The following is a 53,570-nucleotide window of genomic DNA, read 5'->3' on the forward strand; positions in this document are numbered from 1 at the left end:
GGGCGGCCAGTCGGCGCCGCCTGCCCCGGCAGCGGCTCGGGCCAGCTCCCCTCGCTCAGCCGCAGGCCGCCGTCCTGCAGCAGCTCGGCGCCCGCCGCGACCATGCCCTGCCGGATCAGGTCGTGCCAGGCGCCGCCGGTCTCCAGCTTGCCGGCCGCCGCCGCGATCAACCAGCATTGCGCCCGCGTCATCGCCACATAGAGCAGCCGCATGTTCTCCGCCGCGGCCCTGGCTTTTCGCGCCTCGCGGGCGGCGGCGATCTGCGGCGGGCTGGCGTCGGAAGCGGTCTTCCAGACCAGATCGCCGGTCTCCAGCGCGAAGATCTCGTCATGCTCGCGCACGCCGCGGTCGGCAGTGTCGGGCAGGATGACGATCGGCGCCTCGAGCCCCTTGGAGCCATGCACCGTCATCACCCGGATGCGCCCGCCCGCGGCATCCATCTGCCGCTTCACCTCGACATCGTCGGTCTGCAGCCATGTGAGAAAGCCGGTCAGGCTCGGCACATCGGTGCGCTCATAGGCCAGCGCCTGCGACAGAAGCTCGTCGATCCCGTCCTCGGCCTCGTCGCCCAGCCGGGCCAGCAGGCGGCGGCGGCCGTCGTGCCGGGTCAGCGCACGTTCGATCAGATCGAAGGGCCGGAGGAAATCGGCCTGATCGCGCAGGTCGCGCAGGATGCGGACGGTATCGGGATGTTCGGCCTCGGCGTCGCGCAGCGCCCGCCAGAGATAGCCCTTCCGCGGCTGGGCCAGCGCATAGAGCTGGCCCTCGGTCCAGCCGAAGAGCGGCGAGCGCAGGGTGGCGGCAAGCGAGAGGTCATCCTCGGGCGTGGCGAGGAAGGAGAGGAGCGCCGCCAGATCCTTCACCGCCAGCTCCGCCCCCAGCTTCAGCCGGTCGGCGCCGGCGATGGGCAGGCCCTCGAGTTTGCAGGCGCGGATGATCTCGGCGAAGATGTCGGAGCGGCGCTGCACGAGGATCAGGAAATCCCCGGCATGCGCCGGGCGGAATGCCTTTCCCGCCGGGATCTGCACGCCGGTGTCGATCATCGCCCGGATGCGCCGCGCCACCTGCCGCCCGAGCCGGGCCGCGTGATGCTCGTCGGAGATCAGATCGACGGGGTCGAACCAGTTCTCGCTCTCGGGGTCCTTGCTGGAGGGGATCAGCGGCCAGAGCTCGGCGCGCCCCGGCATGTCGCGGAAGGCGATGTGCTTGACCTCGCCGCCCAGATCCTGCCGCCGCCGCTCGTCGAAGGTCAGGTCCACCAGCCGCAGGATCGTGGCGGAAGAGCGGAAGGAATGCAGCAGGTCGAGATCTTCCAGCCTCGTGTCGGCCTCGTTCAGCCGCTGGCTGAAATGGTTTTTCATCTTGTCGAAGGCTTCGACATCGGCGCCCTGGAAGGAGTAGATCGACTGCTTCTTGTCGCCGACGACGAAGATCGTCCGCGCCACGTCGCGCGCACCGCGGCCCGCGGTGAATTCCTGCGCCAGAAGCTCGATCACCCGCCACTGGTCGGGGCTGGTGTCCTGCGCCTCGTCGACGAGGATATGGTCGATGCCGCCGTCCAGCCGGAACAGCACCCATTGCGCCACCGAGGGGTCGGTCAGCAGCATCCGGGCGCGGGTGATCAGGTCGTCGAAGTCAAGCCAGCCGCGCGCCTGCTTGCGGGCGGCGTAGATCGGCAGGAAGACGGCGGCGAAGGCGCGCAGGATGCGGGTCTTTTCCGCCGCCTGCAGGCAGATGCGGGTCTGGCGCGCGGCTTCGGTCCGCAGCATCAAGGGTTCGAGCCGGTCGATCAGCGGGCCGAGCCTGGCCCGCGTCGCCTTGGTCGGGAAGCTGCCGAGCTTGGCGGTGAAGGGCTCCTTCGCGGAGGCGCCGGTGAGGAAGACATCTTCCAGCACCGCCAGCGTCGTCAGCCCCGGCCGTTCCAGCCGCAGCCCGCGCAGCTTCTGCGCCGCCTTCTGGTCGGTGCTCGTGCCGCCGTCGAGCGCCGTGATCAGCTGCGGCAGCCAGTCGGCCTCGCCGCCCTGCAGCACCTGCGCGACCAGCGTGCCGGCATCCACCGCTCCCAGCCCGAAGAGCGCGCGGCAGGCCTGCCCGTCCAGCGCCTCGAGCAGCCCGGCGCGGCGGCTGGCCACCTCATGCGCCAGCTTGCCGAAATCTTCGCCGGTATAGGCGCGGGCCAGATCGGTGACGATCTCGGGCGCCAGACGGTCGGCCATCTCCTCGACGATCTCCTCGCGCAACAGGCTCGCGGCGCGGTCGTCCATCTCGGTGAATTGCGGCGAGACTCCGGCCTCCAGCGGGAAGCGGCGCAGGAGCGAAGCGCAGAAGGAGTGGATGGTCTGGATGCGCAGCCCGCCCGGCGTCTCGATGGCGCGGGCGAAGAGCCGCCGCGCGTTCACCAGCGTCTCGTCCTGCAGCCCGTCGAGCCCGAGGTCGTCCAGCGCCGCGCGCAGCGGCGTATCGCCCAGCATGGCCCATTCGCCCAGACGGCGGAACAGGCGGTTCTGCATCTCCGATGCCGCGGCCTTGGTATAGGTGAGGCAGAGGATGCGCTGCGGCTCCACCCCATCGAGCAGCAACCGCGCCACCCGGTCGGTCAGCACCCGGGTCTTGCCTGAGCCCGCATTGGCCGAAAGCCATGTCGAGGCGCGCGGGTTGGCCGCCTGCACCTGCCGTTCGCTGGCGTCATCCCTCATGGCACATCCTGTGGTTCGGGCGGGTCGCTCATCTCCCATTCGCCGAAGCGGGCGAGATGGTCGTAATCGCCGGGGAAGCGCTCGCCGAACATGGCGCGGCGCGAGGCATAGCCCTGTTCCGCCGAGAGATAGCGGCCGATCAGCCGGTGCAGATCCTCCCAGACCTTGCCGAGCATCTCGGGATCGAGCGCGGTTTCCTCGATCTTCGGCGAGGTGCCGAGACCGATGTAGCTGATCTTCGCCACCTCCGCCGTCTCCAACCCCTTGAAGCCGCCGCGTTCGGCCATCGCGGCCTCCAAGAGCAGCTGCTTGTCGAACTGCGCCTGCTGCTTTTTCGTCGGCGGCGTGCCGGTCTTGTAGTCGAGGATATGCAACCGCCCGTCGGCCAGAAGGTCGATGCGGTCGGGCTTGGCGGTGAGGGTGAAGGGCAAGGGGCCGAGCGCCACGCGGCCCTGCTCCTCGAGGATCACTGGCGTGCCGCCGCTGGCGGCCTCGGCGTCGAGGAAGAAATCGGCGGCGCGTTCCAGCCTGGCCCGCCACAGCGCGCGGGCGGCGGGCCAGGGCGTATCCTTCGCCAGAACCGCATCGGCGATCCGCATCAGCCGGGCGCGGGCCTCGTCGCGGGTCTCGGGCGCGTCGGGGCGGCGGGTCTTCACGAAATCTTCGAGCACGCTGTGCAGGATCGAGCCGCGCAGCCGCGCGTCGGGGGCCTGTCTCAGCGGGTCGAGCGCGAAGAGCCGCAGGATGTGGCGGGCGTAGATCGCATAGGGGTCGCGGATCAGCGTCCTGATGCCGGTGACCGCCAGCTTCTGCGGCCGCGCCGCGATCGGGGGCCGTGGCGCGGGACGCCTGGCCAGCGGGACTTCATGCGCCGGGGTTTCCAGCGCCGCCGCCAGCGCCAGCCATTCATGGCCGCGCGCACGCATCCCGGCCAGAGCCTCCGGCCCGCCCTGCTCGCCCAGCCCGCTCATCAGGTTCATCAGGCGGTTGAGCCAGCGCGAGGGCACGGTCTCGGCCTCGGCGTCGCGGATGGCGCGGGTCAGCACCACCTCGGGCGCGGCGATGGCCTGCTGGTAGTCATGCGCCGAAAGGCCGATGCGGCGTTCGGGCAGCAGCAGCCCGGCCTTCAGCCGCATCTGCCGGTTCAGCCACGGGTCGGGCGGCGGCAGTTGCGGCCAGATGCCGTCGTTCAGCCCGCCGAGGATCACCAGATCCGCGCCCTGCACCCGCGCTTCCAGCGTGCCCCAGATCATCAGGTCGGGATGCGGTTGCGTCGGGTCGCGCACCTCGCCGGTGGAGAGGATCGCATCGAAGAGATCGCCATAATCGGCGGGGGTCAGATCGCCGCCCTGCTCCGCTTCGGCCACGAGCTCGGCCACCTTGGCCTGCGCCGCCTCGCCCGCCTCCTTCAGCCACAGCTCGCCGCTGTCCGCGCCGCCCGGTCCGGTGGCCAGCGCCTCGGCCAGCGCCAGATGGGCGGTGACGTGATCGGTGAGGCTGCGCGTCCCGGCCTCTTCCACGCCGGCGAAGACCTCGCCCAGCCAGCGCGCCCAATCGGCGATGCCGTCCTGCGGCCGCGTCGCCGCCCAGGTGGCCAGCGTTTCGCCGGTCGGGAAAGGCGGGCCGTTGCGGCGAAACTCCAGCTCCAGATCGCGGGTCCAGCGCAGGTGGTTGCCGCGATCGGCGCCGGTGGCGGTCAGCGGGTGCTTCAGCAGCGTCAGCAGCGCCTCGCCGGTCAGGCGCTGACCGAAGAGCCGGGTGATGTGGCGCAGGAAACGCCCGGGCGGTGAAAGCGGCAGCGGGCGACCGGCGGAATCGTCGGGCAGGATGCCCCAGCGGTCGAGCGCCGCCGTCACCTGCCGCGTCAGTCCGCGGTCGGGGGTGATGAGCGCCACACGCCGCCCGTCCTCCGCCGCCTTGCGCATCAGCATGGCGACGGCCATCGCCTCGGCGCGCGGACCCGGCGCCTCGATCAGCGTCATGTCGCGGGCGGCTTCGGCCAGATCGGTCAGCAGCCGGCCTTCGGTCAGCCATTGATCGGTGACCGGCGCGGGACGAAGAGACAGAGAAATCAGACGGTTGCGGGCAGGGCAGGGGGCTTCGTCGCCGATCCAGCGCTGCACCTCGGCGGGCGTGGCGCCGAGCATGGTCAGGATCTTGTGGAAACGGTATTGCGGGTGATCCTCGGCGGTCATCGCATCGGCGAGCCCGTCCCAGACCGGCGCCGGCAGGTCGAAATCATAGCCGGGCAGCACCAGCGCGCCCTGCGGCAGCGCCGCCACCGCCTGCATGAACAGCGCCGTGGTGCCGCGCGAGCCGGTGGAGCCCGCGACGATCACCGAGCCCTGCGGCGGCGCCGACTGCCAGAGGGTCGAGAGCCGCTCCACCGCCATGCGCTGACGCTGCTGCGAATCCGGCGCTTCCTCGCCCTCGAAGAAGGGCGCGACGATGCCCATGAAGGACTGCGTCCGGTGCCAATGCGCAGAATGGTCCGACACGTCGAGCGCGGCGATGGCCGAGGGCGGCACACCTTCGCCCTGCATCTCGTCCATCAGTGTGGCAAGACTGTCGGCCAGATCGAAGAGCGCCGAGCGCGGGGCGAGATCGGGCTGCGCGTCGAGCAGCCGCCCGATCAGCTGGGTCAGCTGCAGCCGCCGCCGCAGCGGCGGGACGGCGGCAGGCAGGCCGGGCAGGGCGGCGACATCGGTGACGAGCCGCAGACGCGGCAGGAAGCTCGCCCCCTCGGCGGTGAACAGCTCCACGATCCGCCGCCGCATCCGCTGGGTGTTGACGTAGAGCAGCACTCCCGCCATCGCCTCGGGCGGCTGACCGGCCATGCGGGCGCGCAGGCCGGCGACCAGCCGTTCGGGGAAATCGACGCCGGGCGGCAGGGCGAAGATACGCGGGCCGGGGTTGTCAAACATCGGCGCGCTCCAGCAGGGCCTCGGCCTCGGCGATGCCCTCGGGCCGACCGACATCGCACCAGCCGCCGCGATGGATCAGCCCGAAGGCGCGGCCCTCGGCGATCATCGCGTCCCAGAGCAGGTTGAGCGAGAAGGCCTCGGCGGCCACGCCTGCCAGCCGGTCGGTGCGCAGGATCTGCGCGCCGAGATAGACGAGGCCGGGCCGGCCCTGGGCGCGGGTGATGCGGCCTTCGGCATCGAGCAGGAAATCCCCCGTGCCGGGATGGCCGGAGGCCTGCTCCGCCGGCAGGAGCAGCAGCAGCGCGTCCATCCCGTCGGACCAGCCGTCGCGCAGCTCGGTGAGCGGGTTCGCCCCGGTCCAGACCGCATCGCTGTTCAGGGTGAAGACCGGGCCCTCGCCCAACAGGGGCAGCGCCTTGCGCAGGCCGCCGCCGGTCTCCAGGAGCGCGGGCTCGTGCGAGAGGGTGACGCGGCGGTCGGCGAGATGCGCCCGCAGCGGTTCGGGGCGGTAATGGGTGTTGACCACGGTGCGGGCGATGCCTGCCGCCTCGACCAGCGCCAGCGCATGGTCGATCAGCGGCCTGCCGACCACCGGGATCATCGGCTTGGGCTGCGTCGCGGTCAGCGCGCCCATCCGCGTGCCGAGACCGGCGGCGAACAGCATCAGCGCGTCGGGAAGCTGGCGCATCGGGCGCGGATCCTTTCCAGAACGTCGTCAGTGGGCGCGGGCAGCAGGTCTGCGCAGAGCGCGGCGAGTGGCGCCAGCGCCGGATGGGCGAGGTTGCGCTGCAGCTGGCCCCAGACCCGCGGGATCAGCGCGACATACTGCGGCTTGCCGCCCTGCAGGCAGAGCCGGGCGAAGATGCCGAGGATCCGCAGGGCGCGCTGGGCGCCGAGCACGGCATAGGCGGCGGCGAACGCCGCCTCGGGCTGGCGGGTCGCGGTGGCGAAGCGGCGGATCATCCGCTGCTCCAGCGCCTCGGGCACGTCGCGTCTGGCGTCCTGCAAGAGCGAGACCAGATCGTAGCCGGGCTGGCCGTTCTGCGCGAGCTGGAAGTCCAGGAGCCCGACCCGGGCGATCCCGGCTCGGCTCGGGAGCCAGAGCAGGTTTTCGGCGTGATAGTCGCGCAGGATCAGCACGCGTGGCCCGTCGGCATGGCGCTGCAGCAGGTCCGTCAACGTGGCGGTGAAGGCGGGGCTGCGGGTGGGGCCCCCGGCGGCGCGGCCATACCAGTCGGGCGCGAAGGCGGCGGCCTCGGCCCAGTCGGCGGCGGTCAGATCGGGCAGGCCGGGCGGGACGGGCGCGCGCTGCAGGTGCAGGAGCACGTCGGTCGCGGCGGCGTAGAGTTCGGCCTCGTCCGCCGGGGCGCCGGCGAGATGGCGGGCATAGAGCGCGTCGCCCAGATCCTCGAGCAGCAGGAAGCCGGTGGACAGATCTTCTGCGAAGATCTCGGGCGCCGAGAGGCCGAGGCCGCGCAGATGGCGGTCGATGGCGACGAAGGCCGCCGAATCATCTCCCTGTCCGGGAGGCGCATCCATCAGCACGGCGGTGGTTTCGCCGCGGATCAGCCGGTCATAGCGCCGATCCGAGGCGTCTCCGGCGAGGAAGCGACGATCTGCCGCACCCCAACCGATGCCCTGCAGGAAGGCCTCGGAAAGGCTCTGGCGGTCAGGTCCGGGCATCGAATTCCCGCTCTATCTCGGCCCGCAGACCTTCGCGCCCGCCGGTGAGAACCGCCTGCCGCCCCTCGCCCTCGGCGCGGAGCGTGAGCCGCAGGGCGTCTTGCGGCGCCTGTGCGCCGAGCCGGTCGGGCCATTCGACGAGGCAGATCGCGGTGTCGAAAGCGGCTTCCAGCCCCAGTTCCAGCGCCTCGTCGGGATGGGTCAGGCGGTAGAGGTCGGCATGCCAGATCTCGGTCTCCGGGGTCTCGTAGGTCTGCACCAGGGTGAAGGTCGGCGAGGGCACATCCTCGGCATGGCCGAGCCGCGTCTGGATCAGCGCGCGAGCGAGATGGGTCTTGCCGGCCCCGATCGGCCCTTCGAGCAGGACCGTATCGCCCGGCCGCAGCAGGGTCGCGAGCACGGCGCCGAGCCGTGCGGTTTCCTCTTCCGAGGCCAGGGAAAGCGAGAGCGGGACATCTGTCGGCATGGCGCGACCATGACCGCGCCGGCCGCGGGCTGCAAGACGGTTCAGGCGGTGAGCCGGCGGCTGGCGAGGTTCAGCGCCGGTCCATCGGGGGCGACGAGGCGGAAGGCCGCCAGCGTGGCGCCGCCGGTGAGCGGGGCGAAGCGGCAGGCGATCAACCGCCCGTCGGTGAGCCGTGCCTCGCCCGACCAGGCGGCGCGCCGGCCGAGGGCGCCGATGAACTGCTCGACCTCGGCCCAGAGCGGCGCGGCGGCGGAGAGGCTGCGCCAATGGGCGCAGATCTGGGCGATGCCCTTCGATCCCAGCCGGGCGCCGGGGTCATGGCCCCAGAGCGCGGCATAGGCGGCGTTCGACATCACCAGCTGGCCCGAGGCCGAGAAGACGGCGATCGCCTCGTCCAGGGCGTCGATCACCGCCTGTCCGAGCTCGAGATCGGCGCGGTAGCGGCGGGTGCGCGACATCTCGTTCGAGATGTCCTCGAACATCAGCGCCAGCGCGCCGTTGGGATGTGGCCGGCCGATCACCCGGTAGGTCTGGCCGGAGGCGAGGCTCCAGGTCTCCTGATAGAGGCCGGCGGAGGCCTGTTTTTCCAGCGCCAGCATCTGCTTGCGCCAACTGCGGTAGTCGCGCGGCTCGGGGATCATCTGGTTGTCGCGCATGGCGTCGAGGAAGGCGAAGAGCCGCGGGCGCAGCGACAGGAAATCGGGCGGCAGGCCGGTGAGATCCAGCAGCGCCGGGTTGAGCAGGGCCAGCTGGCGCTGCTGGTCGAAGATCGCAAGGCCGATCGGCAGATGCGCGAAGGTCTTGGTCAGCGTCTGCATGAAGTCGCGCAGGCTGTCCTCGGCCTGCACGGCGGCGTCGGCGGGCAGGGCGTAGAGCAGCCGGCCGGCGCCTTCCGGCAGGCTGACGAGGTCGAACCAGCGCCCGGCGTCGGGCCGGTCGAGTCGCTGGCGCTGCCGCGCGGCGCCCTGGCCGGTCGCTGTCCGCTCGAACAGCCGGGGCAGGGGCCAGCCCAGATCTTGGCCGGGGGCGAGGTGATGCGCCGATTGCAGCAGATAGGCGGCATTGGCCCAGACCACCGCCCCGTCGGCCTGTTCGCGCCAGATCAGCAGCGGAGCATGGGCCACGGTGTCGCGCAGCTGGGTCAGCTCCTCCGCCATGGCCCGCTGGGCCAGATGGTCGAAGCGCGGCGGGTCGGCGCCGCCGGCATCGCTCAGCGTCAGGCGCAACAGGCCGCCGCAAAGCTCCGCCTGCAGGGTCAGCGGCTCGCCCTCGGCCTCGCCCGTGCTCATCACGGCGCGGCCCTGCAGCGTCAGCCCGGCGATCTGTTGCTCGAAACCGGGAAAACGCGGCGCGGCATAGGCGACGAGCCGGGCCCAAGCCTCGCCGCCCGCGGGGCTCAATGACAGCAGGGCGCGGGCGCCGGGGGTCGCGTCGACCAGCGTCTCGCCGTCGAAGAGGAAGACGGTCTCGCCCTCCTGCTCGGTGAAGATCGCGTTGCGCCGGGCCTTGCCGCCGGAATGCAGCAGCGCCATGCCGACGATTCCGGCGCAGGCGGCCAGGACGGCGATGACCAGAGGTTCGAGGCCCCATGTCCATTCTGTCAGCACTGACGTCACTCCGGCCAAAGCCCAGCTGTTGCCGCAGAGCATCGGGACCAAAGTTTAAGAGTCAGTTAATCCTGCGGCGGAAGCGCGCAGGGATCTCGCGCCGCGGGGTTCAGCTCTGGATCAGGGTGTTCTCGCCGAGCGGCCGGTAGGGGGCGACCACCAAGCGGTCGACCGGCCAGATCACCTCGACGATGGCGCCGCAACGCTCGGGCCGCTCCTCGCTCGTCAGGAAGGGATCGGCGGCATTTGCGAAGCTGAGCTCGGCGCCGGAGCGTTCCAGCAGGGTCTTGGCGATGAACAGGCCAAGGCCCATGCCCTCGTAGCCGGGGCGGCGGGTCATGTCCTGATCGCTGCGCCGCTGCCGCACGAAGGGGTCGCCGATCCGGCCGATGATCTGCGCCGGGTAGCCCTCGCCGTCGTCGACGATGCGGATCGTGATGGTGTCGCGGGTCCATTCGCCGTCGATCCAGACCGTCGAGCGCGAGAAGTCGACCGCGTTCTGGATCAGGTTGCGCAGGCCGTGGATCACCTCGGGACGACGCAGCACAGCCGGCTGGCGGTCGTCGCCGTTGCGGCTGGGATAGAGATCGAACAAGACCCGCTTTCCGCGGCTGACATGTGGCTCGGCAGCCTCGCGCAGCACCTCGCCCAGCGGCGCCTGGCGCATGTGCAGGTCGTCCTTCCCGGCGCGACCCATGGAGCGCAGGATGTCGCGGCAGCGGTCGGCCTGGGTGCGGATCAACTCGGCGTCCTCGCGCAGCGAGGGTCGGTCGCCCAGCTCCTCCACCAGCTCGGAGCTGACCAGCTTGATCGTCGCCAGCGGCGTGCCGAGCTCGTGCGCGGCGGCTGCCACCACGCCGCCAAGGTCGGTCAGTTTCTGCTCGCGGTCCAGCGCCATCTGGGTGGCCAGCAACGCATCGGACATCGAGCGGATCTCGGTCGCGACGCGGCGGGAATACAGGCTGAGGAACAGGAGGCCGATGACGATGGCCAGCCAGAAGCCGAATTCGAACAGCTCCGGCAGCACCAGCCGGGTGCCGTCGCCGAGGATCAGCGGCAGGCTGAAGAAGGAGGTGAAGGTCAAGAGGCCGATGGCGATGAAGCCGAGGATGATGGTGGTGCGCAGCTCCAGCGCCAATGCCGAGATCGTGACCGGCGCGAGGATCAGCAGCGCGAAGGGGTTGGAGAGCCCGCCGGCGAGGAACAAAAGGAAGGCCAGCTGGGTGATGTCGAACAGCAGGATCAGCAGCGCCTGGGTCTCGGTCAGGCGCCGGTTCTGCGGGAAGACGAAGCCGGCGATCAGGTTGGCCACCACCGAGGCGCCAACCGCCATGAAGCAGAGGCCCAGCGGCAGGACCATGCCCAGGTAGCGGTCGGCCACCACGATGGCCGCCAGCTGGCCGAAGATCGCCATCCAGCGCAGCAGGATCAGGGTGCGCAACCGCACCCAGTCGCCGCGCGTGTCGCGGTTGAGAAGACCGTCGGTCTGGAGGATCATCGCCCGTACTGCTAGTTACTGTCCGAGCCATTGTTAGAGCGCGGCCCGTGCGGGTTCAATCGGCGATGGCAGGGTGTGGCAAAGAGGAACTGACGTGACAAAGCTTTATGCAGGCGTGGCGGCGGCGGCTGTCCTTGTGGGGCTCGCGGGGATGGGCGGCTATGTCTACTTCAACCGGGCGAGCGACGCCTATGCGCAGTGCCGCGGCGGCCAGGTGGCCGGCGGCGACATCGGCGGGCCCTTCACGCTGGTCGACCAGACCGGCAAGACCGTGACCGAGGCCGAGGTCATCACCAAGCCGTCGCTGGTCTATTTCGGCTACACCTTCTGTCCCGACGTCTGCCCGCTCGACAACCAGCGCAACGCCGAGGCGGTCGACATCCTGGAGGAGCAGGGCATCGAGGTCACGCCGGTGTTCATCTCGGTCGATCCGAAGCGTGATACGCCCGAAGTCATGGCTGACTTCGCCGAGGCCATGCATCCGCGGATGATCGCGCTGACCGGCAGCGAGGAGCAGGTGAAGGCGGCGTCGCAGGCCTACAAGACCTACTACCGGGTCCAGGACCCGGAGGCGGAGTACTATCTCGTCGATCACTCGACCTTCACCTATCTCATGATGCCGGGCAAAGGCTTCATGGATTTCTTCAAACGGGAAGCGACGGCGGACGAAATGGCGGAGCGGGTTTCTTGCTTCGTGAATGCCGGCACTTGATCTAACCCCTTTGACCGGCGCCGGCAAAAGGCATATTCCTGAAGCCGGGAAAAACAGATTGGGCAGGGTGAGATGGCCGAGGACATGGTGTTTGATCTGGGAGCAGACAGATCGCTGCTTCTTGTCGATGATGATGAACCGTTCTTGAAGCGGCTTGCAAAGGCGATGGAAAAGCGGGGCTTCGTGCTGGAAACGGCGCAGAGCGTCGCCGAGGGAAAATCCATCGCCCAGGCCCGGCCGCCGGCCTATGCCGTGGTCGATCTGCGGCTTGAGGATGGCAATGGGCTGGACGTGGTCGAGGTGCTGCGCGAGAGGCGGCCGGATTGCCGGATCGTGGTGCTGACCGGCTATGGCGCCATCGCCACGGCTGTGGCTGCGGTGAAGATCGGCGCGACCGATTATCTCTCCAAGCCGGCCGACGCCAATGAGGTGACGCATGCCCTCCTGGCGAAGGGCGAAAGCCTGCCGCCGCCACCGGAAAACCCGATGTCTGCCGATCGCGTGCGCTGGGAGCATATCCAACGGATCTACGAAATGTGCGACCGCAACGTCTCTGAGACCGCGCGCCGGCTGAACATGCACCGCCGCACGCTGCAGCGCATCCTGGCGAAACGCAGCCCGCGCTGATCCGTCGCGCCCCACGCGCATCATGCCGTTCCGCTTCGGCCCGGCTGCGAAAGCAGCCGGGCCTTTTTCATGTTCACCCTTTCGAAAGGTGGGTTAAAATAGTTCCCATATCCAAAAGTACAGGTCAAAGTTCGCTGAACGGGCGAATAACCGCAAAGTTAAATGAAAACGCTCAGAGGAACTATTGACGCAACTTTGGAATTGGGAAAAGAGATAGGAACCACTTTAAAAGGAAACCTGACGTGGAAACCAACCTCGACGCGATGTCTCTGAAGGAACTGAAGGCGCTCCAGGCCCAGGTTGTCAAAGCGATCTCCACCTATGAAGACCGCCGCAAACGCGACGCCCTGGCGGAGCTGGAAGAGAAAGCCCGTGAGATGGGTTTTTCCCTTGCCGAGCTGACCGGCACGCCCGCTGGCCGCAAACGCGCCGCCGCGACGCCCAAATATGCGAACCCTGACAATGCATCGGATACCTGGTCCGGCCGTGGCCGCAAGCCGCGCTGGTTCGAAGCCGCGCTGAAAGCGGGCGCCACTGCCGACAGCATGGCGATCTGAGCGGTCAGCCTTTATCCAAGGCGGCCAGAAGCGAAACGTGGCGGGCGGTAAAATCCGCCCGCACGTCCACCGGTGGGCGAAGCCTTATTTCAAGCCCCTCCAGCACCGACTCCTGCGGACGGCCAAAGAAACGGTCCGCCTCGGATCTGGTGAAACCGGCGATCTGCACAGCTTCCAGCCAGGCCGAAATTCGGTCGGCCCGCTTGATCTCCTTCTTGACCGGCACGGGCAGCACCGCCGGCAATCCGAAACGCAGATGCACCGCCGCCGAAAGCCGCGCGTCGAGTTCGCCATAGCTGGGGCCGATCGCCGCCTTCACCGGGCTGATCATGTCGCCGATCACATATTCCGGCGCGTCGTGCAGCAAGGCTGCCAATTGCCAGCGCGGCCCCGCTGCCGGATTGCAGCGGGTGAAGATCTGCTCGACCAGCAGCGAATGCTCGGCGACGGAATAGGCCCAGTCGCCTCGGGTCTGACCGTTCCAGCGCGCCACGAAGGCGAGACCATGGGCGATATCCTCGACCTCGATATCCATTGGCGTCGGATCCAGCAGGTCCAGCCGGCGCCCCGACAGCATTCTCTGCCAGGCGCGTTTCATTTGCGGACCGTCATGTCGCTGGGGAATTGCGCCAGATAGCGCGAGAGCTTGCCGGCGGAAAGGAAGTGCTTGATCAACATGCGCCGCATCTGCCGGTGATCCGGCAAAAGCCCGCTGCTGACCGGCTTGCGCGCCCGGTCCGGGAAATGCCTTGCGAGAAAGGCATCGAAGCTGCGGGCGAAGCGCGGCGAGAATTCGCCATGCCGGTCCGACCAGGGTTTCAGCGTGCCGATGAAATGCACGATATGCGGGCTGCGCATCGCCTCGAAAAGCCGCGCGGCCCAGCTGTATTGCCAGTTCCACATCGGGCTCAATTCGGCCCAGTCGCCTTTCAGCACGGCATTGTAGAGGTTCTGGTCGTGGCGGATCATCTGCGCCGCCTCGCGCCGCCCCAGTTCGACGCAACGGCCGAGCAGGTCCAGCTCATTATAACGCGGCACATCCATCAGCAGCACGCCGGCGTTGAAATAGGGCGCGGTGGCAATCCCGAGGCGCTTGAACTGCTCGGGCTTCCGGTCCGGGGTGCGCCACTGGATATTGTCGCGCACCGCGCCGATGGCATGATTGCCGAGATCCACCGCCAGCAGCGCGGCGAAATCGCCGCCCTGCACGAAGATGTCGGAGTCGAGATAAAGGATGCGGTCGTAATCCTCGGCAAGGGCGGTCGGCAGGGCGATGCGCAGATAGACGTCATGCGTCCGGTTTGCATCGAGCCGCAGCCCGTCGAAAACGCCATCGACATCAATCCGGCAGATCCGCAGGTCAAGCGGCTGCAGGGTCTCGGGCACCTCCAGCCAGGCCTCGCTGCAGCAGAGGCAGATATCGAAACTCCGCTCTGGCGACAGGGCCGCGATCTGACTTGCGGCATGCAGCGCGAAGGGCAGGTAGGCCTCGTTGCAGCAGAAGACCACGGCCTGCCGCGATGTCGCGGGGCGGGAGGATTGCACGGTGACCGCCATGGCCTGCTCCTTCAAATGCACGGCAGAAAACGGTTAGGCCTTCCGCGGCGTGGTGTAAATGTCCCAGGGCCGCCGGGGGCCGCTGCATTGCCGCGAAGGCCCTTCGATGGTAAGGCAAGGCAAATTCATTCAGGAGCCGCAGACATGGCCGACTTCATCGTCAAGGACCTCGCACTGGCCGATTATGGTCGGAAAGAGCTGACCATCGCCGAAACCGAAATGCCGGGCCTGATGGCGCTGCGCGAGGAGTTCGGCGCGTCGAAGCCGCTGGCCGGCGCCCGCATCGCCGGGTCGCTGCACATGACGGTGCAGACCGCCGTGCTGATCGAGACGCTGGTGGCGCTGGGGGCAGACGTGCGCTGGGCCTCGTGCAACATCTTCTCGACGCAGGACCATGCCGCCGCCGCCATCGCCGCGACCGGCACCCCGGTCTTCGCCATCAAGGGCGAGACGCTGGAGGAATACTGGACCTATACCGACAAGATCTTCCAGTTCTCCGAGGGCACCTGCAACATGATCCTCGACGACGGCGGAGATGCGACGCTCTACATCCTGCTCGGTGCCCGGGTCGAGGCGGGCGAGACCGACCTGATCGCGGTGCCGACCTCGGATGAGGAGGTCTGCCTGTTCAACCAGATCAAGAAGCGTCTGGCCGAGAGCCCCGGCTGGTTCACCCGGCAGCGCGCCGCGATCAAGGGCGTGTCGGAAGAGACGACGACCGGCGTGCATCGCCTGTATGACCTGCACAAGAAGGGCCAGTTGCCCTTCCCGGCGATCAACGTCAACGACTCGGTCACCAAGTCGAAGTTCGACAACAAGTACGGCTGCAAGGAGTCGCTGGTCGACGGCATCCGCCGCGCCACTGACACGATGATGGCGGGCAAGGTCGCCGTGGTCTGCGGCTATGGCGACGTGGGCAAGGGCTCGGCCGCCTCACTGCAGGGCGCGGGCGCCCGGGTGAAGGTGACCGAGGTCGATCCGATCTGCGCGCTGCAGGCGGCGATGGACGGGTTCGAGGTCGTGGTGCTGGAGGATGTCGTCGCCTCGGCCGATATCTTCATCACCACCACCGGCAACCGCGACGTGATCCGCATCGAGCATATCCGCGAGATGAAGGACATGGCGATCGTCGGCAACATCGGCCATTTCGACAACGAGATCCAGGTCGCCGCGCTGAAGAACCACAAGTGGACCAACATCAAGGACCAGGTGGACATGATCGAGATGCCCTCGGGCAGCCGCATCATCCTGCTGTCCGAAGGCCGCCTGCTGAACCTCGGCAACGCCACCGGCCACCCGTCCTTCGTGATGTCGGCCTCCTTCACCAATCAGGTGCTGGCGCAGATCGAGCTCTGGACCAAGGGCGACGACTACGCGCCGGGCGTCTACATCCTGCCCAAGGCGCTGGACGAGAAGGTGGCGCGGCTGCATCTGAAGAAGATCGGCGTGAAACTGACCGAGCTGCGCCCCGAGCAGGCCGATTACATCGGCGTCAGCGTCGAGGGCCCGTTCAAGTCGGAGCATTACCGCTACTGATCCGCGGCGCCGGCCCGTCCGGCGCGCGCAGCTTGTGGAACGGGTGCGGCAGCGATGCCGCGCCCGTTTTCATTCGCGGCCCGCATTCGAATAAAACATTCCACACTCGGCCTTTGCGCTGGCGGGCGCGCAGGGCTAGGCTGGCGGGGCAGGGCAGGATGCCCGGGACCTTTTCGGAACACGTGTGGTGCCAAGGGAGCACGTGGGGTGGATGAGGGGTCCCGCTGGGGTCGGGGCCCCTCGTTTCCGCCGGTCAGATGCCGCCCAGCTTGCAGATCGTCTGCCATTCCGCATCGCTCACCGGCTGGACGGACAGGCGCGCGTTGTTCACCAGCACCATGTCCTTCAGCCGCTCGTCAGCCTTGCAATCCTCCAGCGTCACCGGGCGCGCCAGCGGCATCACCGCCTTGATCGTCACGCAATCCCAGCGCGGATCGTCGGTGGTGCTGTCAGGCGCCGACAGGCCGCAGACCTCGACGATGCCGACGATCTCCTTGCCGATGTTTGAATGGTAGAAGAACCCCCGGTCGCCGAGCTGCATCGCCCGCATGTGGTTGCGGGCCTGATAGTTGCGCACCCCGGTCCATTCCTCGCCCTTGTCGCCGCGCGCGACCTGCTGATCCCAGCTCCAGGCGTCGGGCTCGGACTTGAACAGCCAGTATGCCATCAGCCGATGACCTTCTTCCACTCCGCGATCTGCACGGTCTCGAACAGGCCGGCCTTGGCATAGGGATCGGCCTCAGCCCAGGCCTGCGCCTCGGCGAGCGTGTCGACATTCAGCACCACCAGCGAGCCGGTCATCTGGCCTTCGGTGTTCAGGAAGGGGCCGGCCATCTCGACCACGCCGCTGTCCTCGATATGGGCGAGATGGGCGGCGCGAGTGTCGAGCCGGGTTTGCAGGGCACCGGCCTTGTCGGTGCAGATCAGGGCGACGCGCATCAGTTTACTCCTGTTTCAGGGGACGGGTGAGAAGGGCCTGGATGGCCTGGGCGAGGGTGACATGGCCGTCGATCAGCGCATCGACCATCGCGGCCACCGGCATGTCGAGCCCGTGCCGCGCCGCCAGCGCCACCACGGCCTTGGCGGTGGCCTTGCCCTCGACGGTCACATGGCTGTCGAAGGGCCGCCCCGCGCCGAGCGCCGCGCCGTAGCGGAAGTTGCGCGACTGATCCGAGGTGCAGGTCAGCACCAGATCGCCGAGGCCGGAGAGACCGGCCAGCGTTTCGGGCCGCGCGCCGAGCGCCAGCGACAGACGCTGCATCTCGGCGTAGCCGCGGGTCATCAGCGCCGCCCGGGCCGACTGGCCGAGCCCGGCGCCGATCACCACGCCTGCGGCGATGGCGACGACATTCTTCAGGGCGCCGCCAAGCTCCGCCCCGATCACGTCGGTGCTGCGGTAGAGCCGCAGGACCGAGGTGGAGAGCTGGCGCTGCAGCGCCTCGCCTGCCGCATCGTCGGCGCAGGCCAGCGTCAGGGCGGTCGGCAGACCCTGCGCGATATCGGCTGCAAAGCTCGGGCCAGTGAGGATCGCCGCAGTGGCTGCCGGGCAGGCGCGGGCGATCAGTGCGGTGGGGCCGAGCCCGGTCGCCAGATCGACGCCCTTGCAGCAGGCCACCAGCGCGCGACCGTCCAACCGCGCCGCATGGTCCTTGAGAACAGCGCTCAGCGCCTGGGTCGGTACGGCGAGCAGCACGGTGCCTGCGGTGACATGGCTGATGTTGGTGGTGAAGGTGACGCCTGCCGGCAGGTCCAGCCCCTGCTGTGCGCGGCGGCCCCAGAGCGTCACCGGCGCCTCGCGCCCCAAGGTCACCGCAAGGGCGGCGCCGAAGGCCCCCGCGCCGATGATCGCCACGTCGCTCATGCCTTGGCCCCCTTCTTGCCGAAGCCGATCAAGGCCGGGCTGGTCTTGTCCAAGGGCCAGCGCGGTCGGGCCGACAGCGCCATCCCGTCGCGGGCGCCGGCACGGAAGCGCTCGATCCCGGCCCAGGCGATCATCGCCGCGTTGTCGGTGCAGAGCCGCAGCGGCGGCGCGAGGAAGCGCGCGCCGGCCGCGGCGCAGACCGCCTGCAGCCCGGCGCGGATCGCGCCATTGGCGGCGACGCCCCCGGCCACGGCCAGCACCGGCGTCGCGGTTTCGTCGCGCACCAAAGCCAGCGCGCGGCGGGTCTTTTCGGCCAGCACATCGGCCACCGCCGCCTGAAACCCGGCGCAGAGGTCGGCGCGGTCCTGCCGCGTCAGCCCGCCCTGCGCCGAAATTAGCGCATCCCGAGCCCGCAGCAGCGCGGTCTTCAGGCCCGAGAAGGACATGTCGCAGCCGGGGCGGTCCAGCATCGGGCGGGGGAAGGCGAAGCGGCGCGGGTTGCCCGCCTTCGCCTCGACCTCGACCACCGGGCCGCCGGGCTGCGGCAAGCCCAGAAGCTTCGCCGTCTTGTCGAAGGCCTCGCCCGGCGCATCGTCGATCGAACCGCCGAGCCGGGTGAACTCCTCGACCCCGCGCACCAGCAGAAACTGGCAATGCCCGCCCGAGACCAGGAGCATCAGATAGGGAAACGCCAGCCCGTCGGTCAGCCGCGGCGTCAGCGCATGGCCGGCCAGATGGTTGACCCCGACCAGCGGCAGCCCGGTGCCCGCGGCAATGCCCTTGGCGCACATCACCCCCGACAACACGCCGCCGATCAGCCCCGGCCCCGCCGTCACCGCGATGCCGTCCAGATCCCCGAACCGCAGCCCGGACTCCGCCAGCGCCTGCTCGACGCAGAGATCCAGCCGTTCGGCATGGGCGCGGGCGGCGATCTCGGGCACGACGCCGCCGAAGGCCGCATGCAGCGCGGTCTGGCCATCGACCACCGAGGAGAGGATTTCCGCCGGGGCGCCGGGCGCATGGCGCACCACGGCGGCTGCCGTATCGTCGCAGCTGCTCTCGATGCCAAGAAAGGTGAGACTTTCGCTCATGGGCCGCCGGTTGCCAGAAGGATCACCCGCAGGTAACACCTCTGCCATGGCCTCACAATCCCGCCAGCCCTTTCTGCTGACCCGCCCTGCCCGGCAGGGGGCGCGGTTCGCGGCGGCGTTGCGCCAGCGCTTCGGCGAGGGGATTCGGCTGGTGACCTCGCCGCTGCTCGCCCCGCTTTTCCTGCGCCCGGAGCTTCCGGCCGGGGCGGCGACGCTGATCTTCACCTCCGAGACCGGGGTTGAGGCCTTCCGGCGGATATCCGCCGAACAGCCGCAGACCGCGCATTCCGCATGGTGCGTCGGCGAACGCACGGCCGAGGCCGCCCGCGCCGCCGGGCTGAGCACCCGCTCGGCGGATGGCGACGCCGAGGCGCTGGTGGCGCAGATCCTGGCGGCGGGCGAGGCCGGGCCGCTCCTGCACCTGCGCGGGGCCGAGACGCGGGGCGAGGTAGCCAAGCAACTGACAGAAGAGGGAATCCCGGCCACAGAGGCGGTGGTCTACGACCAGCGGCCGCAGCCCCTGAGCGACGAGGCGCTCGCCCTGCTGCAGGGGCCGGAGCCGGTGATCGCGCCGCTGTTCTCGCCCCGCACGGCGGCGCTGCTGGCCGGGGAGCTGCGGCTGCGGGCGCCCGGCGCGCCGCTTTGGGTCGCGGCGCTCAGCCCGGCGGTCGCGGCGGCCGCGGCGCCGTTGCAACCGGCGCGGTCGCAAACCGCGGCCCACCCCGATGCGGCAAGCCTGATCGCGGCGATCGTGGCGCTTATTGACGCAGAGTCACCTGCTTGAGACAGGCTGCGGCAGCGGATAGGGTCGAAGGGACTCCGGTCACGAGGCAGGCGCAAACGGAAGGCACGGCAATGGCAGATCCAGATTCCCGCGAACCGGGGAAAGACATTCCTGCGGAGGCGGAGCAGACCGCACCGCTCACGCTGTCGGATCCGGAGCCGGTGACCCCGAAGCCCGAAAGCGTCGATGAGGTGCCGCGCCACGACGACCCCGCGCAGCCGGACGAGGCCGAACCGCTGGACCGCAACCCCGAACCCGTGGAGTCGGAGCCCGTGGCGGCGTCTTCCGTTCCGCCCTCGCCACGTCCGGCGCCGGCCCAGCCGGCGAAGCGGGGGGCCGGCGGCTTCTTCGCGCTGCTGCTCGGCGGGGTGATTGCCGCCGGTCTCGGCTTCGGCCTGTCGCGCTATGTGCCCGAAGGCTGGCCGCTGCAGCCCGGCGCCGCCAATGACGACGAGGCAACTGCTCAGGCCGAGGAGATCGCGGCCCTGCGCGCCCAGATCGAGACGCTCGCCGCGGCTCCGTCGACCGACGATCTGACCGCCCGGCTCGCCGAGGCCCAGTCGCAGGCCCAGGCGGCCAGCGAGGCGGTCGCGGCGCTGCAGGAGAAGATCGCGAATCTCGAGACCGCCCCAGCCGAGGGTGGCGCCGCGTCGGGCGACGTCGCCGCGCTGCGCGAGGAGATCGCCAGCCTGCGCAGCCAGGTCGAGAGCGGGGGCTCCGCCGCCAGCAACGACATCCAGGCCGCCGCCGAGGCGGCCGAGAAGCGGCTCGCCGAGGCGCAGGCTCAGGCCGACGCGCTGAAGGCCGAGGTAGAGGCCACGGCGCGCGCCGCCACCACCTCCGCCGCGCTGTCGCGGGTCCGCGCCGCGCTGGACAGCGGCGACGCCTATTCGGCGCCGCTGGACGACATCGCCGCCGCCGGGATCGAGATCCCCGCCGTGCTGATCGAAGGCGCGCAGGGCGGCATCCCCACCCTCGCCGCGCTGGAGGATAGCTTCCCCGAGGCCGCCCGCGCCGCGCTGGAGGCCTCGTTGCTGGCCGACATGGGCGACACTTTCGCCGGTCGCGTCAGCACCTTCGTCCGCACCCAGGCCGGGGCGCGCTCGCTGGCGCCGCGCGAGGGCAACGATCCCGACGCAATCCTGTCGCGCGCTGAGGCCGCGGTGAAGCGCGGCGATCTGCAAGCGGCGCTGACCGAGATCGGCGCCCTGCCGGAGCCGGGGCAGCAGGCCATGGCCGGCTGGACCGCCGAGGCGCAGAAGCGCATCGGGGCAACCGACGCCGTGGCGACCGTCGCCGCAGCCGCAGAAGCGAAGTGAGGGAAATTTAGATGATTTGGTCCCTGATCAAGGTTCTGGTGTTCGTTGCTGCCGTCGCCGCCCTGACCTTCGGGGCCGGTCTGCTGATGGACAACGGCAGCGGCGTCCGCATCGCCATCGCCGACATGGAACTGACCCTCGGCCCGCTGCAGGCGGTGATCGCCGCGCTGCTTCTGGTGCTGGCGGTCTGGATCTTCCTCAAGCTGGTCGGCTTCACCTATGCGCTGCTGCGCTTCCTGAACGGCGACGAGACGGCGATCTCGCGCTATTTCGACCGCAGCCGCGAGAAGAAGGGCTATCAGGCGCTGGCCGAGGGCATGATGGCGCTGGCCGCGGGCGAGCCGCGCACCGCGATGTCGCGCGCCAGCAAGGCCGAGAAATACCTCGGCCGGCCCGAACTGACCAACCTGCTGATGGCGCAGGCCGCCGAACAATCCGGCGACTCGCGCCGTGCGACCGAGGCCTACAAGACCCTGCTGAACGACGAGCGCACCCGCTTCGTCGGCATCCGCGGGCTGATGAAGCAGAAGATCGAGGAGGGCGACACGGCCACCGCGCTGCAACTGGCCGAGAAGGCCTTCGCGCTGAAGCCGCGCCACCCCGAGACGCAGGACATCCTGCTGAAGCTGCAGGCCGACCGCAACGACTGGACCGGGGCGCGCAGCACGCTGAGCGCCAAGCGCAAGTCGGGCGCGCTGCCCAAGGCGGTCTACCAGCGGCGCGACGCGGTGCTGGCCTTGCAGACAGCGAAGGTGGTGTTCGACGACGCTTCCTCGATCGAGGCGCGCGAGGCGGCGATCGCCGCCAACAAGCAGTCGCCCGACCTGATCCCCGCCGCCGCCATGGCGGCGCGCAGCTACATCGCGCAGGGCAATCCGAAATACGCCACCCGCGTACTGAAGAAGGCTTGGGAGGCGCAGCCGCATCCCGACCTCGCGGCGGCCTTCGCCGAGATCGAGCCGGACGAGACGCCGACCGCCCGGCTGAAGCGGTTCCGCACCCTGACCTCGATCCATCCGGAGAATGACGAGACCCGGATGCTGCTGGCCGAGCTGTCGCTGACTGCCGAGGATTTCCCGGCCGCCCGTCGTGCGCTGGGCGATCTGGTGACCCGGCACCCGACGACCCGGGCGCTGACCATCATGGCGGCGGTGGAGCGCGGCGAGGGTGCCGACGACGCCGTGGTGCGCGGCTGGCTGGCCCGGGCGCTGACCGCGCCGCGCGGCCCGCAATGGTGCTGCGACAACTGCCAGAGCATCCATGCCGCCTGGGGCCCGATCTGCGACAATTGCGGCGGCTTCGACACCCTCAGCTGGCGCGAGCCGGCCGAGACCTCGGCCCCCAGCGCCACCGGCACCGAGCTGCTGCCGCTGATCGTCGGCAGTCCGGCGAGCGCGACCGACCCGGCGATGTCCGGCGAGGTGATCGACGAGGAACCGACGACGGCGCGGCCCCGCTAGGCCCGCCGCCTGCCCGGGAGCGCTGCGCCCGGGCAGGCAACAGCGGTCAGGCCGTCCGGCCGAGGACCGCCAGCAGCGTCTCGATCAACGCGTCGTCGCCGAAGGGCTTGGTCAGCACCTGCGCCCGGCCCATCGCCTCGATCCCGGCGACATGGGTCTGGCCGGTGGCGAAGACCACCGGCAGGTCGGGCAGGCGGTCGCGCATCGTGGCGGCGAGATCCATTCCCGACATGTCCGGCAGGCCGAGGTCGATCAGCACCGCGTCGACCGGCCCGGTCTCCAGCAGCGCCAGCGCCTTCTTCCCGTTGCCGGCCTCCAGCACCGAGCAGCCCGCCTCCTGCAGCACCTCGGCCAGGTTCATGCGGATGATCACGTCATCCTCGCAGACCAGCACCCTGAGCCCGGCCAGCGGCGCGGCCGGCGGCGGCGGCGGAGAGGCGACCGGCTGTTCGACCACGGCGGCGGGCTTGGCCAGCACCTCGCGCAGCTTCCGGGCCAGCGCCTCCTGGGTGTAGGGCTTGCTGAGCAGCTGCACCCCGGCGTCCAGCCGACCGCCATGCACGATGGAGTTCTGGGTGTAGCCCGAGGTGAACAGCACCGCGAGCTTGGGCATCATCAGCCGGGCCTTCTCGGCCATCTGCCGGCTGGTCATCCGCCCCGGCATCACCACGTCGGTGAACAGCAGGTCGATGCGCGCGCCGCTCTCGACGATGGTCATCGCCCGGTCGGCGTCGCGCGCCTGCAGCACGGTGTAGCCGAGATCGGCGAGCAGCCCCGCCGCGGTGGCGCGCACGTCCTCGTCATCCTCGACCAGCAGGATCGTCTCGTTGCCGCCGGTCATCGGGCCGGACTGCGCCGGGCGGGCGGTATCCTCGGCCTCCAGCGAGCGCGGTAGGTAGATCTTGATCGAGGTGCCGTTGCCGACCTCGCTGTAGATCTTCACATGGCCGCCGGACTGCTTGACGAAGCCGTAGACCATCGACATGCCGAGCCCGGTGCCGCGGCCCTCCGCCTTGGTGGTGAAGAAGGGCTCGAAGACCTTCTCGATGATCTCCGGCGGCATGCCGCAGCCGGTGTCGGTCACCGCCAGCATCACATATTGCCCCGGCGTCACGTCGACATGGGCCCGGGCATAGGCGTCGTCGAGATAGGCGTTGCCGATCTCGATGGTCAGCCTGCCCTGGCCGTTCATCGCGTCGCGGGCGTTGATCGCGAGATTCAGGATCGCGCTTTCCACATTCGCCGGGTCGACGCAGGTGTTCCACAGGCCGCCGGCGACGATGGTCTCGACCTCCACCGCCTCGCCGAGGGCGCTGCGCACGATGTGGTCGGCATCGCGCAAGAGGCGGCTCAGGTTGATGACCTTGGGCGCCAGCGGCTGGCGCCGGCCGAAGGACAGGAGCTGCGAGGCCAGCGTCGCCCCGCGCCCGACGGCCTTCATCGCCTGGTCGAGCCGCGGCCGCACCGGCGAGTCCGGTTCCAGCCCGCGCAGCGCCAGCTGCAGGCTGCCGGTGATGGTCTGCAGCAGGTTGTTGAAGTCATGCGCGATGCCGCCGGCGAGGTTGCCGATGGCCTCCATCTTCTGGCTCTGGCGCAGGGTGGCGTGCAGCGCCTCCAGCTCGCGGTTGCGCTGCTCCACCCGCTCTTCCAGCGTGGCGTTCAGCTGGGCCAGGGCGGATTCGGCCGTCTTGCGGTCCTCGATGTCGGTGTTGGTGCCGATCCAGCGCTCGACCGCCCCCGAGGCGTCGCGCAGCGGCACGGCGCGGACGATGTGCCAGCGGTAACTCCCGTCGGCGCTGCGGATGCGGAACTCGGTCTGGTAGAGGCTGGTGCTCTCCACCGCCGCCGCCCAGACCGCGCCGCCCTCCTCCGCGTCGTCGGGATGGACCACGTCGATCCACTGCCCGTCATAGAGCTGGCCTTCGGCCACCCCGGTATAGGCGTAGATCCGGTCGTTGACCCAGTCGATCACGCCTTCCGGCGTCGCCGTCCAGACATGGTTCGGCATCGACTGCGCCATGGTGCGGAACCGCTCCCGCGTCGCGATCAGCTCGGCCTCGGCCAGCTTCTGCCGGGTCACGTCATGCCCCTCGACGAAGATGCCGTTCGGCGTGCCGTCGGGATCCTTCATCGGGCTGAAGATGAAGTCGACGAAGCGCGGCTCCTCCGGCCCCTCGGGCGTCGGCCGCAGGCGAACCTCCGCCCCGCGCCGCGTCACCGCTTCGCCGCTGTTGTAGACCTGCTCCAGAAGCTCGTAGAACCCCTGACCCTCCAGCTCCGGCAGGCCTTCGCGCAGGGTCTTGCCGATCAGGTCGCGACGCCCCACGAGCTGCAGGTAGGATTCGTTGACGATCTGGAAGGTCAGGTCGCGACCCTTCAGCACCACCATGAAGCTCGGCGCCTGGTCGAAGGCCGAGCGCACGAAATTGACGGCCGCGCCGAGCGCCAGGTTCTCCTTGGCCACCGCCTCGGCCCGGCGGATCACCTTGGCATTGTCGCCGGGCGCGCCGAGCGTGTTGCTCTCGCGGTAGATCTCGGTCACGTCATTGGTGTTCTGCAGGATGTATTCCACCCTGCCCTCGCCATCCATGATCGGCGTATGGGTCGCGCTCCAGTAGCGCTCGGTGACCGATCCGTCGGGAGCGGTGATCGGATAGGGGATCAGCGGCAGGTGATCGATACGGCCGGTTTCCAGTACGCGGCTGAGCGACATGCGCAGCATCTGGTCCGGCACGGAGTCGGGTGGCGCCGGAAAGGCGTCCGTAATGATCCGGCCGATGATGCTCTCGGCGCTGCGGCCGGTCGTCGCCAGGTAGGCCGCATTGGCCCAGGTGATCCTGAGGTCGCGATCCACCAGAACATAGGGCGATGGGTCGTCCGAAAAGATTTTATCCAATGCAATCAGCATATCAATGTCTCGTTCTTCCGCATGCCGCAGGTCGGGGGCGAAGATGGAGGCATTGCGCCGGTGGGTAAAGGACAAACGTGCGGCAAAAGGTCTCGCCTTGCCGAAGACGGGGCTCGGAATCTCCGGCCTTGCGGTGGTATCCTGCTGCGATGAAGCGCCCCCATGCCGATGCCGAGCTGACGCCCCCCTCGCCCTATGACGCGGATCCGGAGGCGGAGGAAGACCTGTGGTTCCTGCCGGAGCCCGATGAGGAGGTTGCGCAGGCCCCCTTGCCGCGCGCCGACCGCCGCAGCCTGCTGCGCCCGGCCGAGTGGCGCGCCGCCGAGGCGGCGCTGGCCCCCGACCTGGCGCGGGCGGCCTATCGCTTCGGCGCGCTGGACGAGCGCCTGCGCCGCGCTGCCGAGGGCCCGCGCAGCCGTCTGGCGCTGGTCGAGGCGGCGGAGTTCTCGTGGTGGGCGGGCGACCGGGTGACGCCCGACCGCTTGGCGCTGTGGCTGGCGCTGCGGCTCGACGGGGTGCAGGACGACAGCCTGGCGCTGGCCCGGGCCGGCTGGGCGGTACGGCGGTTGACCTCGGGGCCGGGACCGCAGGCCGGGCTCGCCGCCTTCCTCGGGCGGCAGGAGGCCGGGCAGGACTGGCTCGCCGACTGGTCCGAGATCGAGACCGCCTCGCTCGGGATGCATCCGATCACCCGCGCGGCGCTCGGCTTCCATGCCTGGGGGCTGCTGACCGCGCCGGCGGCCTCGACCCGGATCGAGGCGGCGGTGGTCGCCTCGCGTCTTGCCGCCGCCGAGGGGCGCGGCGCTGTGTTCCTGCCGCTGGCCACCGGCGGCAGCCAGGCGCTGCGCCCCGGCGGCCCGGCGGAGGACCGGCTGGCGCGCTGGTATGCCGGGGCGGTGCAGGCGGCCTTCGCGGCGCTGCGGCTGCTGGACCGGCTGGACGACTGGCAGGCCCGGGCCGCGGCGGCGACGGCGGGCCTGTCGGGCCGCACCCCGCCGCTGCTGATCGCGGCGCTGGCGCATTGGCCGCTGCTCTCCGCTCCGGTGGCCGAGGCGGAGACCAAGGCCTCGCGCGCGGCGGTGCAACGCAACCTCGACCGGCTGACCGAGCTCGGCCTGATCCGCGAGGTCACGGGTCAGGGCCGGTTCCGGCTCTGGTCGGCGGCGCTTTAGATGTCGAACTTCACGCCCTGCGCCAGAGGCAGCTGCGCCGAGTAGTTCACCGTGTTGGTCTGCCGCCGCATGTAGCCTTTCCAGGCATCCGAGCCGCTCTCGCGCCCGCCGCCGGTGTCCTTCTCGCCGCCGAAGGCCCCGCCGATCTCGGCGCCCGAGGGGCCGATGTTGACATTGGCGATGCCGCAATCGGAGCCGACCGCCGAGAGGAAGGTCTCGGCCTCGCGCAGGTTCAGCGTGAAGATGCAGGAGGACAGGCCCTGCGGCACGTCGTTCTGCAGCGCGATGGCTTCCTCCAGCGTCTCGTAGCCCATGACGTAGAGGATCGGCGCGAAGGTCTCCTCCTTCACGATGGCGCTCTGCCCCGACATGTCGGCGATGGCGGGCTGGACATAGGCGCCACCCGCCACGCCCTCGACTGCCGCGCCGCCATGCACCGTGCCGCCCTCGGCCTTCGCCTGCTCCAGCGCTGACAGCATCCGGTCGCGTGAGGCGGCATCGACCAGCGGGCCGATCAGCGTGCCCTCCTTGCGCGGGTCGCCGATGGGCAGCGAGGCATAGGCGGCGGCGAGCTTGGCCACCAGATCCTTGCGGATCGAGTGATGCACGATCAGCCGCCGCAGCGAGGTGCAGCGCTGCCCGGCGGTACCCACGGCGGAGAAGACGATGGCCCGCACCGCCATGTCGAGATCGGCCGAAGGCGCCACGATCATCGCGTTGTTGCCGCCAAGCTCGAGGATCGAGCGCCCGAAGCGTTCCGCCACCTTCGGCCCGACGATCCGCCCCATCCGGGTCGAGCCGGTGGCCGAGACGATCGGCACGTCCTTCGAGCCCACCAGCGCCTCGCCCACCGCAGGCCCGCCGATCACCAGCTGCACCAGCCCCTCGGGCGCGTCACCGAAGCGCGCCAGCGCCCGCTCCATGATCTTCATCGAGGCCATGGCGGTCAGCGGCGTCTTCTCCGACGGCTTCCAGATCACCGGGTTGCCGCAGACCAGCGCCAGCGCCGTGTTCCACGACCAGACGGCGACCGGGAAGTTGAAGGCCGAGATGACGGCGCAGGGCCCCATCGGGTGCCAGGTCTCCATCATCCGGTGGCCCGGACGTTCGGAGGCGATGGTCAGGCCGTAGAGCTGACGCGACAGGCCGACGGCGAAATCGCAGATGTCGATCATCTCCTGCACCTCGCCCAGACCCTCGGAGGTGATCTTGCCCGCCTCCAGCGTCACTAGGGCGCCCAGCTCGGCCTTGGCCGCGCGGAGCTCCTCGCCCAAAAGCCGCACCAGCTCGCCGCGCCGCGGGGCAGGCACCTCGCGCCAAGCCCGGAACGCCGTCTGCGACCGGGCAATGATCGCCGGCATGTCGGAGACGGGGGTTTCCGCAATGCGGGCGATCTCGGCCCCGTCGATAGGCGAGCGCACGGCGAGCGTGCCGCCCTGCGTCAGATCGGGGGTGAGGCCGAGAGAGGAGAAGAGATCTTGCATCGCGCTGTCCTTGCTGGCGTGCCGAGGCTCCGGCAGGGCGGTGCCTCTGGCGCTGTGTCGTCGATTGGGGTCAGAAGAAGGCCTGAAGCCCGGTGATCGAGCGCCCGATGATGAGCGCATGCACGTCATGCGTGCCCTCGTAGGTGTTCACCGTCTCGAGATTGACCATGTGGCGCATGATCTGGAAATCTTCCTGGATGCCGTTGCCGCCATGCATGTCGCGCGACCAGCGGGCGATTTCCAGCGCCTTGCCGCAGTTGTTGCGCTTGACGATGGAAATCATCTCGGGTGCGGCATTGGCCTCGTCGAGCAGCCGACCGACGCGAAGGCTGCCCTGCAGGCCGAGGCTGATGTCGGTCAGCATGTTGGCCAGCTTCAGCTGGTAGAGCTGGGTCTGGGCCAGCGGGCGGTTGAACTGCTTGCGGTCGAGCCCGTATTGCCGCGCGGCATGCAGGCAGAACTCGGCGGCGCCCAGCACGCCCCAGGAAATGCCGTAGCGGGCGCGGTTGAGGCAGCCGAAGGGCCCCTTGAGGCCTTCGACGTAGGGCAGCAGCGCGTCTTCGCCGACCTCGACATTCTCCATCACGATCTCGCCGGTGATCGAGGCGCGCAGGGAAAGCTTGCCGCCGATCTTCGGCGCGCTGAGGCCCGTCATGCCCTTGTCCAGCACGAAACCGCGGATCTTGCCGCCATGCGCTTCGGATTTCGCCCAGACCACGAAGACATCCGCGATCGGCGCGTTGGAGATCCACATCTTCGAGCCGTTCAGCACATAGCCGCTGTCTGTCTTCTTCGCGACGGTCTTCATCCCCGCCGGGTCGGAGCCCGCGTCGGGTTCGGTCAGGCCAAAGCAGCCGATGAGCTCGCCCTTGGCCAGACCCGGCAGATACTTCCGCCGCTGCTCCTCGGAGCCGTAGGCGTAGATCGGATACATCACCAGCGAGGATTGCACCGACATCATGGACCGATAGCCGGAATCGACCCGTTCCACCTCGCGCGCCACGAGACCGTAGGCGACATAGGAAGCGCCGAGCCCGCCGTATTCCTCGGGGATGGTGACGCCCAGAAGGCCCATCTCGCCCATCTCGCGGAAGATGCCGGGGTCGGTGGATTCCTCGCGATAGGCTGCGATGACGCGGGGTTGCAGCTTTTCCGTGGCATAGGCGCGGGCGCCGTCGCGCAGCATCCGCTCCTCCTCCGACAGCTGGTCCTCCAGCCGGAAGGGGTCTTCCCAGTCGAAACGGCCGAGGTCGGGGGCGTCTTTGGCTTTGAGCTTCGGGCGGTCGGTCATGGCGTCCTCTCGATGGGCAGGGGCAGGGTAGAGCGGGTGGCGATGCGGGGCAAGCACCCGTGGTCTTGCGGCAGATAGGGCTTTCTTCGCGGCGGGAATAACCCTAAATCCGGGGAAGTTCATGCAGGGAGTGCATCAAGTGGCTTTCTCGCGGCGCTATCTGCCCTCGCTCAGCCTGCTCACCGCCTTCGAGGCGGTGGTGCGCACCGGCAGCACGGCGGCGGCGGCGCGCGAGCTGAACCTGACGCAGGGCACCGTCAGCCGTCTGGTCCAGGGGCTGGAGGCGCAGCTGGGCGTCGCGCTGTTCCTGCGGCAGAGAAAGCGCCTGCTGCCGACCGAGGCGGCGCTGGCCTATGCCGCCGAGGTGCGGCGCGGGATGGACCTGATCGGCCGCGCCTCGGTTCAGGTGACGGCCAGCCCGGGCGGCGGCACGCTGGCGCTGGCGATCCTGCCGACCTTCGGCACGCATTGGCTGGCCCCGCGCCTGCCGGGGTTCCTGAAGGCCAATCCGGGGGTGACGATCAATCTGGCGACCCGGCTGCGGCCCTTCGACTTCGCTGAAGAGGGGATGGACGCCGCGATCCATTTCGGCAGCGAGACCTGGCCCGAGGCGGGGCATCTGCGGCTGTTCGGCGAGGATGTGGTGGCGGTCGCCGCGCCGGAGTTTCTGGCGGCGCATCCGGTGCGGGCGGCGGCGGACCTGCTCGCCCTGCCGCTGTTGCAGCTGGAAGCCCGGCCACGCGGCTGGCAGGGCTGGCTCGCGCATCACGGGATCGAGGCGCAGGCGCCGCGCGGCATGGTCTTCGACCAGTTCGCCACGATGATGCAGGCGGCGATCCACGGCATCGGCGTGGCGCTGCTGCCGGAGTTCCTTGCCGCCCCGTCGCTGGCCGATGGCGCGCTGGTCCCGGTCTTCGGCGGTCCTGTCGCGGGGCGGCACGGCTACTGGCTGGTCTGGCCGGAAAGCCGCGCCGATCATCCGCCGCTCGCCGCCTTCCGCGACTGGCTCAGGGCCGAGACGGCCGGTCTGTCCTGACGCCCGCCCGCCATGTGGCGCGCAGGCTGAAATCCTCGGCCAGATGCACCAGATCCGCTGGGCGCCCGGGCGCCAGATGGCCGATCTCTGCCTCTCGCCGGATCGCGGCAGCGGGGATCGACGTGACCATGGCGAGGATGCGCTCGCGCGCGATGCCCAAGCCCGCCAGATGCCGCATCGCCTGCGGCAGCGTCAGGTCGGCCCCGGCCAGAGTGCCATCCTCCAGCGTCAGCCTGCCGTCGCGGCGCAGGGTGCGGCGGCCGTTCAGCTGGAACTCGGTCAGGTCGGTGCCCGCCGGGGACATGCAGTCGGAGACGAGGAAGATGCCCTCGGGCTTCGCTGCCAGCGCGATCCGCATCGCCTGTTCCGAGACATGGATGCCGTCGGCGATCAGCCCGCAGGCGATGGGGTGGGTCAGCGTCGCCCCCACCAGCCCCGGCTCGCGATGGCCGAGCTGGCTCATCGCGTTGAAGAGATGCGTGGCGCAACTGGCCCCCGCCGCGATGGCGGCTTCCGCCTCGGTCAGGGTGCAATCGGCATGACCGAGGCTGACGATCACGCCTGCCTCTGTCAGCGCGGCGATCTGCGCCGGCGTCACCGAAGCGGGGGCCAGCGTCAGCATCAGCGTCGGCAGCTTCCGCGCGGCCTCGCAGTAGAGTGCGAGATCGGCCTCCTGCATCGGGCGGATCAGCGCCGGATCATGCGCCCCCTTGCGGCGGATATCGAGATGCGGCCCCTCCAGATGCAGGCCGAGGAAGCCGGGCGTGCCGAGGGCCGCCACCCCCGACGCGATCGCCGCCCGCGTGGCCTCGGGTCGGTCAGTGATCAGCGTGGGCAGCACCGACATCGCGCCCAGCGTCTCATGCGCGGCGCAGATGGCGGCGAAGGTGGCGGGCGTGGCCGCGCCATCCACCATCAGCCCGCCGCCGCCGTTGATCTGCAGGTCGATCAGCCCGGGGGCGAGGATGCCGCCCTCCAGCCGCTCGGCATCCGGCGCCTCGGCGGCGGGCAGGATCGCGACGACCTTGCCCGCCTCCAGCACCAGCGCGTGATCGTCGAGCAGACGCGCGCCGTCGAAGATCGCCGCTCCGCTGTAGGCCTGTCTCATGTCGTCTCCGTTACCTTGCGCAGATGCGGCGGCGTGTCGGGGTCGAAGCCGCGCCGCCGCGCCAGCGCCTCGATGAAGGCGTAGAAGCTGGCCGTCAGCACCAGCGGCGCCACCAAGGGATGCAGCCCGCCGACCGAAGGCAGCGTCACCGCGCCCTTGGCCTCGGCCCCGGTCAGGAAGACATCGGCCCCCTGCGCCGCCAGCCGCTCGGCCGTGGCGATGACCTGCGGCAGGGCGGCGTCCTCGATCCCCAGCGCGAAGATCGGGAAGTTGGCCTGCACGATGGCAGCCGGGCCATGCAGCACCTCGGCGGCGGAGTAGCTTTCGGCATGAAGCCCGCAGGTCTCCTTGAACTTCAGCGCCGATTCCGCGGCGATGGCGAAGCCCGGCCCCCGGCCCAGCACATAGAGCGAATTCGCCCGCGACAGCCGCGCCGCCATCGGCGACCAGTCTTGCGTCAGCGCCTGCTCCAGCGCCTCGGGCAGGCTGGCCAACGCATTGCGCAAGCCCTGGTCCTCTTGCCATTCGGCCAGCAGCGCCAGCCCGGCCAGCACCGAGGTGACGAAGGTCTTGGTCGCGGCCACGCTGTTCTCCGGCCCCGCCAGCAGCGGCAGGGTATGGGCCGAGGCCTGCGCCATCGGCGCGTCGGCGAAGTTGGTGATGGCGATGCTGAGCGCCCCACCTTCGCCCGCCGCGCGCATCATCTCGACGATGTCGGGGCTGCGGCCGGATTGCGAGATGCCGATGCAGGCGGCATTCCCGAGCCGGAGCGGGCGGCGGTAGATCGAGGCGACCGAGGGCCCGACGGAGGCGACGGGCACCCCGGCCAGCAGTTCGACCGCATATTTCAGATAGGTCGCCGCATGGTCCGACGAGCCGCGCGCCACGGTCACGATCAGCCCAGGATCACGCTGGCGCAGCGCCGCGGCGGCGGCCTCGACCGCGCCGCGCGACCCGTCGAGGAAGCGGGCGGCGGCCGCGGGGATCTCGGCGACTTCGCGCGCCATGAATGTCTCTGCCATGAATCTGTCCTTTCAAGTCAATTTCAGTTCGACCGCGAAGTCATAGGCGTCGCCGCGGTACAGCGAGCGGGTGAACTCGATCACCTGCCCGCTGGGAAGATAACTCACCCGCTCGATCTTCAGCCCGGCCACGCCTTCCGCCACCTCCAGAAGCTCCGCGTCGCGCGGGCCCAGATTGGCGGCGGAGATGCGCTGCACCGCCCGGGTCGGGCGCAGGCCGCGCGCCTCCAGCACCCCGTAGAGCGAGGTTTCCACCACCTCGGGATCCGGCAGGAAGGCGGTGGAGAGGCTGGCGCGCTCGATCGCCAGAGGGATGCCGTCGCTGCGCCGGACCCGCGCCAGCCGCGCCGCACGGTCATCGGCGCCGAGGCCGAGCGCCATGACCTCCTCCGGCGAGGGCGAATGCACGGCGCGGCTGAGCCAGACCGATTCAACCGTGCGGCCCCGGCGCTGCATGTCCTCGGTGAAGGAGGTCAGCAGCGACAGCGCCTGTTCCAGCTTCTCCACCTTATGCGCAACGAAGGTGCCCGACCCGCGCCGCTGCACCAGTTGGCCCGAAAGCACCAGCGCCTGCACCGCCTTCCGGACGGTGACGCGGGAGAGGCCGGTCATCGTCGCCATGTCACGCTCCGCCGGCAGGCTGTCGCCGGGGGCGAGACGGCCGGAGGCGATGGCCTCGGCGATGCGGCGTTGCAGTTGCAGGTAGAGCGGCCCCGCGCCGGGATCGTCGAACCGCTGCGGGGAGAACAGCAGGTTCACGCCGCCACCCCCTGCCGCGCCATCCAGAGCGCGCCGTCCAGCCCGGACCCGAGCGCCGGGCGGATCGGCCAGCGGCCGTCGAGCAGCCCCGCATAGGTCGGCCCCAGCCCGCCGAGGAAGGTGACCGGCAGGTTCTGCCCCTGTTGCAGCAGGTTGATGTAGGCCTCCACCTCGCCCGCGGCCTCGCGCATCAGGGCGAGCGTGGCGGGGTCGGAGGAGGTGACGAGCAGGGGGGCGAAATCGGCGAAATCGACCGGGCGGGCGGAGAGCGAGAAGCGGATCACCCCGTCGGTCCCGCCCAGTCTGGCGATCAGGTCGGAGAGCAGCGGCGTCTCGGGCTCGAAGCCGTCGCGGGCGCGCAGGGCCCGGGCGCAGAGGGCGCGGCCCAGCCAGGCCCCGCTGGCCTCGTCGCCCAGCACGAGGCCGGAGCCTCCGATCTGCCGGATGGCGCCCGCGCGCTGCACCGCGAAGACCGAGCCGGTGCCGATGGCGGCGACCACGCCGTCGCCGGCTTGCAGCGCCCCCTTCACCGCGATCACCGCGTCGGAGACGATGCGGGTGTCGGCGAAGGGTAACTCGGCGATCATCTGCGCGGCGCAGGAGGCCACATTGGCCCCGGCGACGCCGAGCACGGCATGCAGATCGGATAGGCCGCCGTGGCTGCCGAGAGCTTCGGCGGCGACGGCGAGGATATTGGCGCGGGCGCCCGCCGGATCGCTGGCGATGTTGGACGGGCCGCCGGTGGCGCTGCCGAGCAGGCGGCCGGACGCGTCGGCCACAGCCGCCCGGCAGCCGGTGCCGCCTCCGTCGAGACCAAGGAACAGGGACATGGCGACTCCTCTCGCGCGAAGGATACCAAAACAATACCAGATGGGAAGCGCCATGTTCAAAGCGCCGGATTTACGCGGTTTCCAAACCGCCCGAACTACAGGCTTTACAATTGGTATTAATTTGGCATTGTCAACGGGACTGAGGACCGAAGGACAGACGCGCCGCATGACCGATCGCCCGACCGAAGCCCGCCATCCCGCCGCCGAGGGGCTGCATGCCCTGCCGGGCGCGGAGCTGCTGCGGCTGGCGCTCGACGGCCATGTCGGAGCCGTGGCTGTGGTGGAGCGGGCGCTTCCGGCGATCGAGTCTGCGGCCGAAGTGGCGTCGGAGGCCCTGCTGGCCGGGGGCCGGATGGTCTATGCCGGAGCGGGCAGCTCGGGGCTGATGGCGCTGGCGGATTGTCTGGAGCTGTTGGGCACCTTCGGCATCCCGCCCGACCGCACGCCGATGCTCTTTGCCGGTGGCGCGGGGGCGCTGTTGCACCTGACCGGCGCGGTGGAGGACGATCCCGCGCTGGCCCAAGCCGATACCGCGGCGCTGGGGCTGACGGCGAAGGATGTGGTGATCTGCCTCTCGGCCTCGGGCTCCACGCCTTATACGCTGCTGGTCGCGGAAGCGGCGCGGGCGGCGGGGGCGCAGGTGGTGGGCATCGCCAATGTGCCGGGCTCGGCGCTGCTGCGGCTGGCCGATCTGCCGATCTGGCTGGAGACCGGGCCGGAGATCGTCGCCGGGTCGACGCGGCTCGGGGCGGCGACGGCGCAGAAGGTGGCGCTGAACCTGATGTCGGTTCTGGTGGGCATCCGGCTCGGCCATGTGCATGATGGCTACATGGTGAATCTGGAGGCCGACAATGCCAAGCTGATCGAGCGGGCCGCCCGCATCGTCGCCGGGATCTCCGGCGCGGCGCCGGAGACGGCGCACGCGGCGCTGGAGGCCAGCCGCGGCGCGGTGAAGCCCGCGGTGCTGATCGCCGCCGGCGCCACGCCGGAAGCGGCGGCCACCGCCCTGCAGGATACGCGCGGCCATCTGGGCCCCGCCCTCGCGCGGATCGGACGAGACCAATAAAGCCGGGTGAACACCCGCCAACCGGGAGACGACCATGACGATGAAGACCCTCCGTGTCGCACTGCTGACCAGCACCTTGCTGGCGGGCGCGGCCTCGGCGCAGGATGTGACGCTGACCATCGAAAGCTGGCGCAACGACGACCTGACCATCTGGCAGGACAGCATCATCCCCGCCTTCGAGGCCGCCAACCCGGGGATCAAGCTGAACTTCGCCCCCTCGGCCCCGGCGGAATACAACGCCGTGCTGAACTCCAAGCTCGATGCGGGCTCGGCGGGCGACCTGATCACCTGCCGCCCGTTCGACGCCTCGCTGGAGCTGTTCAAGAAGGGCCAACTGGCCGATCTGACCGATCTGCCCGGCATGGCCAATTTCGGCGATGTGGCGAAATCGGGCTGGTCCACCGATGACGGCGCGCAGACCTTCTGCGTGCCGATGGCTTCGGTGATCCACGGCTTCATCTACAACAAGGACGCCTTCACCGAACTCGGCATCGAAGTGCCGAAGACCGAGGCTGAATTCTTCGCCGCGCTCGACAAGATCAAGGAAGACGGCACCTACATCCCGATGGCGATGGGCACCAACGACCAGTGGGAAGCCGCGACGATGGGCTACCAGAACATCGGCCCGACCTACTGGAAAGGCGAGGAAGGCCGTCTGGCGCTGATCGAGGGCACGCAGAAGCTGACCGACGAGCCCTGGGTTGCGCCCTATCGCGCGCTGGCGAAGTGGAAGGACTATCTGGGCGACGGCTTCGAGGCGCAGACCTATCCGGACAGCCAGAACCTGTTCACGCTGGGCCGCGCCGCGATCTATCCCGCCGGTTCGTGGGAAATCTCGGGCTTCAAGAGCCTCGCCGAATTCGAGATGGGCGCCTTCTACCCGCCGGTGCAGGCCGAGGGCGACGAGTGCTATATCTCGGACCACACCGACATCGGCATCGGTCTGAACGCGGCCTCGCCCAATGCCGAAGCGGCCAAGACCTTCCTGAACTGGGTCGCCTCGCCGGAGTTCGCCAAGCTCTACGCCAACGCGCTGCCGGGCTTCTTCCCCCTGTCGAACGAGGCGGTGGCGCTGGACGATCCGCTGGCGCAGGAATTCGTGAACTGGCGCGAGACCTGCAAGCCGTCGATCCGCTCGACCTACCAGATCCTGTCGCGCGGCACGCCGAACCTCGAGAACGAGACCTGGAACGCCTCGGCCAATGTGGTGCGCGGCACCGAGACTGCGGAAGACGCGGCCAAGCGGCTGCAGGACGGTCTGGCTTCGTGGTACGAACCGCAGAAGTGATCTGACGCCGGAAGCGGGGGGCTGTCTGCCCCCCGCACCCCCCGAGGATATTTGAGCCAAGATGAAGGAGGGGAACATGGCCCGCAAAGCCGTCCGCTGGCACATCGCCGTGTTTCTCGCACCGGCGGTGCTGATCTACACCGCGATCATGATCATCCCTCTGTTCGCCACGCTGAACCTGTCGCTGTTCACGCTGGTCGACCGCGCCCGGGTCTTCGCCGGGCTCGACAATTTCCGCACGCTGTTCGGCGATCCGCGCTGGTCGGAGACCTTCTGGAACGCGCTGGGCAACAACGCCTGGTTCTTCCTCGTGCACATGCTGGTGCAGAACCCGATCGGGGTGCTGCTGGCCGCGCTGCTCTCCTCGCCACGGCTCCGGATGGCGGCCTTCTACCGCACCGCGATCTTCGTGCCGACCATCCTCAGCTTCGTCATCGTCGGCTTCGTTTGGAAGCTGATCCTCTCGCCGATCTGGGGCATCGCGCCCGGCATGCTGGACATGGTGGGGCTGAAGAGCCTGTTCACCCCCTGGCTCGGCAAGCAGGAATATGCGCTGACCACGCTGGCGCTGATCTCGGTCTGGCAGTTCGTCGGCATCCCGATGATGCTGATCTATGCCGCGCTGCTGAGCATTCCCGACGAGGTGCTGGAGGCCGCCGAGATGGATGGCGTCACCGGCATGAGCCAGTTCTGGAAGATCAAGCTTCCGCTGATCCTGCCCTCGATCGGCATCATCTCGATCCTGACCTTCGTCGGCAACTTCAACGCCTTCGACCTGATCTACGTGGCGCAGGGGGCGCTGGCCGGGCCGGATTTCGCGACCGACATCCTTGGCACCTTCCTCTACCGCACCTTCTTCGGCTTCCAGCTGCAGCTCGGCGATCCCCATATGGGGGCGACCATCGCCACGGCGATGTTCGGCATCATCCTCGTCGGGGTCTGCATCTACCTGTTCCTGATCCAGACGCGCCTGCGTCGCTACCAGTTCTGAGGACAGCATGGCCGCAAGATCCCCCCTTGGACGCACGATCGCCGCCCATGCGGTGCTGATCGCCTACACGCTGATCGCGCTGTTCCCGGTCTTCGTGATCGTGGTGAACAGCTTCAAGTCGCGCCGGGCCATCTTCGCCGAACCGCTGGCGCTGCCCAATGCCGAGACCTTCGATCTGGTCGGCTATACCACCGTGCTCGCGCAGGGCGACTTCTTCCAGTATTTCCAGAACTCGCTGATCGTCACGGTGGTGAGCCTCGCCGGGGTACTGCTCTTCGGGGCGATGGCGGCTTTCGCGCTCAGCGAATACCGCTTCCGCGGCAACACGCTGATGGGGCTCTACCTCGCCTTGGGCATCATGATCCCGATCCGGCTGGGGACGGTGGCGATCCTGCAGATGATGGTGGCGGGCGGGCTGGTGAACACGCTGACCGCGCTGATCCTCGTCTATACCGCGCAGGGGCTGCCGCTGGCGGTGTTCATCCTGTCGGAGTTCATGCGCCAGGTCTCGGACGATCTGAAGAACGCGGGAAGGATCGACGGGCTGTCGGAATACCGCATCTTCTTCACGCTGGTGCTGCCGCTGGTGCGGCCCGCCATGGCGACGGTGGCGGTCTTCACCATGATCCCGATCTGGAACGACCTGTGGTTCCCGCTGATCCTCGCCCCCGCCGAGGAGACCAAGACGATCACCCTGGGCAGCCAGGTGTTCATCGGCCAGTTCGTCACCAACTGGAATGCCGTGCTCTCGGCGCTCTCGCTCGCCATCATTCCGGTGATGGTGCTCTATCTCATCTTCTCGCGGCAGCTGATCCGCGGCATCACGGCAGGAGCAGTGAAATGATCCGGGTATTGGTTGCAGGTCTGGGCAACATGGGGCGGAGCCATGCGCTGGCCTATCACGCCGATCCGGCCTTCGAGATCGTCGGGCTGGTGAACCGTTCGGCGGTGGACCTGCCAGAAGAGCTGCAGGGCTACGAGGTCAGCGGCGACTACGCCGAGGCGCTGGCGCGGCTGAAGCCGGATCTGGTCTGCGTCGCCACCTATTCCGACAGCCATGCCGACTATGCCTGCGCGGCGATGGAGGCGGGGGCGCATGTCTTCGTGGAGAAGCCGCTGGCGACGACCGTGGCCGATGCGCGGCGCGTGGTGGCCAAGGCCCGCGAGACCGGGCGCAAGGTGGTGGTGGGCTATATCCTGCGGCATCATCCGAGCTGGATCCGGCTGATCGAGGAGGCCCGTGCCCTGGGCGGGCCCTATGTCTTCCGGCTGAACCTGAACCAGCAGTCCTCGGGCCCGACATGGGAGGTCCACAAGGCGCTGATGCAGACCACGCCGCCGATCGTCGATTGCGGCGTGCATTATGTCGACGTGATGTGCCAGATCACCGACGCCGCCCCGGTCGAGGTGCGCGGCATGGGGTTGCGGCTGTCAACCGAGATCGCCGAGGGCATGTACAACTATGGCCATTTCCAGGTGATCTTCGCGGATGGCTCGCTCGGCTGGTACGAGGCGGGCTGGGGGCCGATGATGTCGGACACCGCCTTCTTCGTGAAGGATGTGGTCTCGCCCAATGGCGCCGTGTCGATCCGCATGCCGGACTCGGCGCGGTCGGACGATATCGACACCCATACCAAGACCTCGCTGCTCAGGGTGCACAAGGTGGCCAGCGGCGATACCGACATCTCGATGGCCGACGAGCCCGGGCATCAGGCGCTCTGCGACCGCGAGCAGGCCTTCGTGGCGCGGGCGATCCTCGAGGACATGGACCTCACGCGGCATCTGTCCGATGCGGTGCAGTCGCTGGCGATCTGCCTTGCCGCGGATGAGAGTGTGCGCTCGGGCCAGCCCGTGAAACTGGGAGAGCTGTGATGGGGGCGCTGACGCTGCAGGGGGTGACGAAGACCTTCGGCACCACCAAGGTGATCCAGGGCGTCGATCTGGAGGTGCGGGACGGCGAGTTCTGCGTCTTCGTCGGCCCCTCGGGCTGCGGAAAATCCACGCTGCTGCGCATGATCGCCGGGCTGGAGGATGTGAGCTCGGGCGATGTGAGGATCGACGGCACGCGGGTGAATGACGTCGCCCCGGCCAAGCGCGAGATCGCCATGGTGTTCCAGAGCTACGCGCTCTACCCGCATCTGACGGTGCGCGACAACATGGGGCTTGCGCTGAAACAGGCGGGCAAGTCGAAGGCCGAGATCCGCGACGCCACCGACCGCGCGGCGGGGATGCTGGCGCTGGAGCCGCTGATGGAGCGGCGCCCGGCGGAGCTTTCGGGCGGGCAGCGGCAGCGGGTGGCGATCGGGCGGGCCATCGTGCGGGTGCCGAAGCTCTTCCTCTTCGACGAGCCGCTTTCCAACCTCGATGCGGCGCTGCGCGTGGCGACGCGGATCGAGATCGCCCGGCTGCACCGCGATCTGGGGGCGACGATGGTCTATGTCACCCACGATCAGGTCGAGGCGATGACGCTGGCCGACCGCATCGTGGTGCTGCGCGCCGGCAAGGTGGAGCAGGTCGGCGCACCGATGGAGCTCTACAACGATCCGGCCAACACCTTCGTCGCCGGTTTCATCGGCTCGCCGCAGATGAACTTCCTCAAGGCCGGGGCGCTGGGCCTGTCGAGCGACACGCTGGGCATCCGGCCCGAGCATCTGGCGATCTCGACCGAGGCGGGCGAGATCGAGGCCAGCGTCACCCATCTGGAGAAGCTGGGCGGCGAGACGCTGGTCTATGCCCGCAGCGAGCACGGGCTGCAGACGGTGCGGCTGTTCGGCGAGCACAGCTATGCCGTGGATGCGCCGGTCTGGCTGACCCCCGACCGCAGCCGCGCCTTCCATTTCGACGCCGCCGGTCAGCGCCTGCGCTGACCGGCCCGGGCGTGCCGCCCCCGGGGCCATCGAGGCCCCGGCTGCGGCATTTCCATGGACCGCTGCCGGCCGGTCGCGGCAGCCCTCTGCCTTCTCCTTGCCCAAACACTCCCGCCGGAGGCAGCCCAAGCCCGGCGCCTGGACGCCGCTTTCTCCCCTGCGGACGGCGCTCCCCGGCGCTGGTGCCGGGAGTCCCGGCCCGCCACGCGCCCGCAATGTGATCAAACGCGCCCCGGCGAAGCGAAAACTTCCGAACCCGAAGCCGTTTCGAGCGTTGTGGCCGCTCCAGCGTCATATGGCGATTTGACGGATGTTTGACTGGCGCGTTACGGTGAAGTCACAGCGCCCGACGCAATCTGAGCCGATCAGAAGAACAGGGGAGCCTGCCATGACTGCGACCGTCTCCACCGAGAACAAGCTGCGTATCACGCTGGTCTCCGCGTCCTCGCCCGCGGGACTGGCGGCCGGCCTGCTGTCCAGCCACCTGCCGCTGAGCCGGGCCGAGGCCGCGTTGCGGCTGTCGCGCCAGCCGTCGGTGCTGGCCGAGGCCGCGCCGGCCTGCGTCGCCCGCAGGCTCCAGGCGCTGATGGCGGCGCTGGGGCTGCGGGTGCGGCTGGACGACCCGACGGTGCGGGGGACGGCGGACCGCGTCGATCTCTGGTTCCAGGCCAATGACGAGGCGGCGCCCGCCGCCGTGGCGAGGCTGGCGGATCAGCTGGGCTTGGCCGTGGCCGAGGTGGCTCAGGCCCTGCACAGCCCGGCCGGGCTGGTGGTGGCCACCACGGCGCCGCGCGCCGCCGACCTGCGCCGGGCGCTGCGGCGCGAGCGCTCGCTGCGCTCCGCGGTGTCGGATCCGGCGGTGGCGATCTACGACCTGTTCCTGCTGCCGGGGCTGCAGCCGACCGAGGGGCTCGTCGGGCTGCTCGGCCGGCTCGGCAGCTCTGAATGCGGTTTCAGCGGCGCCGTCGCCGGCGCGCTCGATGCGCGTTCGGCGGCGCTGGTGCAGGCGCGGCACGGCGGTCTGGTCCAGGCGATCAACCGGGATTTCCAGCGCTTCGACCTTTATCTGACCGGGCGCAGTGGCGTCACCGCGCAGGAGCTGGCCGATTTCTTCGCCACCCGCTGCCCTGAGCCGCGCGAGCGGCTGATGACGCTGGAGGCGCTCGGCCCGCTGCGGATCGAAAGCGGCCTGACCCGCAGCGCCGCCAGCCAGTTCATCAGCGATTACGCCGCCTTCGGCATCCAGACCTGCGTCCGGCGCAGCTTCGTCGACGGCGCGCCTCCCGCCGGCGATCCTGCCTGACCCACCGCCGGTTAAGTCCGCCTTCATTCCCCGGGTGTAGACTGGCCGCGGGTGTGTATGGGGTGGATGAAACATGGCCGGGGCAAACGCCGCGCCAGTCATCATCAAGCGGAAGAAGGTCATACAGGGCGGCGGTCACCACGGCGGGGCGTGGAAAGTGGCCTATGCCGACTTCGTGACGGCCATGATGGCCTTCTTCATGCTGATGTGGCTGCTGAACGCAACGACGGAGAAGCAACGCAAGGGGCTCGCCGATTACTTCAATCCGACGATCCCGATGAACCGGGTCTCCGGCGGCGGCGACGGCGCCTTCGGCGGTGATTCGGTGTTCTCGGAACAGACGATGACGCAAAGCGGCACCGGCGCCGCCAACCGCGAGCCGACCGAGGAGGCGCAGGCCCGCGGCGACAGCGCCGGCGGCGAGGCCTCGGAGCAGGCGCAGCAGGCCGAGATCGAGAAGCTGCTTTCCGCCCGGGCGGGCGAAAGCATGACGATGGAGCGCGCGCTGCGCCATGTGGTGACCCGCATCACCGACGAGGGGCTGGTGATCGAGATCTTCGACCTGCCCGATGTCGCGCTGTTCGAGGGCGACAGCGACCAGCCGCGCCAGGTGCTGCGCGACATCGCCGGGCTGCTGGCCGACACGCTGGCGCTGACCCTGAACCGGATCGCGGTGAATGGCCATGTGCGCAGCTATCCGATCACCCTGATCGATAACCCGGTCTGGGACCTTTCGGCGGCGCGGGCGCAGCGGATGCGCGATCTCGTCGAAACGGCGGGGCTGCCCTCCGCGCGGATGCAGCGGATCGTCGGCTATGCCGACCGAAAGCCGGTGACGCCGGACCCGATGGCGGTGCGCAACAACCGGCTGGAGGTCGTCCTGCTGCGCAAGGACCGCTGAACCGGATCGCGTTAGGCGGATCTTAAGCTGATAAGCGCAGCCTCGGGGATGCCAAACGTCCGTTGCAGAAAGGCGCAGCCTCCATGACGATCTCTTCCTCGCTGAACGCCGGTGTGGCCGGCCTGAACGCCAACGCCACCCGGCTTGCCACCATCGCCGACAACATCGCCAACTCAGGCACCTTTGGCTACAAGCGGGCCGCCGCCGATTTCGACAGCATGGTGATCACCGGCTCCAGCGGTTCGGGCACCTATTCGGCGGGCGGGGTGCGGGCCAACACCATGCGGCTGATCGACGAGCGTGGCGCGGTGATCGCCACTTCCAACCCGATGGACATCGCGATCGCCGGCCGCGGCATGCTGCCGGTGATCTCCTCCTCCAGCCTCAACAGCATGTCGGGCGACAGGCCGCTGATGATGACCACCACGGGCTCGTTCCGAACGGATGCCGACGGGGTGCTGATGACGCAATCGGGGTTGGTGCTGATGGGCTGGCCCGCCGATGCCGACGGCACCATCGCCAGCATGCCGCGCGACACCATGGTCGGGCTGGAGCCGGTGGTGATCAACGCCAACCAGACTGCGGGCGACCCGACGACCGAGATCAACATGGGCATCAACCTGCCCGCGGTGGACACGGAATTCGGCGCCTCGGGCGCGGCGCGCACAACCTCGATCGAGTATTTCGGCAACCTGGGCACTTCGGAAACCCTGGATGTCACCTTCACCCCGAGCCTGCCGGCGCTGGCGACCGATCCGGGAACCAACACCTGGACCATGGTCATCACCGATTCGGCCAGCGGCGGCGCGGTGGTCGGGGAGTACACGCTGGTCTTCAACGATTCGCGGACCAATGGCGGCACGCTGAACAGCGTGACGGCCATAGGCGCCAGCCCGGTCTATGACGCAGCGGCCGGCAGCGTCACCCTCACAGTCGAGGGCGGGCCGATCGAGGTGACCGTGGGGAAGGTGGGCGATACTAACGGGTTGACCCAGCTGTCCAGCAGCTTCGCCCCGACCTCCATCACAAAGGACGGCTCGCCGGTCGGCAACCTGACCGCGGTCGAGATCGACGAGAGCGGCTTCATCCAGGCGACCTATGACACCGGCTTCACCCGGGTGATCTACCAGATCCCGTTGGTCGACGTGCCGAACCCGAACGGGCTGATCGCGATGAACGACCAGACCTTCGAGGTCTCGCCGGTCTCGGGCTCCTTCTTCCTCTGGGATGCGGGGGACGGGCCGACCGGCTCCATCGTCGGCTATGCGCGTGAAGGCTCGACCACCGATGTCGCCGCCGAACTGACCAACCTGATCCAGACGCAGCGGGCCTATTCCTCCAACGCCAAGATCATCCAGACCGTGGACGAGATGCTGCAGGAAACCACGAACATCAAACGGTGAGGTGAAACATGAGCCTGTCCGCCAGCCTGTCCAACGCGCTTTCGGGCCTGCAATATGCCTCGCGGGCGGCAGAGGTCACCTCCAGCAACGTGGCCAATGCGCTGAACGAGGGCTACGCCCGCCGCGTGCTGGAGGTTTCGGCGCGCAGCATCGGCAGCGAATCGCAGGGCGTTCGGCTGCTGGGGGTCACCCGGATCGTCGACCAGGTATTGCTGGCCGATCGACGGCTGGCCGAAGCCGCCACCGGTGACCGCGATGCCCGGGCCACCTATTTCGGTCGGCTCGAGGCGGTGATCGATACAGCGGTTTCCGGCTCGCTGCTCGACCGGATCGCGGACTTCGATACAGCGCTGATCTCCGCCGCCAGCCGCCCCGATTCCGAGGCGCGGCTCGCCGAGGTGCTGAGCAGCGCCAAGGCCTTGGCCAGCGGCATCAATTTCGTCGCGACCGAACTGCAGCAGGCGCGCATGACCGCCGATGCCGCCATCGCCCGCGAGGTCGAGGCGCTGAACGTGGCGGTGCGCGGCGTGTGGGAGTTGAACCGCCTGATCACCGAGCGCGCCGTTTCCGGCGAAGATGTCTCGGCGCTCGAGGATCAGCGCCAGCAGCTGGTGGACCAGGTCTCCTCGATCGTGCCGCTGCGCGAGGTCCAGCGCAGCTACGGCCAGATCGCGCTGTTCACCACCAGCGGCGGGGTGCTGCTCGACGGGCTGCCCTCCGAACTCGGCTTCACGCCGCATCCGGTCATCGTGCCGGAGATGACGCTTGCCGGCGGCCTGCTTTCCGGCCTGACGCTGAAGGGCCGCAGCGTCGCCACGGCGGGGGAGGCGAGCGTGATCGCCGGCGGCTCGCTGGCAGCGCATTTCGCCATCCGCGACGAGCTTGCGCCCGAAGGTCAAGTGCAGATCGACGCGTTTGCCCGCGATCTGGTCGAGCGTTTCGCCAATCCGGCGCTCGATCCTTCGCGCGCGCCGGGCGACGCCGGGCTGTTCACCGATAATGGCGCGGCCTTCCTCGCGGCCGACGAGCTTGGGCTTGCCAGCCGGCTGTCGGTGACTGCGCTGGTCGATCCGGATCAGGGCGGGCTGCTCCGACGGCTGCGCGACGGGCTTTCGGCCCCGGCGGGTCCGGTGGGTGACGCCAGCCTGCTTCTGGCGCTGGACGACGCGCTGACCGCCGGGCGGGTCCCGGTTTCCGGCTTCCTCTCCGGGGCGCGCAGCTTCGCCGGTCTCGCCTCCGATCTGCTGTCGGATGTCTCGATCGCCCGGCTCGCCGCCGACAGCGAAGCCAGCTTCGCCGCCGCGCGCTGGGACGCGCTGCACCAGCAGGAGCTGGAGCTGGGCGTCGATTCCGACGCCGAGATGCAGCAGATGCTGCTGATCGAACAGGCCTATGCCGCCAATGCCAAGATCGTCCAGACGCTGGACGACCTTCTCGCCCTCTTGCTGGAGATCTAGATGGCCACTGTGTCCCTGGGCGATCTCGCCCACAGTTTCATGCTCCGCCGCCAGACGGTCGCGTTGAAGGCGCAGTCGCAGCGGCTCTCGACCGAGATGGTGACAGGTCTCGCCGCCGACAGGGGGGCCAAACTCGGCGGCGATTTCGCGACGCTGGGCAGCATCGACGCCTCGCTCGCGCGCCTGGAGAGCTTCAAGATCGCCGGCAACGAGGCGGCGGGCTTCGCGGGGGCGCTGCAATCGGTGCTCACGCTGGTGGACGATCTGGCAGGAAAGACCGCGCCACTGTTGCTGACGGCGGGGACCGCCGGCACCGCCCCGCTGATCGACCCGGCGGGGATGACCTCGCTGCAGCAGTTCAAGTCGGTGATGGCCGCGCTGAACACCGGCTTCGCCGGGCGCAGCCTGTTGGCAGGGATGGAGACCGGCAAGGCCGCGGTGGTCGAGGCCGAAACCGTTCTCACGGCGATCGAGACGGCCAGCCTCGGCGCTACCACCGCTGCAGAACTCGCGATTGCCGTGAACGATTGGTTCGACGACCCCGCCGGTTATGCCGCGACGGTCTATCTGGGGGGAGCGGCGCTGGCACCGCTCTCGGTCGGGCCGACCGACGAGGTGACGCTGGCGGTGACGGCCAATGATCCCGCGATCCGCGACACGCTGAAGGGGCTGGCTTTGGCCGCACTGCTGGGCCGCGGAGTCTTTGCCGGCGACAGCGATCAGCGCGGCGAGGTGGCGCGACTGGCCGGCGAAAGCCTGGTCCAGAGCCAGTCGACCCGCACGGGCCTGGCGGCAGAGGTCGGCCTGGCGGAGGCGCGGATCGAGGCGGCCGCGGCGCGCAACGCCGCCGAGACGACCGCGCTGAAGATCGCCCGCACTGGGCTGTTGGGCGTCGACGGCTACGAGACCGCAACCCTGCTGGAAACCACCGAGACCCAGCTCGAGACGATCTATGCGCTGACCGAGCGCATCTCGCGCCTGACTCTGGTGGATTACGTCTGATGCTGCGGCTGTTGCTCCTGCTGGCGCTTCTGGCCTTGCCGGCGGGGGCCGAGGCGATCCGCATCAAGGATCTGGTGCAGTTCGATGGCGTGCGGGGCAACGATCTGGTGGGCTACGGCCTCGTGGTCGGTCTGAACGGCACCGGTGACGGGCTGCGCAACGCGCCTTTTACCGAAGAGATCATGTCCAACCTCCTCGAACGGCTGGGCGTCAACGTGGCGGGCGAGGAGTACCGGCCAAAGAACGTCGCCGCCGTCTTCGTGACCGCGACGCTCCCGCCTTTCGCCCGGGCGGGCGGGCAGGTCGACGTGACGGTTTCGGCCATCGGCGACGCCAAGAGCCTGCTTGGCGGAACCTTGGTGATGACGCCGCTGAACGGGGCGGATGGGCAGATCTATGCCGTGGCTCAGGGCACGATCATCGCCGGCGGCGTGGCGGCCGAGGGTCAGGCGGCGCGGGTTGTGCAGGGGGTGCCGACGGCGGGCAGTATTCCCGGCGGCGCCCGGGTCGAGCGGGAGGTGGATTTCGACTTCACCGGACTGACGTCGCTGCGGCTCGCGTTGCGTTTGCCGGATTTCACCACGGCGGGGCGGATCGAGGCGGTGATCAACCGGGAATTCGGACATCAGGTGGCGCGGATGACCGATTCCGGTACAGTAGCGCTGGACCTCCACGCGACCCGAATGGCCTCTCCGGCGCATGTCCTCGGGCGGCTTGAGAACCTACTGGTCCAGCCGCAGACCACGGCAAAGGTGGTGGTCGACCAGCGCTCGGGCACCATCGTCATCGGCGAGGATGTCCGGATCAGCCGGGTGGCCGTGGCGCAGGGCGGCCTGACGCTGCGCGTCGATGAGACGCCGGTGGTGGTGCAACCCAACCCCTTCACCCCCGGCGAGACGATCGTCGTGCCGCGCAGCGCTGTCGGCATCCAGCAGGATCAGGGCCAGGGTCTGGCCGAGGTGCAGAGCAGCACGACCCTGTCCCAGGTGGTGGCGGGGCTGAACGCATTGGGAGTGGCACCGCATGACATGATCGACATCCTCAAGAGCATTAACGCAGCCGGGGCACTGCATGCAGAATTCCTTGTCCGATGACGTTTCTCCGGCCCTTCCGACGCAGATGCCCGGCAGGAAGCCGCCCGCGGTAAGGCTTTATTGGCGCGCAGACGTGGGTTGCGGCTTGCGGGGAAAGCGGCCTTGCCTCAGGCTTGCCGCCAGCTGAATTCAGGACCGTTCATTATGAGATTTGCCGTCGTCATTCCCTTTTACCAGCGCGATTCCGGAATTCTGAGCCGGGCCCTCACCTCGGTGTTCCAGCAGGAGCTACCTGCCGGGGCCTCGCTCCAGGTGTTCATCGTCGATGACAGCTCGCCCACCCCGGCCGCGGCGGAGGTCGAGCTGCTGCCAGAGGTGCAGCGCGCCAGGGTGACCCTGATGCGGCAGCCGAATGGCGGGCCAGGGGCGGCGCGGAATACCGGGCTCGACGCGGTGGCGGAGGGCGGGTTCGATTATGTCGCCTTCCTCGATTCCGACGATTTCTGGGCGAAGGACCATCTGGCCGAAGCGCTGGCGCTGCTGGAGCGCGGGTATGACTTCTATTTCTGCGACCACCTGCGCACCGAGGATGACATCACCTATTTCAACCGGACCGAGCGGTTGCGGATCCTGCGCGAGCTGCGGAGCGAGGGGGTGACGGTGATCGACGCAGACCTGCCGATCCTCGCCTTCGACCGCCGGATTCTGACCAGCGCCTATGTGGAAACCTACCTGAGCCAGACCTCGACCATCGTGGTGCGGCAGGGCTTCGTGCAGGATCTGCGCTTCGACACCCGGCTGCGCAACGCGGGCGAGGACCACATGTTCTGGATCTCGCTGGTGATGGCGGGGGCGCGGACTGTGGTCTCGTGGAAGTGCAACGTGTTCTGCGGCCAGGGGGTGAACATCTATTTCGACGCCTTCGACTGGACCTCGACCAAGGTGGTCGATCGGATCGGCTACATGCTGATGTTCTTCCAGATGGTCGGGCGCAGTTTCGACCTAGCGCCGGAGGATCGGGCGACGCTGGGCGGCATGATCCGGCGCTATCGGCGGGCCTACAGCTATCTGTTCCTGCGCGCGCTGTTGCAGCGCAAGAAACCCTCGTTCGCTCTGATGTGGAAGCTGGCCGCCGGTGATCCGGCGCTGCTGCCAGCGATGCCCTGGCGCTTCCTGTCGGTGCTGCCGAACCGGGAGGCCGAGTCGAAGACCTGGTGACAGGCCCGGCCTCCCCGCCGTTTCAGCTCCAGATCTTCCAGGGCGGCGCGCCGCCGTCCCAGAGCGACTGCAGCAGGTGCTTGTCACGCAGCGTGTCCATGTTCTGCCAGAATCCGTCATGGCGATAGACCGACAGCTCGCCCTCGGCCACCAGACGCTGCAGCGGCTCCTCCTCCCAGGTGGTCAGGTCGCCGTCGATGTAGTCCAGCACCTGCGGCTCCAGCACGAAGAAGCCGCCGTTGATGGTCTGGCCGTCCTGCAAGCTCTTCTCACGGATACGCTTCACCTTCGGGTCGTCGCCGGAGAAATCCAGCGCGCCGAAACGGCCCGGCAGGTGCACGGCGGTGACGGTGGCCAGCGTGCCTTGGCTGCGGTGGAAGGCCAGCAGCTTGCCGATGTCGATGTTGCTGACCCCGTCGCCATAGGTCATGCAGAAGGTCTCGCCGCCGATATGCTCGCGCACCCGCTTGATCCGGCCGCCGGTCAGGCTGTCCGGGCCGGTGTCGACCAGCGTGACCCGCCAGGGCTCGGTTGCGGGACGGCGGATCTCGATCGAGTTGTCGCTCAGATCGACGGTGATGTCGCTGTTGCGATGATAGTAATTGACGAAATAATCCTTGATCAGATTGCCCTTGTAGCCGCAGCAGACGATGAAATCGTTCACGCCATGGGCGGCGTAGATCTTCATGATGTGCCAGAGCATCGGTCGCCCGCCGATCTCGATCAGCGGCTTCGGCACGATGCCGGTTTCCTCGCTGAGACGGGTGCCGAAACCTCCGGCTAGTATGACAGCTTTCATAAAATCCTCATGATATCATTGGTTGAAAATCGGGCACTGCGGCAGCGGCGGAGGTCGCGTGACCTCGGGTTCGTCAGGCAAGGAGGTCGCGTTTTGGAAAATGCGGGGCGCCGGGGCAGGTGAGGTAAATCTTCAGGGAAACGAAAGGATATTGCGGCTAATGGGGTGGAGGGAGACTCCCGTTCAAAATCAACAAAAGGATGCAGGGAATGATGCCATGATATTCCGGTCCCGCAAGTGCATTATTGTCCGATTCCCGCCCGAACCGCGCAACGCTCAGCCCCAGAGCGCGGGGTCGGCGAATTCGATGGAGTTGCCCGCCGGATCGCGGACATAGATCGAGCGCGCGCCGTTCGGCCAGTTGAAGTCGGCCTCGATCTCCACGCCCTCCGCCTGCAGGTGGTTGCGCCAGGCGTCGAGATCTGCGGTGGCCACCGCGAAGCAGTGGTGTCCGGAGCCACGCGCGCCATGCGCCGGCACGGGAAGGGCCGGGTTGCGCGGCGGCTGCAGGGTCTCTGCCGGGTTGAACAGCAGCAGCACGCCGGCGCCGCTGCGGAAAAAGACATGCCTGCCCTCGACCTGGGCCAGCACCGGCAGGCCGAGGATCCCGTGATAGAACCGGGTCGCCGCGGCGAGATCCTCGGCGTAGAGCGCAGATTCGAGGGCGCCGTGCAGGGGAGGGGCGGTCATGGCCTGTCCTTTCCGAAATGCGAGATCAGCCTGGGGATTTGACGCTCTGGCGGCGGATCAGTTCCACGGCGATGCGTTCGGAGGGGCCCATGAGGCTGCGCTGGTCGATCATGTCGACCAGCAGATGCGCCGCCCGTTCGCCGATGTCGCGCCGCGGCTGGCGGATCGTGGTGAGCGCCGGGGTGAGGTGGCCGGCCACCTCGATATCGTCGAAGCCGATCACCGAGACCTCGCCCGGCACCGCGATGCCCGCCTGTTGCAGCGCGCCCATGAAGCCGCAGGCCATCTCGTCCGAGGCGCAGAACACCGCCGTCGGCCGGTCGGCCAGCGCCAGCCAGCGCGCCGCGGCCTGGGCGCCGGAGGCGATGCCGAAATCGCCGGTGAAGGTCCAGTCGTCGTGCAGCGCCAGCCCGGCCTCGGCCAGCGCCCCGGCCGCGCCTTGAAGCCGGCTCTCGGTCAGCACGTTGCCGCGCGGGCCGGTGACATGGGCGATGCGGCGGTGCCCGGACTCGAGCAGGTGCCGGATGGCGATGGCCGCGCCTTCGGCATTGTCGACGGTGACCGAGGGCAGTTCGCCCCGCCATTCGCAGGCCATCAGCAGCGGCGGATGCGCGCGCTGCATCAGCGCCGGGTCGGGCAGGGTGGCGTCGAACACCACCAGCCCGTCGACAAGGCCGCTGTCGAAGTAATGCGCCAGCCGGGCCCGCGGGTCGGGATCGGCCAGGGTGTCGGCGATCAGCAGGCCGTAGCCGGCGGGGCTCAGCACCGAGGAGAGGCCGGAGAGGATCTGCGAGAAGAACGGGTTGGCGAGGTTGGGCACCAGCGCGAGGATGCTGCCGGTGCGGCGGCGGCGCAGGTTGCGCGCGAGGCTGTTGGCCACATAGCCGGTCTCCTGCACCGCCCGCAGCACTGCTTCTCGCGTCGATTCGGCCACCCGCTCGGGATGCGACAGGGCGCGGCTCACCGTGGCGGTCGAGACCCCGCTCAGCCGCGCAACATCCTGTATTCCCGCCGTTTTCTGTCGCACGCCCGCTCTCCTGATCCGCGGCATCATGAGGCGCAGAAAAACCGTTGTAAACGGTCCGAAGGTGAATATAGTGATAATTGCAAACGATTACATCATTCGATTGTTTCGTTGCGGCGGTGGCGGCCGAGGGAGGACACGCATGAAGACGATCAAGGGCCCTGCGCTGTTTCTGGCGCAGTTCGCGGGCGATACGGTGCCTTTCAACTCGTGGAAGGGCATCACCCGCTGGGCGGCCGACTGCGGCTATGTCGGGGTGCAGGTGCCGACCTGGGATGCGCGGTTCATCGACCTCGATCTCGCCGCTTCCTCGACCGATTACTGCGACACGTTCAAGGGCGAGGCCGCGGAAAACGGCATCACCGTGACCGAGCTTGCCAGCCATCTGCACGGCCAGCTCGTCGCCGTGCATCCGGCCTATGACGAGATGATGGACGGCTTCGCCTCCGACCCGTCGGTGCATGGCAACCCCAAGGCGCGGCAGGAATGGGCGGTGGACCGGGTGATGAAGGGGCTTTCTGCCTCGAAGAACCTCGGGCTGACGGCGATGGCGACCTTCTCCGGCGCGCTGGCCTGGCCCTATCTCTACCCCTTCCCGCAGCGCCCGGCCGGTCTGGTCGAAGCGGCCTTCGACGAACTGGCGAAGCGCTGGCGCCCGATCCTCGACCATGCCGAGGACTGCGGGATCGACCTCTGCTACGAGATCCACCCCGGCGAGGATCTGCATGACGGCATCACCTACGAGATGTTCCTCGAGCGGGTCGGCAACCATGCGCGGGCCAACATGCTCTACGATCCGTCGCATTATGTGCTGCAGGCGCTGGATTACCTCGACAACATCGACATCTATGCCGAGCGCATCCGGATGTTCCACGTGAAGGACGCCGAGCTGAACCCGACCGGGCGGCAGGGGGTCTATGGCGGCTATCAGTCCTGGGTCAACCGGGCCGGGCGGTTCCGCAGCCTCGGCGACGGGCAGGTGGATTTCGGCGCGGTGTTCTCCAAGCTGACGGCGGCGGATTTCGACGGCTGGGCCGTGGTCGAATGGGAATGCGCGCTGAAGCATCCCGAGGACGGCGCGCGCGAGGGGGCGCAGTTCGTGCGCGACCACATCATCCGCGTGACACCGAACGCCTTCGACGATTTCGCGGTCGGCGGCGCCGACGAGGCTGCAAACCGCCGCATGATGGGGCTGGACAGATGAGCAAATTCGCACGGCGCGAGGGACCGATCCGGCTGGGCATGGTCGGCGGCGGGGCAGGGGCCTTCATCGGGGCGGTGCATCGCATCGCGGCCCGGATGGACGGCAAGTTCCAGGTCGTGGCGGGGGCGCTGTCCTCCACCCCCGAGAAGGCGCGGGAGTCGGGCCGGGCCATAGGCCTGCCGGAAGACCGGATCTACAGCGATTTCACCTCCATGGCGCAGCGCGAGGGGCGCTTGGGCGACGGGATCGAGGCGGTGGCCATCGTCACCCCGAACCACATGCATGCCCCGGTGGCGCGCGAGTTCCTCAAGCGCGGTATCCATGTGATTTGCGACAAGCCCCTGACGGCGACGCTGGGCGAGGCGAAGAAGCTGGTGAAGGCCGCCGAGGGGGCCGAGGCGCTGTTCGTGCTGACGCACAATTACACCGGCTATCCGATGGTGCGTCAGGCCAAGGCCATGATCGATGCCGGCGCCTTGGGGCGTATCCGCGTGGTGCAGGTGGAATATCCGCAGGACTGGCTGGCCGCCCCGGCGGCGGCCGACAACAAGCAGGCCGAGTGGCGCAACGACCCCGAGCGCAGCGGCATGGGCGGGGCGACCGGCGACATCGGCACCCACGCCTGGAACCTCGCGCGCTTCGTTACCGGGCTGGAGCTGGAGAGCCTCGCCTGCGACCTCGACAGCTTCGGCGAGGGGCGGCGCACCGATGACAACGCCCATGTCATGCTGCGCTTCGCGGGCGGCGCCAAGGGGATGCTCTGGTGCAGCCAGGTGGCCCCCGGCCACGAGAACGGGCTGCGGTTGCGCGTCTATGGCGAGAAGGGCGGGCTGGAATGGGCGCAGGAGAACCCGACCAACCTGTGGTTCACCCCGTTGGGCGAGCCGAAGCGGCTGCTGACCCGGCGCGGCCCCGGCATGGGCCCCGAGGCCGAGCGGCTGACGCGCACGCCGGCCGGGCATCCCGAAGGCTTTCTCGAGGCCTTCGCCAACATCTATGCCGAGGCCGCCGAGGCGATCATCGCGCATCGCAGCGGGTCCGAGGCGCCGGCGGGCGTCACCTTCCCGACGCTTCAGGATGGGCTGGAGGGGATGATGTTCGTCGACGCCTGCATCCGCTCGTCGCAGAAGGACGCGGCCTGGGTCTCGCTGAAATGAGCGAGCCTGTCCTCGCCATCCGGCAGGTCTCGCGCAGCTTCGGCCCGGTGCAGGTGCTGCATGGCGTCGATTTCGACCTGCGGCCCGGCGAGGTTCACGCCCTGATCGGCGAGAACGGCGCGGGCAAGTCGACGACGATGAAGATCCTCTCGGGCTTTCTCGCCCCGACCGAGGGCGA

48 protein-coding genes are annotated in these 53,570 nt (G+C 69.0%); 25 read left to right on the forward strand and 23 right to left on the reverse strand.

Annotated elements, in window-relative coordinates:
• The 7 genes from addA to regB all read right to left on the reverse strand — a co-directional run.
• On the reverse strand, positions 1-2,696 hold a 2,696-nt coding region (gene addA, locus C5F48_RS05815), incomplete at its 3' end, for a double-strand break repair helicase AddA (protein ID WP_107662969.1).
• Positions 2,693-5,620, reverse strand: a complete 2,928-nt coding sequence (addB, locus tag C5F48_RS05820) for a double-strand break repair protein AddB (RefSeq protein ID WP_107662970.1) — start codon at positions 5,618-5,620, stop codon at positions 2,693-2,695. The genes addB and addA, both read right to left, overlap by 4 nt.
• On the reverse strand, positions 5,613-6,308 hold the full coding sequence (locus C5F48_RS05825; protein WP_107662971.1) for a nucleotidyltransferase family protein: 696 nt from the start codon (positions 6,306-6,308) through the stop codon (positions 5,613-5,615). The genes addB and C5F48_RS05825 overlap by 8 nt, the downstream gene beginning before the upstream one ends.
• Positions 6,284-7,303 (reverse strand): aminoglycoside phosphotransferase family protein, encoded by a 1,020-nt coding sequence (locus tag C5F48_RS05830; protein ID WP_107662972.1) that lies wholly within the window; start codon positions 7,301-7,303, stop codon positions 6,284-6,286. Before C5F48_RS05830 ends, C5F48_RS05825 begins: the two co-directional genes overlap by 25 nt.
• A complete protein-coding gene (gene tsaE / locus C5F48_RS05835) occupies positions 7,290-7,769 on the reverse strand; it encodes a tRNA (adenosine(37)-N6)-threonylcarbamoyltransferase complex ATPase subunit type 1 TsaE (protein WP_107662973.1) in 480 nt (159 codons plus the stop codon). Before tsaE ends, C5F48_RS05830 begins: the two co-directional genes overlap by 14 nt.
• A gap of 41 nt (positions 7,770-7,810) precedes the next feature.
• Positions 7,811-9,376 (reverse strand): PAS-domain containing protein, encoded by a 1,566-nt coding sequence (locus C5F48_RS05840; protein WP_245941237.1) that lies wholly within the window; start codon positions 9,374-9,376, stop codon positions 7,811-7,813.
• 109 nt (positions 9,377-9,485) lie between these two features.
• Positions 9,486-10,874, reverse strand: coding sequence for a sensor histidine kinase RegB (gene regB, locus C5F48_RS05845; RefSeq protein WP_107662974.1), 1,389 nt, complete (start codon positions 10,872-10,874; stop codon positions 9,486-9,488).
• Between the two features lie 94 nt (positions 10,875-10,968).
• On the opposite strand from regB, the gene C5F48_RS05850 reads away from it, so the two are divergent.
• From C5F48_RS05850 to C5F48_RS05860, 3 genes are all read left to right on the forward strand, one after another.
• Positions 10,969-11,586 (forward strand): SCO family protein, encoded by a 618-nt coding sequence (locus C5F48_RS05850; RefSeq protein WP_107662975.1) that lies wholly within the window; start codon positions 10,969-10,971, stop codon positions 11,584-11,586.
• Between the two features lie 72 nt (positions 11,587-11,658).
• Positions 11,659-12,213, forward strand: a complete 555-nt coding sequence (locus C5F48_RS05855) for an ActR/PrrA/RegA family redox response regulator transcription factor (protein ID WP_107662976.1) — start codon at positions 11,659-11,661, stop codon at positions 12,211-12,213.
• A 263-nt stretch (positions 12,214-12,476) separates the two neighbouring features.
• Positions 12,477-12,770: an H-NS histone family protein gene (locus C5F48_RS05860; protein WP_373454328.1), complete on the forward strand. Its 294-nt coding sequence runs from the start codon at positions 12,477-12,479 to the stop codon at positions 12,768-12,770.
• Positions 12,771-12,774: 4 nt separating this feature from the next.
• Here C5F48_RS05860 and C5F48_RS05865 read toward each other — a convergent pair whose 3' ends face one another.
• Together C5F48_RS05865 and C5F48_RS05870 are read right to left on the reverse strand one after the other, a co-directional pair.
• Complete coding sequence (locus C5F48_RS05865; protein WP_107662978.1) at positions 12,775-13,368, reverse strand: HD domain-containing protein; 594 nt, start codon at positions 13,366-13,368, stop codon at positions 12,775-12,777.
• Entirely contained in the window at positions 13,365-14,327 is a 963-nt protein-coding gene (locus tag C5F48_RS05870; protein WP_107662979.1) for a glycosyltransferase family 8 protein, read from the reverse strand. Before C5F48_RS05870 ends, C5F48_RS05865 begins: the two co-directional genes overlap by 4 nt.
• A gap of 144 nt (positions 14,328-14,471) precedes the next feature.
• Here C5F48_RS05870 and ahcY point away from each other — a divergent pair, with 144 nt between their 5' ends.
• Complete coding sequence (gene ahcY, locus C5F48_RS05875) at positions 14,472-15,863, forward strand: adenosylhomocysteinase (RefSeq protein WP_107662980.1); 1,392 nt, start codon at positions 14,472-14,474, stop codon at positions 15,861-15,863.
• 253 nt (positions 15,864-16,116) lie between these two features.
• Here the strand turns inward: ahcY and C5F48_RS05880 are convergent, their stop codons facing one another.
• The 4 genes from C5F48_RS05880 to tsaD are packed head-to-tail and all read right to left on the reverse strand — an operon-like array spanning position 16,117 to position 18,815.
• Positions 16,117-16,530 (reverse strand): EVE domain-containing protein, encoded by a 414-nt coding sequence (locus tag C5F48_RS05880; protein ID WP_107662981.1) that lies wholly within the window; start codon positions 16,528-16,530, stop codon positions 16,117-16,119.
• Positions 16,530-16,802 (reverse strand): YciI family protein, encoded by a 273-nt coding sequence (locus C5F48_RS05885; protein ID WP_107662982.1) that lies wholly within the window; start codon positions 16,800-16,802, stop codon positions 16,530-16,532. The genes C5F48_RS05880 and C5F48_RS05885 overlap by 1 nt, the downstream gene beginning before the upstream one ends.
• A gap of 4 nt (positions 16,803-16,806) precedes the next feature.
• Positions 16,807-17,724 carry an NAD(P)H-dependent glycerol-3-phosphate dehydrogenase gene (locus C5F48_RS05890; RefSeq protein WP_107662983.1) on the reverse strand — a complete coding sequence of 306 codons (918 nt, stop codon included), beginning with the start codon at positions 17,722-17,724 and terminating at the stop codon, positions 16,807-16,809.
• Complete coding sequence (gene tsaD, locus C5F48_RS05895; RefSeq protein WP_107662984.1) at positions 17,721-18,815, reverse strand: tRNA (adenosine(37)-N6)-threonylcarbamoyltransferase complex transferase subunit TsaD; 1,095 nt, start codon at positions 18,813-18,815, stop codon at positions 17,721-17,723. The genes C5F48_RS05890 and tsaD overlap by 4 nt, the downstream gene beginning before the upstream one ends.
• Before the next feature lie 46 nt (positions 18,816-18,861).
• Here tsaD and C5F48_RS05900 point away from each other — a divergent pair, with 46 nt between their 5' ends.
• The 3 genes from C5F48_RS05900 (at position 18,862) to C5F48_RS05910 (ending at position 22,378) form a co-directional block, all read left to right on the forward strand.
• Positions 18,862-19,599: a uroporphyrinogen-III synthase gene (locus C5F48_RS05900; RefSeq protein WP_107662985.1), complete on the forward strand. Its 738-nt coding sequence runs from the start codon at positions 18,862-18,864 to the stop codon at positions 19,597-19,599.
• Positions 19,600-19,670: 71 nt separating this feature from the next.
• A complete protein-coding gene (locus C5F48_RS05905; protein WP_107662986.1) occupies positions 19,671-20,918 on the forward strand; it encodes a COG4223 family protein in 1,248 nt (415 codons plus the stop codon).
• Between the two features lie 11 nt (positions 20,919-20,929).
• Positions 20,930-22,378: a heme biosynthesis protein HemY gene (locus tag C5F48_RS05910; protein ID WP_107662987.1), complete on the forward strand. Its 1,449-nt coding sequence runs from the start codon at positions 20,930-20,932 to the stop codon at positions 22,376-22,378.
• 46 nt (positions 22,379-22,424) lie between these two features.
• Here the strand turns inward: C5F48_RS05910 and C5F48_RS05915 are convergent, their stop codons facing one another.
• On the reverse strand, positions 22,425-25,286 hold the full coding sequence (locus C5F48_RS05915) for a hybrid sensor histidine kinase/response regulator (RefSeq protein ID WP_107662988.1): 2,862 nt from the start codon (positions 25,284-25,286) through the stop codon (positions 22,425-22,427).
• Positions 25,287-25,435: 149 nt separating this feature from the next.
• Between C5F48_RS05915 and C5F48_RS05920 the strand changes: the two genes are divergently transcribed.
• Positions 25,436-26,458, forward strand: a complete 1,023-nt coding sequence (locus tag C5F48_RS05920) for a helix-turn-helix domain-containing protein (protein WP_107662989.1) — start codon at positions 25,436-25,438, stop codon at positions 26,456-26,458.
• Here C5F48_RS05920 and amaB read toward each other — a convergent pair.
• Both amaB and C5F48_RS05930 read right to left on the reverse strand, forming a co-directional pair.
• The gene (amaB, locus tag C5F48_RS05925; protein WP_107662990.1) at positions 26,455-27,942 is read right to left on the reverse strand and encodes an L-piperidine-6-carboxylate dehydrogenase; all 1,488 of its coding nucleotides are present in this window, start codon (positions 27,940-27,942) and stop codon (positions 26,455-26,457) included. The genes C5F48_RS05920 and amaB overlap by 4 nt on opposite strands.
• Before the next feature lie 70 nt (positions 27,943-28,012).
• Positions 28,013-29,233 carry an acyl-CoA dehydrogenase gene (locus C5F48_RS05930; RefSeq protein ID WP_107662991.1) on the reverse strand — a complete coding sequence of 407 codons (1,221 nt, stop codon included), beginning with the start codon at positions 29,231-29,233 and terminating at the stop codon, positions 28,013-28,015.
• Positions 29,234-29,354: 121 nt separating this feature from the next.
• Here C5F48_RS05930 and C5F48_RS05935 point away from each other — a divergent pair, with 121 nt between their 5' ends.
• Complete coding sequence (locus C5F48_RS05935; RefSeq protein WP_107662992.1) at positions 29,355-30,269, forward strand: LysR family transcriptional regulator; 915 nt, start codon at positions 29,355-29,357, stop codon at positions 30,267-30,269.
• Here C5F48_RS05935 and nagA read toward each other — a convergent pair.
• Genes nagA through C5F48_RS05955 form a run of 4 tightly spaced genes read right to left on the reverse strand, consistent with a single transcriptional unit; the run spans position 30,241 to position 33,988 of the window.
• On the reverse strand, positions 30,241-31,377 hold the full coding sequence (nagA, locus tag C5F48_RS05940; RefSeq protein ID WP_107662993.1) for an N-acetylglucosamine-6-phosphate deacetylase: 1,137 nt from the start codon (positions 31,375-31,377) through the stop codon (positions 30,241-30,243). The two genes, C5F48_RS05935 and nagA, sit on opposite strands and share 29 nt — an antisense overlap.
• On the reverse strand, positions 31,374-32,399 hold the full coding sequence (locus tag C5F48_RS05945; RefSeq protein ID WP_107662994.1) for an SIS domain-containing protein: 1,026 nt from the start codon (positions 32,397-32,399) through the stop codon (positions 31,374-31,376). Before C5F48_RS05945 ends, nagA begins: the two co-directional genes overlap by 4 nt.
• Positions 32,400-32,411: 12 nt before the next feature.
• Positions 32,412-33,158, reverse strand: a complete 747-nt coding sequence (locus C5F48_RS05950; protein ID WP_107662995.1) for a GntR family transcriptional regulator — start codon at positions 33,156-33,158, stop codon at positions 32,412-32,414.
• Complete coding sequence (locus tag C5F48_RS05955) at positions 33,155-33,988, reverse strand: glucosamine kinase nucleotide-binding domain-containing protein (protein ID WP_107662996.1); 834 nt, start codon at positions 33,986-33,988, stop codon at positions 33,155-33,157. Before C5F48_RS05955 ends, C5F48_RS05950 begins: the two co-directional genes overlap by 4 nt.
• Before the next feature lie 166 nt (positions 33,989-34,154).
• Between C5F48_RS05955 and C5F48_RS05960 the strand changes: the two genes are divergently transcribed.
• From C5F48_RS05960 to C5F48_RS06020, 13 genes are all read left to right on the forward strand, one after another.
• Entirely contained in the window at positions 34,155-35,054 is a 900-nt protein-coding gene (locus C5F48_RS05960) for an N-acetylmuramic acid 6-phosphate etherase (RefSeq protein ID WP_107662997.1), read from the forward strand.
• Positions 35,055-35,088: 34 nt separating this feature from the next.
• The gene (locus C5F48_RS05965; RefSeq protein ID WP_107662998.1) at positions 35,089-36,342 is read left to right on the forward strand and encodes an ABC transporter substrate-binding protein; all 1,254 of its coding nucleotides are present in this window, start codon (positions 35,089-35,091) and stop codon (positions 36,340-36,342) included.
• A gap of 76 nt (positions 36,343-36,418) precedes the next feature.
• Complete coding sequence (locus tag C5F48_RS05970; RefSeq protein ID WP_107663015.1) at positions 36,419-37,333, forward strand: carbohydrate ABC transporter permease; 915 nt, start codon at positions 36,419-36,421, stop codon at positions 37,331-37,333.
• Positions 37,334-37,340: 7 nt separating this feature from the next.
• On the forward strand, positions 37,341-38,177 hold the full coding sequence (locus C5F48_RS05975; protein ID WP_107662999.1) for a carbohydrate ABC transporter permease: 837 nt from the start codon (positions 37,341-37,343) through the stop codon (positions 38,175-38,177).
• A complete protein-coding gene (locus C5F48_RS05980; RefSeq protein ID WP_107663000.1) occupies positions 38,174-39,205 on the forward strand; it encodes a Gfo/Idh/MocA family protein in 1,032 nt (343 codons plus the stop codon). The genes C5F48_RS05975 and C5F48_RS05980 overlap by 4 nt, the downstream gene beginning before the upstream one ends.
• Positions 39,205-40,200 (forward strand): ABC transporter ATP-binding protein, encoded by a 996-nt coding sequence (locus tag C5F48_RS05985; protein ID WP_107663001.1) that lies wholly within the window; start codon positions 39,205-39,207, stop codon positions 40,198-40,200. The genes C5F48_RS05980 and C5F48_RS05985 overlap by 1 nt, the downstream gene beginning before the upstream one ends.
• Before the next feature lie 388 nt (positions 40,201-40,588).
• Complete coding sequence (locus tag C5F48_RS05990; RefSeq protein ID WP_107663002.1) at positions 40,589-41,503, forward strand: hypothetical protein; 915 nt, start codon at positions 40,589-40,591, stop codon at positions 41,501-41,503.
• A 73-nt stretch (positions 41,504-41,576) separates the two neighbouring features.
• Positions 41,577-42,404 carry a flagellar motor protein MotB gene (locus C5F48_RS05995; RefSeq protein WP_107663003.1) on the forward strand — a complete coding sequence of 276 codons (828 nt, stop codon included), beginning with the start codon at positions 41,577-41,579 and terminating at the stop codon, positions 42,402-42,404.
• A gap of 83 nt (positions 42,405-42,487) precedes the next feature.
• Positions 42,488-43,807 (forward strand): flagellar hook protein FlgE, encoded by a 1,320-nt coding sequence (locus tag C5F48_RS06000; protein WP_107663004.1) that lies wholly within the window; start codon positions 42,488-42,490, stop codon positions 43,805-43,807.
• A gap of 8 nt (positions 43,808-43,815) precedes the next feature.
• Positions 43,816-45,264 (forward strand): flagellar hook-associated protein FlgK, encoded by a 1,449-nt coding sequence (gene flgK / locus C5F48_RS06005; protein ID WP_107663005.1) that lies wholly within the window; start codon positions 43,816-43,818, stop codon positions 45,262-45,264.
• Positions 45,265-46,266, forward strand: a complete 1,002-nt coding sequence (locus tag C5F48_RS06010) for a flagellin (protein WP_107663006.1) — start codon at positions 45,265-45,267, stop codon at positions 46,264-46,266.
• Positions 46,263-47,360, forward strand: coding sequence for a flagellar basal body P-ring protein FlgI (locus C5F48_RS06015; protein WP_107663007.1), 1,098 nt, complete (start codon positions 46,263-46,265; stop codon positions 47,358-47,360). The genes C5F48_RS06010 and C5F48_RS06015 overlap by 4 nt, the downstream gene beginning before the upstream one ends.
• A gap of 144 nt (positions 47,361-47,504) precedes the next feature.
• Positions 47,505-48,518: a glycosyltransferase family 2 protein gene (locus C5F48_RS06020; RefSeq protein WP_107663008.1), complete on the forward strand. Its 1,014-nt coding sequence runs from the start codon at positions 47,505-47,507 to the stop codon at positions 48,516-48,518.
• Between the two features lie 22 nt (positions 48,519-48,540).
• Here C5F48_RS06020 and rfbF read toward each other — a convergent pair whose 3' ends face one another.
• The 3 genes from rfbF to C5F48_RS06035 form a co-directional block, all read right to left on the reverse strand.
• Entirely contained in the window at positions 48,541-49,317 is a 777-nt protein-coding gene (rfbF, locus tag C5F48_RS06025) for a glucose-1-phosphate cytidylyltransferase (RefSeq protein ID WP_107663009.1), read from the reverse strand.
• 276 nt (positions 49,318-49,593) lie between these two features.
• Positions 49,594-50,007 carry a VOC family protein gene (locus C5F48_RS06030; RefSeq protein WP_107663010.1) on the reverse strand — a complete coding sequence of 138 codons (414 nt, stop codon included), beginning with the start codon at positions 50,005-50,007 and terminating at the stop codon, positions 49,594-49,596.
• Positions 50,008-50,032: 25 nt separating this feature from the next.
• Positions 50,033-51,034: a LacI family DNA-binding transcriptional regulator gene (locus C5F48_RS06035; RefSeq protein ID WP_107663011.1), complete on the reverse strand. Its 1,002-nt coding sequence runs from the start codon at positions 51,032-51,034 to the stop codon at positions 50,033-50,035.
• A gap of 139 nt (positions 51,035-51,173) precedes the next feature.
• Here C5F48_RS06035 and C5F48_RS06040 point away from each other — a divergent pair, with 139 nt between their 5' ends.
• The 3 genes from C5F48_RS06040 to C5F48_RS06050 form a co-directional block, all read left to right on the forward strand.
• On the forward strand, positions 51,174-52,235 hold the full coding sequence (locus C5F48_RS06040; RefSeq protein WP_107663012.1) for a sugar phosphate isomerase/epimerase family protein: 1,062 nt from the start codon (positions 51,174-51,176) through the stop codon (positions 52,233-52,235).
• Entirely contained in the window at positions 52,232-53,392 is a 1,161-nt protein-coding gene (locus C5F48_RS06045) for a Gfo/Idh/MocA family protein (RefSeq protein WP_107663013.1), read from the forward strand. Before C5F48_RS06040 ends, C5F48_RS06045 begins: the two co-directional genes overlap by 4 nt.
• Positions 53,389-53,570, forward strand: a 182-nt coding sequence (locus C5F48_RS06050) for an ATP-binding cassette domain-containing protein (RefSeq protein WP_146170561.1), incomplete at its 3' end; no start/stop codon positions are given. The genes C5F48_RS06045 and C5F48_RS06050, both read left to right, overlap by 4 nt.

The sequence above is a fragment of the Cereibacter changlensis JA139 genome (genome assembly GCF_003034985.1).
GTDB lineage: Bacteria > Pseudomonadota > Alphaproteobacteria > Rhodobacterales > Rhodobacteraceae > Cereibacter > Cereibacter changlensis.

Bases quoted from the DNA above. Each gene is read 5' to 3' on its own strand.
- addB (WP_107662970.1), bottom strand. From the start codon at position 5,620: ATGTTTGACAACCCCGGCCCGCGTATCTTCGCCCTGCCGCCCGGCGTC.
- C5F48_RS05825 (WP_107662971.1), bottom strand. From the start codon at position 6,308: ATGCGCCAGCTTCCCGACGCGCTGATGCTGTTCGCCGCCGGTCTCGGC.
- C5F48_RS05830 (WP_107662972.1), bottom strand. From the start codon at position 7,303: ATGCCCGGACCTGACCGCCAGAGCCTTTCCGAGGCCTTCCTGCAGGGC.
- tsaE (WP_107662973.1), bottom strand. From the start codon at position 7,769: ATGCCGACAGATGTCCCGCTCTCGCTTTCCCTGGCCTCGGAAGAGGAA.
- regB (WP_107662974.1), bottom strand. From the start codon at position 10,874: ATGATCCTCCAGACCGACGGTCTTCTCAACCGCGACACGCGCGGCGAC.
- C5F48_RS05855 (WP_107662976.1), top strand. From the start codon at position 11,659: ATGGCCGAGGACATGGTGTTTGATCTGGGAGCAGACAGATCGCTGCTT.
- C5F48_RS05860 (WP_373454328.1), top strand. From the start codon at position 12,477: ATGTCTCTGAAGGAACTGAAGGCGCTCCAGGCCCAGGTTGTCAAAGCG.
- C5F48_RS05865 (WP_107662978.1), bottom strand. From the start codon at position 13,368: ATGAAACGCGCCTGGCAGAGAATGCTGTCGGGGCGCCGGCTGGACCTG.
- C5F48_RS05870 (WP_107662979.1), bottom strand. From the start codon at position 14,327: ATGGCGGTCACCGTGCAATCCTCCCGCCCCGCGACATCGCGGCAGGCC.
- ahcY (WP_107662980.1), top strand. From the start codon at position 14,472: ATGGCCGACTTCATCGTCAAGGACCTCGCACTGGCCGATTATGGTCGG.
- C5F48_RS05880 (WP_107662981.1), bottom strand. From the start codon at position 16,530: ATGGCATACTGGCTGTTCAAGTCCGAGCCCGACGCCTGGAGCTGGGAT.
- C5F48_RS05885 (WP_107662982.1), bottom strand. From the start codon at position 16,802: ATGCGCGTCGCCCTGATCTGCACCGACAAGGCCGGTGCCCTGCAAACC.
- C5F48_RS05890 (WP_107662983.1), bottom strand. From the start codon at position 17,724: ATGAGCGACGTGGCGATCATCGGCGCGGGGGCCTTCGGCGCCGCCCTT.
- tsaD (WP_107662984.1), bottom strand. From the start codon at position 18,815: ATGAGCGAAAGTCTCACCTTTCTTGGCATCGAGAGCAGCTGCGACGAT.
- C5F48_RS05900 (WP_107662985.1), top strand. From the start codon at position 18,862: ATGGCCTCACAATCCCGCCAGCCCTTTCTGCTGACCCGCCCTGCCCGG.
- C5F48_RS05905 (WP_107662986.1), top strand. From the start codon at position 19,671: ATGGCAGATCCAGATTCCCGCGAACCGGGGAAAGACATTCCTGCGGAG.
- C5F48_RS05910 (WP_107662987.1), top strand. From the start codon at position 20,930: ATGATTTGGTCCCTGATCAAGGTTCTGGTGTTCGTTGCTGCCGTCGCC.
- C5F48_RS05915 (WP_107662988.1), bottom strand. From the start codon at position 25,286: ATGCTGATTGCATTGGATAAAATCTTTTCGGACGACCCATCGCCCTAT.
- C5F48_RS05920 (WP_107662989.1), top strand. From the start codon at position 25,436: ATGAAGCGCCCCCATGCCGATGCCGAGCTGACGCCCCCCTCGCCCTAT.
- amaB (WP_107662990.1), bottom strand. From the start codon at position 27,942: ATGCAAGATCTCTTCTCCTCTCTCGGCCTCACCCCCGATCTGACGCAG.
- C5F48_RS05930 (WP_107662991.1), bottom strand. From the start codon at position 29,233: ATGACCGACCGCCCGAAGCTCAAAGCCAAAGACGCCCCCGACCTCGGC.
- C5F48_RS05935 (WP_107662992.1), top strand. From the start codon at position 29,355: ATGCAGGGAGTGCATCAAGTGGCTTTCTCGCGGCGCTATCTGCCCTCG.
- nagA (WP_107662993.1), bottom strand. From the start codon at position 31,377: ATGAGACAGGCCTACAGCGGAGCGGCGATCTTCGACGGCGCGCGTCTG.
- C5F48_RS05945 (WP_107662994.1), bottom strand. From the start codon at position 32,399: ATGGCAGAGACATTCATGGCGCGCGAAGTCGCCGAGATCCCCGCGGCC.
- C5F48_RS05955 (WP_107662996.1), bottom strand. From the start codon at position 33,988: ATGTCCCTGTTCCTTGGTCTCGACGGAGGCGGCACCGGCTGCCGGGCG.
- C5F48_RS05960 (WP_107662997.1), top strand. From the start codon at position 34,155: ATGACCGATCGCCCGACCGAAGCCCGCCATCCCGCCGCCGAGGGGCTG.
- C5F48_RS05965 (WP_107662998.1), top strand. From the start codon at position 35,089: ATGACGATGAAGACCCTCCGTGTCGCACTGCTGACCAGCACCTTGCTG.
- C5F48_RS05970 (WP_107663015.1), top strand. From the start codon at position 36,419: ATGGCCCGCAAAGCCGTCCGCTGGCACATCGCCGTGTTTCTCGCACCG.
- C5F48_RS05975 (WP_107662999.1), top strand. From the start codon at position 37,341: ATGGCCGCAAGATCCCCCCTTGGACGCACGATCGCCGCCCATGCGGTG.
- C5F48_RS05980 (WP_107663000.1), top strand. From the start codon at position 38,174: ATGATCCGGGTATTGGTTGCAGGTCTGGGCAACATGGGGCGGAGCCAT.
- C5F48_RS05985 (WP_107663001.1), top strand. From the start codon at position 39,205: ATGGGGGCGCTGACGCTGCAGGGGGTGACGAAGACCTTCGGCACCACC.
- C5F48_RS05990 (WP_107663002.1), top strand. From the start codon at position 40,589: ATGACTGCGACCGTCTCCACCGAGAACAAGCTGCGTATCACGCTGGTC.
- C5F48_RS05995 (WP_107663003.1), top strand. From the start codon at position 41,577: ATGGCCGGGGCAAACGCCGCGCCAGTCATCATCAAGCGGAAGAAGGTC.
- C5F48_RS06000 (WP_107663004.1), top strand. From the start codon at position 42,488: ATGACGATCTCTTCCTCGCTGAACGCCGGTGTGGCCGGCCTGAACGCC.
- flgK (WP_107663005.1), top strand. From the start codon at position 43,816: ATGAGCCTGTCCGCCAGCCTGTCCAACGCGCTTTCGGGCCTGCAATAT.
- C5F48_RS06010 (WP_107663006.1), top strand. From the start codon at position 45,265: ATGGCCACTGTGTCCCTGGGCGATCTCGCCCACAGTTTCATGCTCCGC.
- C5F48_RS06020 (WP_107663008.1), top strand. From the start codon at position 47,505: ATGAGATTTGCCGTCGTCATTCCCTTTTACCAGCGCGATTCCGGAATT.
- rfbF (WP_107663009.1), bottom strand. From the start codon at position 49,317: ATGAAAGCTGTCATACTAGCCGGAGGTTTCGGCACCCGTCTCAGCGAG.
- C5F48_RS06030 (WP_107663010.1), bottom strand. From the start codon at position 50,007: ATGACCGCCCCTCCCCTGCACGGCGCCCTCGAATCTGCGCTCTACGCC.
- C5F48_RS06040 (WP_107663012.1), top strand. From the start codon at position 51,174: ATGAAGACGATCAAGGGCCCTGCGCTGTTTCTGGCGCAGTTCGCGGGC.
- C5F48_RS06045 (WP_107663013.1), top strand. From the start codon at position 52,232: ATGAGCAAATTCGCACGGCGCGAGGGACCGATCCGGCTGGGCATGGTC.